Annotated in this window: 56 protein-coding genes (1 of these 56 cut by a window edge); 37 read left to right on the forward strand and 19 right to left on the reverse strand. The window is 66.3% G+C overall.

Features of this window, described 5'->3' with window-relative positions; translation table 11 throughout:
- Window positions 1–21: 21 nt before the first annotated feature.
- Window positions 22–1815 (forward strand): 2-succinyl-5-enolpyruvyl-6-hydroxy-3-cyclohexene-1-carboxylic-acid synthase, encoded by a 1794-nt coding sequence (gene menD / locus C477_RS14895; RefSeq protein WP_049914572.1) that lies wholly within the window; start codon window positions 22–24, stop codon window positions 1813–1815.
- Window positions 1816–2131: 316 nt separating this feature from the next.
- Here the strand turns inward: menD and C477_RS14900 are convergent, their stop codons facing one another.
- Window positions 2132–3172: a J domain-containing protein gene (locus C477_RS14900; RefSeq protein WP_008895340.1), complete on the reverse strand. Its 1041-nt coding sequence runs from the start codon at window positions 3170–3172 to the stop codon at window positions 2132–2134.
- 441 nt (window positions 3173–3613) lie between these two features.
- Here C477_RS14900 and C477_RS14905 point away from each other — a divergent pair, with 441 nt between their 5' ends.
- On the forward strand, window positions 3614–4966 hold the full coding sequence (locus C477_RS14905) for a right-handed parallel beta-helix repeat-containing protein (RefSeq protein WP_008895341.1): 1353 nt from the start codon (window positions 3614–3616) through the stop codon (window positions 4964–4966).
- 60 nt (window positions 4967–5026) lie between these two features.
- Here C477_RS14905 and C477_RS14910 read toward each other — a convergent pair whose 3' ends face one another.
- On the reverse strand, window positions 5027–5911 hold the full coding sequence (locus C477_RS14910) for a hypothetical protein (protein WP_008895342.1): 885 nt from the start codon (window positions 5909–5911) through the stop codon (window positions 5027–5029).
- A 302-nt stretch (window positions 5912–6213) separates the two neighbouring features.
- On the opposite strand from C477_RS14910, the gene C477_RS14915 reads away from it, so the two are divergent.
- The 7 genes from C477_RS14915 to C477_RS14945 all read left to right on the forward strand — a co-directional run bounded on the left by C477_RS14915 (window position 6214) and on the right by C477_RS14945 (window position 14514).
- The gene (locus tag C477_RS14915; RefSeq protein ID WP_008895343.1) at window positions 6214–7107 is read left to right on the forward strand and encodes a 1,4-dihydroxy-2-naphthoyl-CoA synthase; all 894 of its coding nucleotides are present in this window, start codon (window positions 6214–6216) and stop codon (window positions 7105–7107) included.
- 429 nt (window positions 7108–7536) lie between these two features.
- Complete coding sequence (locus C477_RS14920; RefSeq protein WP_008895344.1) at window positions 7537–8811, forward strand: DUF7405 family protein; 1275 nt, start codon at window positions 7537–7539, stop codon at window positions 8809–8811.
- A gap of 42 nt (window positions 8812–8853) precedes the next feature.
- Window positions 8854–10107: a DUF7350 domain-containing protein gene (locus tag C477_RS14925; RefSeq protein WP_008895345.1), complete on the forward strand. Its 1254-nt coding sequence runs from the start codon at window positions 8854–8856 to the stop codon at window positions 10105–10107.
- A complete protein-coding gene (locus tag C477_RS14930; RefSeq protein ID WP_049914580.1) occupies window positions 10097–10804 on the forward strand; it encodes a cohesin domain-containing protein in 708 nt (235 codons plus the stop codon). The genes C477_RS14925 and C477_RS14930 overlap by 11 nt, the downstream gene beginning before the upstream one ends.
- 113 nt (window positions 10805–10917) lie before the next feature.
- On the forward strand, window positions 10918–11859 hold the full coding sequence (locus tag C477_RS14935; protein WP_008895347.1) for a 1,4-dihydroxy-2-naphthoate polyprenyltransferase: 942 nt from the start codon (window positions 10918–10920) through the stop codon (window positions 11857–11859).
- Window position 11860: 1 nt separating this feature from the next.
- Complete coding sequence (locus tag C477_RS14940) at window positions 11861–12934, forward strand: mandelate racemase/muconate lactonizing enzyme family protein (RefSeq protein WP_008895348.1); 1074 nt, start codon at window positions 11861–11863, stop codon at window positions 12932–12934.
- Entirely contained in the window at window positions 12934–14514 is a 1581-nt protein-coding gene (locus tag C477_RS14945) for a class I adenylate-forming enzyme family protein (protein ID WP_008895349.1), read from the forward strand. The genes C477_RS14940 and C477_RS14945 overlap by 1 nt, the downstream gene beginning before the upstream one ends.
- Before the next feature lie 42 nt (window positions 14515–14556).
- On the opposite strand, the gene C477_RS14950 is transcribed toward C477_RS14945, so the two are convergent.
- Window positions 14557–16152 (reverse strand): BCCT family transporter, encoded by a 1596-nt coding sequence (locus tag C477_RS14950; protein ID WP_008895350.1) that lies wholly within the window; start codon window positions 16150–16152, stop codon window positions 14557–14559.
- Window positions 16153–16398: 246 nt separating this feature from the next.
- Between C477_RS14950 and C477_RS14955 the strand changes: the two genes are divergently transcribed.
- Window positions 16399–17196: an NRDE family protein gene (locus tag C477_RS14955; protein ID WP_008895351.1), complete on the forward strand. Its 798-nt coding sequence runs from the start codon at window positions 16399–16401 to the stop codon at window positions 17194–17196.
- A gap of 137 nt (window positions 17197–17333) precedes the next feature.
- Window positions 17334–17684 carry a helix-turn-helix transcriptional regulator gene (locus C477_RS14960; protein ID WP_008895352.1) on the forward strand — a complete coding sequence of 117 codons (351 nt, stop codon included), beginning with the start codon at window positions 17334–17336 and terminating at the stop codon, window positions 17682–17684.
- A gap of 21 nt (window positions 17685–17705) precedes the next feature.
- On the opposite strand, the gene C477_RS14965 is transcribed toward C477_RS14960, so the two are convergent.
- From C477_RS14965 to gatC, 4 genes are all read right to left on the reverse strand, one after another.
- Window positions 17706–18506 (reverse strand): formate/nitrite transporter family protein, encoded by an 801-nt coding sequence (locus C477_RS14965; RefSeq protein WP_008895353.1) that lies wholly within the window; start codon window positions 18504–18506, stop codon window positions 17706–17708.
- Window positions 18507–18632: 126 nt separating this feature from the next.
- Window positions 18633–19046: a hypothetical protein gene (locus tag C477_RS14970; RefSeq protein ID WP_008895354.1), complete on the reverse strand. Its 414-nt coding sequence runs from the start codon at window positions 19044–19046 to the stop codon at window positions 18633–18635.
- Between the two features lie 91 nt (window positions 19047–19137).
- Window positions 19138–20412: an Asp-tRNA(Asn)/Glu-tRNA(Gln) amidotransferase subunit GatA gene (gatA, locus tag C477_RS14975; protein WP_008895355.1), complete on the reverse strand. Its 1275-nt coding sequence runs from the start codon at window positions 20410–20412 to the stop codon at window positions 19138–19140.
- 2 nt (window positions 20413–20414) lie between these two features.
- Window positions 20415–20693 carry an Asp-tRNA(Asn)/Glu-tRNA(Gln) amidotransferase subunit GatC gene (gatC, locus tag C477_RS14980; protein ID WP_008895356.1) on the reverse strand — a complete coding sequence of 93 codons (279 nt, stop codon included), beginning with the start codon at window positions 20691–20693 and terminating at the stop codon, window positions 20415–20417.
- Window positions 20694–20907: 214 nt separating this feature from the next.
- Here gatC and C477_RS24745 point away from each other — a divergent pair, with 214 nt between their 5' ends.
- Together C477_RS24745 and C477_RS14985 are read left to right on the forward strand one after the other, a co-directional pair.
- The gene (locus tag C477_RS24745) at window positions 20908–21033 is read left to right on the forward strand and encodes a hypothetical protein (protein WP_008895357.1); all 126 of its coding nucleotides are present in this window, start codon (window positions 20908–20910) and stop codon (window positions 21031–21033) included.
- A 99-nt stretch (window positions 21034–21132) separates the two neighbouring features.
- Window positions 21133–22047, forward strand: a complete 915-nt coding sequence (locus C477_RS14985) for an alpha/beta fold hydrolase (protein ID WP_008895358.1) — start codon at window positions 21133–21135, stop codon at window positions 22045–22047.
- A gap of 24 nt (window positions 22048–22071) precedes the next feature.
- Here C477_RS14985 and C477_RS14990 read toward each other — a convergent pair whose 3' ends face one another.
- The 3 genes from C477_RS14990 to C477_RS23005 all read right to left on the reverse strand — a co-directional run bounded on the left by C477_RS14990 (window position 22072) and on the right by C477_RS23005 (window position 23196).
- Complete coding sequence (locus C477_RS14990) at window positions 22072–22392, reverse strand: DUF2249 domain-containing protein (protein ID WP_008895359.1); 321 nt, start codon at window positions 22390–22392, stop codon at window positions 22072–22074.
- Window positions 22393–22601: 209 nt separating this feature from the next.
- Entirely contained in the window at window positions 22602–22835 is a 234-nt protein-coding gene (locus C477_RS14995) for a DUF2249 domain-containing protein (protein WP_008895360.1), read from the reverse strand.
- A gap of 76 nt (window positions 22836–22911) precedes the next feature.
- Window positions 22912–23196, reverse strand: a complete 285-nt coding sequence (locus C477_RS23005) for a DUF2249 domain-containing protein (protein WP_008895361.1) — start codon at window positions 23194–23196, stop codon at window positions 22912–22914.
- A gap of 134 nt (window positions 23197–23330) precedes the next feature.
- On the opposite strand from C477_RS23005, the gene C477_RS15005 reads away from it, so the two are divergent.
- A complete protein-coding gene (locus C477_RS15005; protein WP_008895362.1) occupies window positions 23331–24002 on the forward strand; it encodes a helix-turn-helix domain-containing protein in 672 nt (223 codons plus the stop codon).
- Here C477_RS15005 and C477_RS15010 read toward each other — a convergent pair.
- Window positions 23999–24325 (reverse strand): cupin domain-containing protein, encoded by a 327-nt coding sequence (locus C477_RS15010; RefSeq protein WP_008895363.1) that lies wholly within the window; start codon window positions 24323–24325, stop codon window positions 23999–24001. The two genes, C477_RS15005 and C477_RS15010, sit on opposite strands and share 4 nt — an antisense overlap.
- A 399-nt stretch (window positions 24326–24724) precedes the next feature.
- On the opposite strand from C477_RS15010, the gene C477_RS15015 reads away from it, so the two are divergent.
- The 5 genes from C477_RS15015 to C477_RS15035 all read left to right on the forward strand — a co-directional run bounded on the left by C477_RS15015 (window position 24725) and on the right by C477_RS15035 (window position 29722).
- The gene (locus C477_RS15015) at window positions 24725–26407 is read left to right on the forward strand and encodes a 4Fe-4S ferredoxin N-terminal domain-containing protein (protein ID WP_008895364.1); all 1683 of its coding nucleotides are present in this window, start codon (window positions 24725–24727) and stop codon (window positions 26405–26407) included.
- Window positions 26404–27765 (forward strand): NrfD/PsrC family molybdoenzyme membrane anchor subunit, encoded by a 1362-nt coding sequence (gene nrfD / locus C477_RS15020; RefSeq protein ID WP_008895365.1) that lies wholly within the window; start codon window positions 26404–26406, stop codon window positions 27763–27765. The genes C477_RS15015 and nrfD overlap by 4 nt, the downstream gene beginning before the upstream one ends.
- Window positions 27765–28067, forward strand: coding sequence for a hypothetical protein (locus C477_RS15025; RefSeq protein WP_008895366.1), 303 nt, complete (start codon window positions 27765–27767; stop codon window positions 28065–28067). The genes nrfD and C477_RS15025 overlap by 1 nt, the downstream gene beginning before the upstream one ends.
- 145 nt (window positions 28068–28212) lie before the next feature.
- Entirely contained in the window at window positions 28213–28497 is a 285-nt protein-coding gene (locus C477_RS15030; protein ID WP_008895367.1) for a hypothetical protein, read from the forward strand.
- Window positions 28498–28630: 133 nt separating this feature from the next.
- The gene (locus C477_RS15035; protein WP_008895368.1) at window positions 28631–29722 is read left to right on the forward strand and encodes an Mrp/NBP35 family ATP-binding protein; all 1092 of its coding nucleotides are present in this window, start codon (window positions 28631–28633) and stop codon (window positions 29720–29722) included.
- A 58-nt stretch (window positions 29723–29780) separates the two neighbouring features.
- Here the strand turns inward: C477_RS15035 and C477_RS15040 are convergent, their stop codons facing one another.
- The 5 genes from C477_RS15040 to C477_RS15060 all read right to left on the reverse strand — a co-directional run bounded on the left by C477_RS15040 (window position 29781) and on the right by C477_RS15060 (window position 33617).
- The gene (locus tag C477_RS15040) at window positions 29781–30035 is read right to left on the reverse strand and encodes an amphi-Trp domain-containing protein (RefSeq protein WP_008895369.1); all 255 of its coding nucleotides are present in this window, start codon (window positions 30033–30035) and stop codon (window positions 29781–29783) included.
- A 103-nt stretch (window positions 30036–30138) separates the two neighbouring features.
- The gene (locus C477_RS15045; RefSeq protein ID WP_008895370.1) at window positions 30139–31296 is read right to left on the reverse strand and encodes an asparagine synthetase B family protein; all 1158 of its coding nucleotides are present in this window, start codon (window positions 31294–31296) and stop codon (window positions 30139–30141) included.
- Window positions 31293–31979: a PHP domain-containing protein gene (locus C477_RS15050; RefSeq protein WP_008895371.1), complete on the reverse strand. Its 687-nt coding sequence runs from the start codon at window positions 31977–31979 to the stop codon at window positions 31293–31295. Before C477_RS15050 ends, C477_RS15045 begins: the two co-directional genes overlap by 4 nt.
- 628 nt (window positions 31980–32607) lie before the next feature.
- Window positions 32608–33054, reverse strand: a complete 447-nt coding sequence (locus tag C477_RS15055) for a UPF0179 family protein (RefSeq protein WP_008895372.1) — start codon at window positions 33052–33054, stop codon at window positions 32608–32610.
- A gap of 116 nt (window positions 33055–33170) precedes the next feature.
- The gene (locus C477_RS15060) at window positions 33171–33617 is read right to left on the reverse strand and encodes a DUF5820 family protein (RefSeq protein WP_008895373.1); all 447 of its coding nucleotides are present in this window, start codon (window positions 33615–33617) and stop codon (window positions 33171–33173) included.
- Between the two features lie 629 nt (window positions 33618–34246).
- Between C477_RS15060 and C477_RS15070 the strand changes: the two genes are divergently transcribed.
- The 6 genes from C477_RS15070 to C477_RS15095 all read left to right on the forward strand — a co-directional run bounded on the left by C477_RS15070 (window position 34247) and on the right by C477_RS15095 (window position 43688).
- Entirely contained in the window at window positions 34247–36319 is a 2073-nt protein-coding gene (locus C477_RS15070) for a PrkA family serine protein kinase (protein ID WP_008895374.1), read from the forward strand.
- 20 nt (window positions 36320–36339) lie between these two features.
- Window positions 36340–38628 carry a PrkA family serine protein kinase gene (locus C477_RS15075; protein ID WP_008895375.1) on the forward strand — a complete coding sequence of 763 codons (2289 nt, stop codon included), beginning with the start codon at window positions 36340–36342 and terminating at the stop codon, window positions 38626–38628.
- Window positions 38619–40058 (forward strand): YeaH/YhbH family protein, encoded by a 1440-nt coding sequence (locus C477_RS15080; protein ID WP_008895376.1) that lies wholly within the window; start codon window positions 38619–38621, stop codon window positions 40056–40058. The genes C477_RS15075 and C477_RS15080 overlap by 10 nt, the downstream gene beginning before the upstream one ends.
- 47 nt (window positions 40059–40105) lie before the next feature.
- Window positions 40106–42133 carry a SpoVR family protein gene (locus C477_RS15085; RefSeq protein WP_049914573.1) on the forward strand — a complete coding sequence of 676 codons (2028 nt, stop codon included), beginning with the start codon at window positions 40106–40108 and terminating at the stop codon, window positions 42131–42133.
- Between the two features lie 76 nt (window positions 42134–42209).
- Window positions 42210–43235, forward strand: a complete 1026-nt coding sequence (locus C477_RS15090) for a HEAT repeat domain-containing protein (protein WP_008895378.1) — start codon at window positions 42210–42212, stop codon at window positions 43233–43235.
- A 51-nt stretch (window positions 43236–43286) separates the two neighbouring features.
- On the forward strand, window positions 43287–43688 hold the full coding sequence (locus C477_RS15095; RefSeq protein ID WP_008895379.1) for a secondary thiamine-phosphate synthase enzyme YjbQ: 402 nt from the start codon (window positions 43287–43289) through the stop codon (window positions 43686–43688).
- A gap of 26 nt (window positions 43689–43714) precedes the next feature.
- Here C477_RS15095 and C477_RS15100 read toward each other — a convergent pair whose 3' ends face one another.
- Window positions 43715–44374, reverse strand: a complete 660-nt coding sequence (locus tag C477_RS15100; RefSeq protein ID WP_008895380.1) for a glycerophosphodiester phosphodiesterase — start codon at window positions 44372–44374, stop codon at window positions 43715–43717.
- Window positions 44375–44616: 242 nt separating this feature from the next.
- Between C477_RS15100 and C477_RS15105 the strand changes: the two genes are divergently transcribed.
- Complete coding sequence (locus tag C477_RS15105; RefSeq protein WP_008895381.1) at window positions 44617–45066, forward strand: response regulator; 450 nt, start codon at window positions 44617–44619, stop codon at window positions 45064–45066.
- 84 nt (window positions 45067–45150) lie between these two features.
- Window positions 45151–45873, forward strand: coding sequence for an SDR family oxidoreductase (locus C477_RS15110; protein ID WP_008895382.1), 723 nt, complete (start codon window positions 45151–45153; stop codon window positions 45871–45873).
- Window positions 45874–46034: 161 nt separating this feature from the next.
- Here C477_RS15110 and C477_RS15115 read toward each other — a convergent pair whose 3' ends face one another.
- Window positions 46035–47375, reverse strand: coding sequence for a sodium-dependent transporter (locus C477_RS15115; protein ID WP_083870299.1), 1341 nt, complete (start codon window positions 47373–47375; stop codon window positions 46035–46037).
- Between the two features lie 301 nt (window positions 47376–47676).
- Here C477_RS15115 and C477_RS15120 point away from each other — a divergent pair, with 301 nt between their 5' ends.
- From C477_RS15120 to C477_RS15135, 4 genes are read left to right on the forward strand one after another with little or no spacing between them, the layout of a single operon-like run.
- Entirely contained in the window at window positions 47677–48789 is a 1113-nt protein-coding gene (locus C477_RS15120; RefSeq protein WP_008895384.1) for a branched-chain amino acid ABC transporter permease, read from the forward strand.
- Window positions 48786–50135 carry a branched-chain amino acid ABC transporter permease gene (locus C477_RS15125; RefSeq protein ID WP_008895385.1) on the forward strand — a complete coding sequence of 450 codons (1350 nt, stop codon included), beginning with the start codon at window positions 48786–48788 and terminating at the stop codon, window positions 50133–50135. Before C477_RS15120 ends, C477_RS15125 begins: the two co-directional genes overlap by 4 nt.
- Before the next feature lie 29 nt (window positions 50136–50164).
- Window positions 50165–50965, forward strand: coding sequence for an ABC transporter ATP-binding protein (locus C477_RS15130; RefSeq protein ID WP_394295434.1), 801 nt, complete (start codon window positions 50165–50167; stop codon window positions 50963–50965).
- Entirely contained in the window at window positions 50965–51669 is a 705-nt protein-coding gene (locus tag C477_RS15135; RefSeq protein WP_008895387.1) for an ABC transporter ATP-binding protein, read from the forward strand. Before C477_RS15130 ends, C477_RS15135 begins: the two co-directional genes overlap by 1 nt.
- 105 nt (window positions 51670–51774) lie before the next feature.
- Here the strand turns inward: C477_RS15135 and C477_RS15140 are convergent, their stop codons facing one another.
- Window positions 51775–53052 (reverse strand): ABC transporter substrate-binding protein, encoded by a 1278-nt coding sequence (locus C477_RS15140; RefSeq protein ID WP_049914574.1) that lies wholly within the window; start codon window positions 53050–53052, stop codon window positions 51775–51777.
- Window positions 53053–53277: 225 nt separating this feature from the next.
- Here C477_RS15140 and C477_RS15145 point away from each other — a divergent pair, with 225 nt between their 5' ends.
- From C477_RS15145 to C477_RS15170, 6 genes are all read left to right on the forward strand, one after another.
- Window positions 53278–54822: an acyl-CoA carboxylase subunit beta gene (locus C477_RS15145; protein ID WP_008895389.1), complete on the forward strand. Its 1545-nt coding sequence runs from the start codon at window positions 53278–53280 to the stop codon at window positions 54820–54822.
- A 3-nt stretch (window positions 54823–54825) separates the two neighbouring features.
- Window positions 54826–55182, forward strand: a complete 357-nt coding sequence (locus tag C477_RS15150; RefSeq protein WP_008895390.1) for a hypothetical protein — start codon at window positions 54826–54828, stop codon at window positions 55180–55182.
- 154 nt (window positions 55183–55336) lie between these two features.
- Entirely contained in the window at window positions 55337–55525 is a 189-nt protein-coding gene (locus C477_RS15155) for a DUF7525 family protein (RefSeq protein ID WP_008895391.1), read from the forward strand.
- A 91-nt stretch (window positions 55526–55616) separates the two neighbouring features.
- Window positions 55617–55841, forward strand: a complete 225-nt coding sequence (locus tag C477_RS15160; RefSeq protein WP_008895392.1) for a DUF7123 family protein — start codon at window positions 55617–55619, stop codon at window positions 55839–55841.
- Between the two features lie 101 nt (window positions 55842–55942).
- Window positions 55943–56389: an SRPBCC family protein gene (locus tag C477_RS15165; protein WP_008895393.1), complete on the forward strand. Its 447-nt coding sequence runs from the start codon at window positions 55943–55945 to the stop codon at window positions 56387–56389.
- Window positions 56386–56404: the beginning of a carbon-nitrogen family hydrolase gene (locus C477_RS15170; RefSeq protein WP_008895394.1), read on the forward strand. It continues 821 nt past the right edge of the window; the window shows 19 of its 840 coding nt (coding positions 1–19); the start codon lies at window positions 56386–56388; the stop codon falls past the right edge of the window. The genes C477_RS15165 and C477_RS15170 overlap by 4 nt, the downstream gene beginning before the upstream one ends.

Consider the following 56404-nt stretch of genomic DNA (forward strand, 5'->3'; position numbering starts at 1 on the left):
CTTGCCAGCCCGCTCAGAGATGTGTATAAGAGACAGCTGTGGGGCCGCGTGCTGGTCGACGAACTCGCGAAGGGCGGCCTCGAGGCGGTCTGCGTCGCTCCCGGCAGCCGGTCGACACCGCTGACGGTCGCCTTCGCCGCACACGAGGGGATCGACGTCTACTCCCACCTCGACGAGCGCTCGGCGGCGTACTTCGCGCTCGGCCGGGCGCGCCGGACCGGCGAGCCGACGGCGCTGGTTTCGACCTCCGGGACGGCGACCGCGAACTTTCATCCGGCCGTGATGGAGGCCGATCAGGCCCGCGTCCCGCTGCTCGTGCTCACGGCGGACCGCCCGCACGAACTCCGGGACAGCGGGGCGAACCAGACCGTCGATCAGGTCGAACTCTACGGCGACGCGGTCCGTTGGGACGCCGAACTCCCCGATCCCGAACCCGACGAGCGCAAGGTCCGGAGCCTCCGGACGACCGCCGCGCGGGCGCTGTCCGAGACGGGCGGCGTCGATCCCGGTCCCGTCCACTTGAACTGTCCGTTCCGCAAGCCCCTCGAGCCGATCGAGGTGCCCGACGCCGTCCCCGACGCGTTCGCGGAGACGCTCGCCGGACGCGGACGCGACGGCGCCTTCGTCGAAACCGAGTCGGGAACGCGAGCGCTCGCGGACGCGCAGTACGACGACCTCGTCCGAACGCTCGAGAACGCCGACCGACCGCTGATCGTCGCAGGGCCAGCGGATCCTGCCGATCTGTCCGTGCTCGATCCCGACCGCGTCGCGACCGTCGCCGAGCGCGTCGGCGCGCCGATCCTCGCGGATCCGCTCTCGAATCTGCGGTTCGGCCCGCACGTCGACCGGGAGTCCGCGACGGGGCCGGTGTACGGCGGCTACGACGCCTACGTCGATACGCTTCCGGAGCCCGACGCCGTCGTACGGTTCGGCGCATCGCCGACCTCGAAACCCCTGCGACACGCGCTGCGGGATTCGGACGCTCGGCAGTTCCTGATCGACCCCGCGGGCGACTGGCGCGAGGCGACGTTCACCGCGACGGATCTGCTAGCCGCGTCGCCGGGGCCCGTCTTCGAGGGGCTGTGCGAACGCCTCGAGGCTGATGCCGGGGCAAAGACGGGCTCCGAAAACGAGTGGCTGGCTGCGTTTGCCGACGCGGAGCGTCGCCACTGGGCGGTTCGCGACGCGGCCCTCGAGTCGTCGTCCCTCGAGGCCGAGCCGTTCGAGGGGGCCGTTCTCGCCGACGTCTTCGAGGAGGCGCCCGACCCCGCGACGATCTTCGTCTCCAACAGCATGCCGATCCGGGACGCCGACCGGTTCGGACGCCCCCGCGACGCCGACCTGACGGTGCTGTCAAATCGCGGCGCCAGCGGGATCGACGGGATCACGAGCACGGCGCTGGGCGCCGGAAGCGCGACCGGCGAGCCGCTGGTGCTCGTCACCGGCGATCTGGCCTTCTACCACGATTCCAACGGACTGCTCGCCGTCGACCGCTGCGGCGTCGACGCCACGATCGTCCTGCTGGACAACGACGGCGGCGGCATCTTCCACGAACTCCCGATCGAGGAGTTCGAGCCCCCCTTCACGGCCCAGTTCAAGACGCCCCACGGCCTCGAGTTCGACGCGCTGGCGGACTTTTACGACCTCGCGTTCGAGCGCGTCGCCCCCGTCGACTTCGCGAGCGCGTATCGATGGTCCCTCGAGTCTGCGGGGACGCAGGTGCTCGCGGTCGAATTCGACTCGGAGGCGAGTCACCGACGGCGGGACGCGCTCGCGGAGCGGATTCGCGAGGAGCTTCGAGGCGACGGCGAGTAGCGTCGCTACGGACTGTTCTGGGACGCGATGGCGCGCGCTGACGGCTGACCGAGCGGTAGCGAGGGCAGTCGTCGATACTGCGCGAGGTCGTCGTGAACGGAGTGAACGAAGGCGTGTCGGAACTCGTTCTGACAGTGGATGAGTGAGCGGTCCGCGGGATGAACGGCGAGAATCCCGCGGGCGCGAACGAATCGGTTGGGGAGGGCGTGGCGATTCCCCCTTGCCACTGTGAGCAGCACGCTCGAGTCCCCAGTTTCCACGAAAATAGATCGGCTATCATCACACCCGCAACCAACTGAGACGAACGAATCGACGATCAGGGGCGAAGCGCCCACCAGAGCGCGAGGGCGTAGCCGAAGGGGATCCAGGCGAAGCCGAGCGCGACCAGCCCGGCCGGCGAGAACTGCGATACGGGGGCCAGCCACTCGATTCCGATCGGGAACAGCACGCTCCAGGAACCGAACACTCCGGTCGCCACTCGCGGTCTGGTGAGCAGGTAGCCGACGAGGCCGAGCGTACAGGCGACGACGATCGCCTTGACCGGCATCGAGAACACCGGCGTCAACGCCACCGCGACGAACACCGGATAGAGCAGCCAGCAACAGCCGATCGTCACCGCAGTCGAGTACTCGAGGGACTGGCCCTCCCACTCGGGGTCGACGTCATCCGTCCAGTCGTGGACGGCGTACTGGAACTCCGAGGCCTCGGCGTCGTCGTCGGCTCCGGTAGCCGTCGCGGTCGGCTCGCCGCGGGTCGAAGTTGCCGACGCCGCCGTCTCGTCGCCGAACGACCACCCGCCCGTCGCCCGCTGTCGGGTCCGCTGTTGACGTCGTCGCTTGCGCTGTCGCGCGTGATGGCTCTCGGTTCGTGCGCCGCCTCGGGATCTCGAGCGTCCGGCGTCGGTCCGGCTCGAGCCGGCAGCGGTTCGGTCGGTGGTCCGACTCCGGCCGCTCTTCGATCCCGTTCTCGAGTTCGCCCGCTGCGTCGTTCTCGACCCCGTCGCGTTCGCGCTCGTATCGGCGCTCGAGTCGCCAGTCGTCGATGCGTTCGACGCCTTCTCTGCCGACGCGTTCGCCCCGTCGGTCGACGCGCTCGAGTCATCCGCTTTCCCTTCACCGGCAGAGTGGTCGGCGAGACGAACGTAGGACTCGTGGCCCAGCCGGTCGTACCTGGCCCGCTCGGTGCCGTCGGTCAGCACCGATTTCGCCGTCGAGACGCGCTTGAACTGCTCGGCGGCGTCGGGCGCGTCGTTGTGGTCCGGATGGGTCTCGAGGACGCGCTCGCGGTAGGCGGTTTGAATCTCCTCGCGAGTCGCGTCCGGATCGACCTCGAGGACGTCGTAGTACGTCTCGCCCATCGCCTTCGGAGTCGAACGGCCGGCTGAAAAATCAATCGGCGTAGACGATCGCCGTCAGAGTTCGGGTTGGAAACTGAAAGTGGCGTCTCGGTGCGTCGTTTCTCGGACAGATGTATCGTATGTCGCTATATCAAATAGCCCGTTGGATCGGGACGGAGTCGACTCTCTGGCGACGATAGCGGCCGCCTGGACGTCTGAAAGCGTCGAACTTGGTTGACGGACGGTGAACCGTACCGGAATCGGATCCAGCGTGCGATCGAAACGCGACTCGAGACCGGTGGCCCGAGCGATCGCTGCCACGTGATTCGGATCGGCGTGCGGCGCTCGGAGCGAAGCCACTAACCACCCGTCAGTACTGATACGTTCCGGACCGGATGTAGAGAAATTCAATAATAGACGTATTATAAGAAACTATGGCCGACACTCCGACAGTGATGGGCGATGTCCAACGACACCGACGTCACCAGCGGCCGGCGGTTCGGACAGTCGACGCGACGGACGTTCCTCGGCGGCCTCGGAGCGACCGCCGGAATCGGCGCGTTGACCGGACTCGGCGAGGCGCGAGGACGCGGCGGTGGCGCGCTCTCGAGTGCGAGCTACTACGTCGTCCGCAGCGACGGTTGCGGACCGAACGGTAACGGGACGACGGGCCGCGGCGGATGGTGGAACCGCGGTTCGGAACGCGATCACGACGAGGGCGGCGTCGGCTACCTCGTCCTCGAGGCCGGATCCGGTCGCGTCGCGTTCTCGACCGACGGCACCGCGGAGGCAGCGTTCCAGTACGCGTTCGACGAACTCGCCTCGAGCGGCGGCACCGTCGTCGCGGGCGGCAGCGACTTCCGCTTTGCCGGTCCGGCCACGATCGGCGACGACACCGCGCTGGTCGGCCAGCAGGGAACGCGGTTCGTCGTCGCCGGCGGGGAGGACAGCGCGACGAGTGACGAACCGTCGGGCCACGACCTGATCCGCACCCGCGGCGACGACGTGACGATCGCCGGTATCGAGTTCGACGCGAACGGAACGCAACTCGACAACCACGCGATTCAGGCCGACGACTGCGACGGTCTGCTGGTGGCGAACAACCGCACCGTCGACGGCTTCCAGATGGCGATCTCGTTTTCGCGCTGTACGAACGTACAGGTCGTCGGCAACGAGGTGCTCGACCCCAACTGGTACGGGATCACCGCCCGGGCCGCCGCCGACGAGCTGGACCTGCGCCGCTCCGAGAACGTCGTCGTCGCGCGCAACTACGTCGCCGGCGTGACCTACAACAACATCGCGACTTACAACGTCAGCAACTTCACCGTCTACGGCAACGTCGCCGAGGACGGCGGCCACAGCCTCATCGCCTGTTCGCCGGCCCAGCAGGGCGCGATCGTCGGGAACGTCTGTCGGGACCTCGAGGAGTACGCCCCCGACCCCGGCGGCGAGGCGGGCATCGAGATCGAGTACAAGGAGACCCACGTCCGCGAGGAGATCGCCGGCACCCCGCTGGCGCGCTCGTTCGATATCACTATCTCTGGCAATCAAGTCGACAACTGTCCGGTCGGGATCCTCTCCCGGACCGTCCCCGCCGACAGCGACGACGAGTCCGCCCGCGAGACGGAGCGTCCCTACAGCTTCACCGTGACCGGGAACGCGATCAGCGACGCCGCGGACGCCGGCATCCGGATCCGCTCGGGCGAGGCGGGTGTCGTCGCGACGAACACGGTCCGAAACAGCCCCGCGCCGATCGAGGTCGACGAGACCTACGCCGTCGACATCCAGCAGGGGCTGAACGCGACTCGAGAGTAAGGACGGGAACAAGGACGATCGGAATCGGTCCCGACTCGAGATTTCCCCTCACTCACTGCGTCACTCCGCCGTATCGGCTCGCCCGGCGAAGACGCCGCCGTCCCAGCCGCGGACGCGGGATCGAAGCACCCACTCGAGACACGCGAGGAGGGGCAGGGCGACCGAGAGGAAGAGGAACAGAACCTCCGGATGCGTGTGGTACTCCGGAGCGGGATGTGGCGGAAACACCGTGCTCTCGACAGTACCCGCCGTCCAGTAGGCGTAGAGGACCATCGGTGTGACCAGTCCCCTCGTCAGCAGCGCGGCGATGGCGATCGCCGTGACGATACACCCCGGGACGAGAATCGTAAGAACGGTCCAGATATCGGATTGGTAGTACGCACCGGTGGAACTCAGCAGCCCGATCCCGAGCCCGACAAGGAGTCCGCTTCCGAGGACGACCGCCCGGAGCTGCGATCGGGACAGCGGGAGCGTCGGGAGGTTCCGAAGCCGTTCGTCGCCGAGACCGTAGCCGCGCCGGAGCGCGAACTCGGCGACGCCGGCGACCAGCAGCAGCGAGAGCCACGCGTACCACGACTTCGCGTAGTTCGACGCGTAGAACGGCCCCTCGACCAGGGTCCCCCATGCCATGGGGGTTCCCTCGGGGAACGGCGCCGTCAGGACGGTGTGTACGACGCCGACGAGCAACGCGACGAACCCGCCGCCGGGCGCGAGCAGTCTCGTGGCGGTCGTCGCGAACAGCGGGACGAATCCGAGCGCGAACACGCCGAGCCAGACGTGGGGCGCGTCGGCGACCGAGCCGATCGTCCCCGGGTTGAGGGCCGTCTCTCGTCCCGGCTCGAAAAACGGAGAGTCCACGCGCTCGAGCAACTCACGGGTCACCATGACGTTCGCGAGGCCGCCGAGCACTCCCGCGGTGACCGACGCGACGAGCGAACGGTTCATACCGACCCGCGCGCCGTCCGGAGCCGGCGACCGGACCGTTCGATCGCTCCGTCGAATCGACCGATCACACCGTCCGCTGTCGTCCGCGTATCCGTGCTAGTCCGAGGGCGAGCGAGCATTCATTCTGACGAACTCATATTAGTAGAAAAACTCTATCGGTTATCGCCAACTGCGCGTTCCCGTCGATCGGCGAGCGCCACCGCGAGTCGCGGACTCGCGTTACTAACGGGACCTCTGCCTCGAGCGAGTCCCTCGAGCGCGACGCGAACCTATTTCACGGGCCGCGGACCAACGTCGAGCCAATGGTTTCGGAACTGTTCGACCCCGAACGCTGGGAGCCGGTCGCGGACCTGAACGACGAGTTCAGCGACATCACCTACCACCGAGCGGTCGACTCCGGCACGGTCCGGATCGCCTTCGACCGGCCCGACGTGCGCAACGCCTTCCGGCCGGGGACGGTCGACGAACTGTACGACGCGCTCGACCACGCCAAGCGCCAGACCGACGTCGGCTGCATCCTGCTGACCGGCAACGGCCCCTCCTCGAAGGACGGCGGCTGGGCGTTCTGTTCCGGCGGCGATCAGACGATCCGCGGCGATGACGGCTACCAGTACGAAGGCGACGAAGAACGAGCATCCGAACAGGGACGGCTGCACATTCTCGAGGTACAGCGTCTCATCCGCCACATCCCGAAGGTCGTCGTCGCCGTCGTCCCGGGGTGGGCCGTCGGCGGCGGCCACTCGCTGCACGTCGTCTGCGACCTCACGCTCGCGAGCGAAGAGCACGCGAAATTCCTCCAGACTGATCCCGACGTGGCGAGCTACGACGCGGGCTTCGGCTCGGCCTACCTCGCCAAACAGATCGGCCAGAAGAAGGCCCGCGAAGTCTTCTTCCTCGGAAAGACCTACGACGCCGAGGAGGCCGCGGAGATGGGCATGGTGAACGAAGCGGTCCCCCACGACGAGTTGGAGGAGACCGCCCTCGAGTGGGGCGAGCGCATCAACGCCAAGAGCCCGACGGCGATGCGGATGCTCAAGTACGCCTTCAATATGACCGACGACGGCATGATCGGCCAGCAGGTCTTCGCCGGCGAGGCGACGCGGCTGGGCTATATGACCGACGAGGCGAAGGAGGGTCGGGACGCCTTCGTCGAGGGCCGCGACCCCGATTTCGACGACTTCCCGTGGCACTACTGAGCGGCTGATCGATCCGCTCCGTCATCGGTGACCGTCTCGGATCGGATCGTAACTGTACGGGGACTCGACTCGGCTCGAGTGCGCGTTTCTTTCGTCGGTTTCAACGCCACTCAGCCCTCAGCCGTACTGCTACTGCTGGCAACGGGGAGTGCCACGTCCTCTCCAGCCGATTCGCTCGCTTCCGAGGGATTCACTCCGTTCATCCCTCGTACCGCTCACTCATCCCTCGCACGGCATCGCTGACCGCCCTCGAATTCGCTCAGGCGGTCACCAGCGCGCGCCACCTCACGCCGGATCCACCACTGGCGGGACGTCCCAGCTCGAGTGGGTGCGATTCCGTGTGCACCGATAACACTCCTCGAGCCAGTTGGTTCGACCCTGCGATCAGGGGAGAAAATCATTTGAGCGTCGGCGCCCGACTTCCGACCAGTGACACTTCCCGATCGGTCCGCGCTGTCACGCCGGGACTACCTCCGGGCGCTGGTGGCCGTCGGCGGCGCGTCGGCGCTCAGTGCTTGCCTCTCCGAGAACGACGACGAAGCGGTCGACGTCCCGTCCGGAACCGACGACCCCGACTCGCTGCCGTCGCGACAGCACGCCTGGAACGAGTTCCTCTCGAGGGACGACGACGGGAACGTCCAGTTGCCGGAACACCACGTGCTGGTGGCGCTGTCGCTCTCGACCGAGCCGTCCGACGACGCTCGAGCGCAGGTCGAGGACGCGCTTCGGGCCCTCGAGCGCGCCTACGAGTGGAGCAACGAGGGGCTGGTCTTCACGATCGGCTACACGCCGGCGTACTTCGACCGGTTCGACGGATCGCTGCCCGACTCGGTCGACCTTCCCGATCCGGAGCCGATCGTCGGCGACGCCGACAGGTTCGACGAGTTCGACGCCATCCTCCACCTCGCCAGCGATCACCCGGAGGTCACCCTCGAGGCCGAGCAGGGGCTGTTCGGCGAGCGCGACGAGTTCAACGGCCGCGGGATCGAGACGGACCTGACCGGCGTCTTCGAGCGCGTCGACGAGCGGCGCCGGACCGGCTTCGTCGGGGCGGGGCTGCCGGCTAACCACACCGATCTCGACGGCGTTCCGGAGTCGATTCCCGACGAGGCGCCGTCGCTGATGGGCTTTCGATCGGGATTCGCCGAGAGCCAGGCCCCCGAGGATCGCGTGACGATCGCGGAGGGGCCGTTTGCGGGGGCGACGACCCAGCACGTCTCTTCGATGGGGCTCAACCTCCGGCAGTGGTTCGAACAGGACAGCCAACACCAGCGCGTCCAGAAGATGTTCAGCCCGGAACACGCCGAGGAGAATGCGGTCGGCACGACCGGTGAGAAGCTGACGACGACCAACGGACTGACCGACGAGCGCATCGCGGCGACCGAAGCCGACGCCAGCGACCGTGGCGTCGTCGGCCACGCCCAGAAGGCCGCCCGCGGACGCGAAGACGGGAAGCCGCCGCTGTTGCGACGCGACTTCAGCACGGTCGACGACGATCGGCCGGGGATCCACTTCCTCGCCCTCCAGGAGGGTATCGAGGAGTTCGTCCGCGTGCGGCAGGCGATGGAGGGAACCGACCTCGACGTGACTAACCTCAACAACGGTATCACCGGTTACATCTTCGTCAACCGGCGCGGGAACTACTTGGTTCCGCCGCGGTCGCTGCGCGCGTTGCCGCCTACGAACCCGACGGAGACGGAGTGACGACTCGAGGACGAAACCGACAGACGACTCACGACCATCCACATGGACCACGAAATCGATCGACGGACGTTCGTCGGCTGGGGGGCAGCGACCGGCGCGCTCGCGCTGGCGGGCTGTTTCGGTGAGGGCGGCGACGAAAACGGCGGCGAACGAAACGACTCCGACGGCGAGGGAAACGAAACCGACGAGAACCGAGACGAAACCGTCGACGTCGCACCTCCGTTCCCCGAAATCGAGGACAAACCGGACGCGGTCTACGTGCCGACCCACCGCGAGTCGATGCGGGCCCTCGAGCCGATCGTGGCCGGCGACTACCGGCTCGCGCCGATGCTATCGTACCCCCACCCGTTCTGGCTCGTGACCGGCGACGGCGAGGACGACGTCCAGCACGTCACGCCGGACCAGATGCGGGGCGTCCACATGATGTTCACCCTCTGGGACGCCGAGACCGGCGTCGTCCTGCCGGTCGACAGCGGCAACGTCGTCAGGCTCTCTCGAGACGGCGAACGGGTCGGGTCCCCGCAGTCGATGTGGCCGATGCTCTCCCAGGAGATGGGCTTTCACTTCGGCGACAACGTCCCCCTCGAGGAGGACGGCACCTATACGGTCGAGGTCGAACTGCCACCGCTGTCGGCGCGAACGACCGGCGACCTCGCGGGCCGGTTCGCCGAGCGCGAGACCGCGACGTTCGAGTTCGACTACGATCAGGACTTTCGCGAGACGGTCTCGGACGTCGACTACTTCGACGAGGGGCGCTGGGGCGAACGCGGCGCCCTCGAGCCGATGGCTCACGATCACGTTCCCTACTCACGGCTCCCCGAGGTCGATGCGTTCCCTGGGACGTTCCTCGTCGGAACCGACGAGAGCGGCGAGATTCGCGAGGGACGTCCCGAATCGACGGCCGAACTGCCCCGAAGCGGCGACGCGGCGTTTCTCGCGACCGTCCTCGAGTCGGACTACCGACTGACCGGCGGTGACGGGCGCTCCCTGCTCGTCTCGCCGCGGACGCCGTACAACCGCGTCCCGCTTCCGAACATGAGCCTCGACGCGACGATCGAACGCGACGGGGAGTCGGTCACCGCCGAACCGGTTTCCCTCGAGCAGACTATCGACGGCGAGTACGGGCTCCACTACGGAGCGTCGCTCGAGGACGTCGATCTCCGTGCCGGCGATACGGTGACGCTGACGATTCGGTCGCTGCCGCAGGTCGCCCGCCACCAAGGGTACGACACGGCCTTCCTCGAAATGCCGCCGATCGAACTGCGGGTGCCGGAGGACAGTGACGATGCCGAGTGAACGACTCGCGGCCGTCTTCTCGGCCGCGCTGGCGGCCGCCATCGCCTGCGGGCTCCTCCTCGCCCCGCTCGCGGTCGTCCCCGCGCCGGCCGGCGCCATCGACAGCGCGACGCTGCTGTACTTCGACTCCGAGGGGTTCAACGACGACACGACCGAGATCGACGTCGCGCCCGGCGAGACCGTGACGCTCGATCTCGTGGCGAGTACGCACGGCAACCCCGCGGGCAACGGGATCAGCGGGCTCTCCTACGCGATCGAGTACGACCCCGACGTGCTCACCGTGACCGACGTCCAACAGGGTTCGATGCTGGCCGGCGGGGACGAGGGCGGGAACGCTACGGTCGACGGCGACGTCGAGATCGACGACGAAGCCGGCGTGATTACGGTCGAGCAGGAGCGAACCCCGCCGGGGAACGGTACGACGGGAACCGGACCGACGGCGACGATCACCCTCGAGGTCAGCGAGGACGCGCCGACGACCGACGAGACCCTCGCGATCGCGGACGACTCGGCGATGTTCCCGAGCGGCTATCCGGTCGACCCGGTCGAACGCAACGCGACGCTGGTCGTCGACGGCGCCGCGGGCGACGAGAGCGACGGCGGTCTCGAGGATCCCGTCCCCGGACTGACGCCGCTGGCCGGGGTGGCCGGGCTGGCCGGTCTCGGCGCGGCGCTCTGGCTGCGGGCCCGACAATAACAGCGGTCGAGACAATGATGGAAGGTTACTCATGGCCGCGGCGCCGGATCGGCCCGGCTCTCGATCGATCGCAATGCCAACGTTGACACTTCCGCGAGTGGGACACTCGAGCAATGAGTACGGCCGAGGTCGATATCTCACGGACGAAGGCGTGGTTGATGGCCGCACGCCCGCAAACGCTGCCCGCGGCCGCGGCGCCGGTGATCGTCGGGACGGGGGTCGCGCTCCACGAGGGCGTGTTCGCCCCGCTGCCGGCGCTGTTGGCGTTCGTCGGCGCGGCGCTGATTCAGATCGGGACCAACTTCGCGAACGACTACTACGACGCGATCAAGGGGGCCGACACCGACGACAGGGAGGGGTTCACGCGGGTGACCCAGGCGGGGATCATCTCCCCGGAGCAGGTGAAGCTGGCGACGTTCGTCACCTTCGCGCTGGCGATCCTGTCGGGAACCTACCTCGTCTACGTCGGCGGCCTGCCGATCCTCGTCGTCGGACTGGCAAGCGTCGTCTGCGGCTGGGCCTACACCGGCGGCCCCTATCCGCTGGGCTACCACGGCCTCGGGGACCCGTTCGTCTTCGTCTTCTTCGGACTCGTCGCCGTGATGGGGACGTTCTACGTCCAGGCCGCGGCGACGATCGCCGAACCGCTGACGACGACGATCCCCGAGGGAACCGTCACCCGCGAGGCGTTCCTCGCGAGCCTCCCGGTTGCCGGAATCTCGACGGCGATCATCGTGGTCAACAACATCCGCGACCTCGAGACCGACGCCGAGACCGGCAAACGGACGCTGGCGGTCCGGATCGGCTACCGCTGGAGCCGCGTCGAGTACGCCGCGCTGCTCGGACTCGCCTACCTCGTGCCGCCGTGGCTCTGGCTGGCCGAGGGGTTCGGCCCGCGCGTGTTGCTGCCCCTCGCCTCGCTGCCCTACGCGGCCGTCGTCGCCCGCACGGTCTGTACGCGGACCGACGGCGAGGCGCTGAACCCGGCGCTCGAGGGGACCGGCAAACTGCTGGCGATCTACGCGATCCTGTTCGCCGCGGGGGTGGCGACGTAGCATGTCCGACGACCGAGATCTCGACCTCGAGTACCGACCGTTTTCGCTCGATCTCGCGGATCCGCTCGAGACGGCCGACGGGACGATCGACTCGCGCAACGGCTTCCTCGTTCGAATCACAGATCGGGGGGCCGACGACAACCCCGTGGGCTACGGCGAGGCCACGCCGCTGCCGGGCTGGACGGAATCGCACGCCGACTGCGAGGCGGCGCTGGCGCGGGCCGCCGAAGAGATCGAGGCCGGCTCTGCCGCGGCGATCGAGGCGGTCGACGAGCAGGTCGCGGCCAGACACGCGGTCGGCCTCGCGCTGACGGATCTGACCGCGAGGCGCGAATCGACGCCGCTGTACCGGTACATCGGTCAGGGACCGATGGTCGGCCGGGTGCCGGTCAACGCGACGATCGGCGACGGCTCGACGGTCGAGACCGTCCGGGAGGCCACCGACGCCGTCGACCGCGGGTTCGATTGCTGCAAACTGAAAGCCGGCCGGCGAAGCGTCGAGGAAGATATCGAACGGATCCGGCGCGTCCGCGAGGCCGTCGGCCCCGACGTCGAACTGCGGATCGACGCCAACGAGGGCTGGACGTACGAGGAGGCGGCGACAGCCCTCGAGGCCGCCGCCGAGTTCGACGTATCATTGCTCGAGCAGCCGCTTCCCGCGGGGGCCCTCGAGGGGCACGCGGACCTCCGCGCGGACGATCGTGGAGCGGGCGTCGACATCGCGCTCGACGAGGGGCTACTCGAACACGGCGTCGACGCGATCTGCGACGCCGAGGCGGCCGACGCCCTCGTCCTGAAGCCGATGGCGCTGGGCGGCGTCGACGTCGCCCGAACGGTCGCAGCGTGGGTGAGCGAGCTCGACATCGACCCGATCGTGACGACGACGATCGACGCCGTCGTCGCCCGGACGGGGGCGGTCCACCTGGCCGCGTCGATCCCCGACGTGTCGGCCTGCGGGCTGGCCACCGCGGACCTGCTCGCGGACGATCTGGGCAAGGATCCCGTCCTCCTCGAGAAGGGCTCGGCGGTCGTCCCGCAGGCCAAGGGGCTGGGCGTCGAGGGGGTGTGGGAGTGATGGACGGGCCGGTCGAGTGGCCGACGCGGGACCTTCTCTCCCACCGCGCGTCGACGACGCCGGACGCGACGGCCGTGATCGACGCCGACGCGGACGAGTCGTGGACGTTCGGCGAGTTCGATCAGCGAGTCGACGCCGTCGCCGCCGGCCTCGAGTCGCTCCTCGCCGACTCCGACGGCCGATTCGACGACCCCGCCCGACTCGGCGTGTTGATGGAAACGCGCGTCGAGTTCGCCGACCTCTACTTCGCCGCGATGCGTCGGGGCGTCACGATCGTCCCGCTGAACGTCCGCGAGACGGCCGCCGAACTCGAGTCGAAGGTTCGACGAACCGATCTCGGCGCGCTCGTTTGCGAAGCCGGGACGGCGGAACTCGCCGCGGAAGTCGCGGACTGTCCGATCGCCTCGGTCGACGAGCCCGAACGCGGGGGCGTGGATTCGCTGCGCTCGAATACCGGTACGATACCGGAGTCGGATCTGGAGCCGGTCGTCCTCGAGTCCGACCGGACCCACCTGCTCATGTTCACTTCGGGGACCTCGGGCGAGCCGAAGATCGTTCGGCTGACTCTCGGAAACCTCGTCTCGAGCGCGAACGCGTCGGCCTTCCGACTCGGCGTCGCGCCCGACGATCGGTGGCTCTGCTGTCTCCCGATGTACCACATGGGCGGCCTGGCGCCGGTCGTCCGCTCGACGCTCTACGGGACGCCCGTGGTGATCCAGCGAGAGTTCGATCCGGCGGCAACCGCCCGCGTTCTCGACGAGTACGATATCACGGGCGTCTCGCTCGTCCCGACGATGTGCAAGCGGCTGCTCGATGTCGGCTGGTCGCCGCCCGACTCGCTGCGCTTCGTCCTGTTAGGCGGCGCACCCGCCTCGAGCGAGTTGCTCGAGCGCTGTCGCGAGTCCGGCGTTCCGGTCCACCCGACCTACGGGATGACCGAGACGGCCTCCCAGATCGCGACGGCGACGCCGGAGGAGGTGACGACCCGCGAGGGAACGGTCGGTCCTCCGCTCGTCTGTACGGACGTAACGGTCGTCGACGAGAGCGGTGAGCCGATCCCGGCCGGCGAGGCCGGCGAACTCGTCGTCGCCGGGCCGACGGTGACGCCGGGCTACCTCTCCGACGCGGAGACCGGGGCGGCCTTCGGCGAGCACGGCCTGCACACCGGCGATATCGGCTACCGCGACGAGGGCGGCCGGCTCTGGGTTCTCAACCGCCGAAGCGACCGGATCGTCACCGGCGGCGAGAACGTCGACCCCGGCGAAGTGATCGCGGCGCTGCGCTCCCACCCGGCGGTCGAGGCGGCGGCGGTGGTCGGCCTCGAGGATCCGGAGTGGGGCGAACGCGTAGCGGCGCTGGTCGTCCCCGCCGACGGCGTCGGAACCGGTGCCGGCGGGACCGATTCGATCGACCTTGAGTCGCTGCTCGCCCGCTGTGGCAAGCGGCTCGCCGGCTTCAAGCGGCCGAAGACGATCGGATTCGCCGACGAACTTCCTCGAACGGCGTCGGGAACCGTCGACCGCGAGGCGGTTCGTGAGCGCCTGCTTGAGGACGGCATCGACGTGACCGAATCGACGTAAGGTCGGTCACTGATCCGAACCCGGACCGCCCCGCGGCGTCGCTCAATCGTCGTCGGTGACGCTTCGGGTAACTGGCTGCCGATGGGGCGTCTGAGGGTCCGGTTTGGACGTTTCGTCGTCGTCCTCGCGGACGTAGTCCCGAGCGACGACGTAGCTCCCGTACAGGACGAGCAAGAGGAACAGCGAGAACGGGAGCGCCATCGTCACCGAGAGCGACTCGATAGCGCTGAACTCCTCGAGTCTGAGCGACATCATCCCGAACACTGCGAGCAGCCCGCCCCACCACGCGCGGTTTCGCGCGTTCGGATTCTCGTCGCCGAGCGTGATGGCCGAGATCATGAACACCGCCGAGTCGAGCGACGTGATGATGTAGCCGGCGATGATGAAGACGAACAGCACCGCGAGTACCGTTCCGAACGGAGTGATCTGGAGCGCTTTCGCGATAGCCGCGGGATTCCCCGCCGAGGCCATCGCTGCGGCGACCGGCTCCTGGTAGCCCGGCGCGAGCACCCAGCTGCCGATGAGGCCGTGTTGTATCCAGGTGAAGACCGTCGGGACCACGACGAGCACGGCGAACATCTCCCGGATGGTCCGCCCTTTCGAGACGCGGGCAACGAAGCTCCCGACGAAGATGCTCCAGGCGGCCCACCAGGCCCACCAGAAGCCGGTCCAGTTCGCCGCCCAGTTGCCGTCGGTCCCCGGCGCGGTGTACAGCGTCAGCCGGAATATATTGCTGAGCCAGACGCCCGTCGCATCCAGACTCAGTTCGACCATGTAGAGGCTCGGTCCGACCACCACGAGCAGGGCCATCGCGATGCCGATGAGCACCACCGTCGCGCGGGCCGCGTTGCGGATCCCCTGCTGCAGACCGAGCCAGACGTCGGCAAGGAAGACGAGGCCGATGAGAGCGAACACCACGTACGTCAGAACCGCCGCGTCGAGTCCGAACACTCGCCCGAGGATCGCCGACATCGTCTGGGCACTGAAGCCCAGCGTCGTCGAGATACCGCCGATCGTGGCGACGAGCGCCGCCAGGTCGACCAGCCAGTAGAGTCCGGGGATGCGATCCTCGTCGACGATGCCGGTGAGCATCGAACTGATCTTGTAGTCACCGACGCCTTCCGTGTAGATCACGATCCCGAAAGCGATCGCGACGGGGAGATACCACATCGCCAGCCCCGGGAACACCTCGTGGATGAACATGAAGGCCAACGCCATCGACTCTAGGGACGCACCCTGGACGGGGGCCGGGTCCGGCGGCGGATTCTGGGCGATCGACACCGGTTCCGCGACGCCCCAGATGAGAACCGAGGCGCCGAAGCCGACGGTAAACACCATCGAGAGCCACGAAAACCGGTCGAATTCCGGCTCGGCGTCGGGACCGCCGATACGGAGTCGACCGTACCTCGAGGCCGTGAAGGCGAAAACGGCGACGAGCAGGACGAATCCAAGGAGGATGAACCACCAGCCGAAGTAGGTGAGCACCCAGCCCTTCGCGCCGGTGAGCGCGCTACTCATCGCCGCCGGGCGCAGGAAGCCGACCGCGCCGAGCGAGAGCATCACGCCCATCGTCACGGCGAAGAGGGCTCGTTCCGGCCAGGACGCCTCCTCGAGTCCGAGGAGTTTCGTCGCGTTCATCGCTCGGTCCCCTCGATACGACCGTCTCTTGAGCGGTTATTCGACTGCGCGCTGTCGTCACTCGCAGGCTCGCGAGTCTCCATTAGGTGTGTCTCCAAACCCGCGGTTAGTTCTTCAAGTACTCTTCGTCTCAACCGCTGATGGGGAGGTGTTATCACAACTCCCGGATCGGGCCACGGCGGGGAAGCGCCGAAACGGATTGCCGCCGGAACGGAAGTTAAATCGCTGGCGTCCCTATCGCGAGTCGTGTGTACACTGACCCTCGCCTGGCAGGTCTTCGAGGACGCGCCGGTCGCGGTCGCCGCCAACCGCGACGAGGCGGTCGGCCGCGAGTCGCTCCCGCCTGACGTCTACCGCGAGGATCCGCTGGTGGTCGCGCCCAGAGACGCCGAGGCCGGCGGAACGTGGATCGGCTACAACGAGCACGGCGTCTTCGCGGGGATCACGAACAAGTGGACCGACGCCGACCTCGCGGGGGAGCGCTCGCGAGGCCTGCTCGTCGCCGACGTTCTCGAGGCGACGTCGGCCGCCGAAGCCGGTGCGATCGTCGAGGCCCAGACGGACGACTACGAGTACGATGGGTTCTATCTCGTCGTCGCCGACGAGACGGACGCGTACTGCTATTACTGGGACGGCTCCCTCGAGCGGATCGACTTCGAGCCCGGCGTCCACGTCGTGGTCAACGTCGCGGTCGACGAGACGGTCGACGTGCCCGAGTTCCGGGCGGACGCTGGGCGAACGCAGGCCGCGAACGCCCGCGGGGTCCGCGAGGCGCTGTCGGTCGGCGGCGATGGGGACCGCGGCGACGATGATGACGACGCCGACGAATCGGTCGACGAGTGGCTCGAGCGAGCCGGCGAGGTCTTGGGCGACCACGAGTACGGCGTCTGCATCCACCACAACGGGTTCGGGACGCGGTCGTCCTCGCTGATCGCGCTCGGTCCCGCGGGGCCTCGCTACGAGTTCGCACCGGGGTCGCCCTGCGAGACGGCGTACGAACCCATCTCTCTCGAAACCGATCTCGCCTCAGAGGTGCGGGAATAACGCACGCCGTCTCACCGGTTCTCGAGCGGCCGCCGGTGGACCGAACTGGGGAGCGGTAGATTCATGCGCCTCCGTCCATCTCATACGCACATGGACGCACTCCTGCCGCTAGCGACGAGTACGGAGAGGTGGTCACCGTGAGCATGTCGACGGCCGAAGCGGAGCTCTCCGAGGACGAGCGCGCCGGGCTCGAACTCGTTCGCGAGACCGGCGGCATCCACCAGAGCGACTTCTGGAAGGAACTGGGCGTCTCCTCGCGAAAGGGCAGCCGGATCGTCGAGTCGCTGGTCGAGAAGGACCTCGTCGACCGAGAGGACACGGTCTACGACGGACACAACACCTACTACATCGCGCCGACCGCTCGCGATCTGGATTTCACGCTGCTGATGGCCGGCGACATGCTCTCGCCGTTTATCGGCGAGGAGGAAGTCGATCCCAACAGCGACGCCTTCTCGCAGTGGATCATGAACCTCGCTTACGAGGACTAGCCGGCCTCGCGAGGGCGGCGGTCACGAGTCGCTCGTTCCGTCCGATGTTCGCGCGCCCCGTATCTGGACGATATGAGTGAACGTGACCAGGCCCAATCCCCCGACGAGATTCCCCGCAGTCGCGACCGTGATCGTCTCGAGCAGGATCCAGTAACCGATCACGGGATCGAAAAGCATCCCGAAGAAGACGTGAATCGCGGTGACGATCACGTGGTCGAAGGGGCCGAGCGCCAACAGGAAGCCGACGACGTAGGCGAGGGTGATTCGGCTTCCGACGGTGTTGACCGCCTCTAGTAGGTACGATAGCAGACTCACGAGCGCGCCGCCGACGATGGCGCTCGCAAATATCGCCGCCGTCGGTCGGTGAACGATTTCCTCCGCAGTTCGTCCGAGCACGTGAGCCGTCCCTTCGGGAAGGACCCCGTCCACGGCAAAGACCAGCGCGAAGAGGAATCCGCCGGCGAGGTTGAAGACGAAAGTAACGGTCCAGAGACGCCCGAGCGGTACGAGTAGCCACGACCCGTCCTGGTCGGCCGCCTTCGCGGTCGGATCGAAGAAGTTCTCGTTAAACAGTTCCGTTCGCCCGACGACGAGGAACACGACGCCGACGCCGAAGGCGAGCGCGCCCGCGATGTGCGCGACGGCGCCGAACTGCGGCTCGACGAGTGCGTCGACGACGCCCAGCGCGACGATACCGAAGACGATGGTAAACCCCGCGATGAAACTCGTCGAAACGAGTTCGAGCCACGACTGGTCGAGCCGCCGCTCTCCTTCTTCGGTCGCTCGCTCGAAAATCTCTCGTGGGTCAGGAGCGACGGGCACGACCCGAATATCTGTTCGCTGATAGAAAAGTGGCGGACATGAATACTCTACGGCGACCCGCGCCGCAGCAGCTCGCGGAGTGGTGGAACGGACCACCGTCTCTGACGTCGACGGATATTCGACGCGCTACTCGTAGGGATCGAACCGCTCGATGAGGACGAACGGATCCCGCTCGCGGTTGTAGTAGGGGACGTCGCCGTCGATGGCCTCGATGAGCCGACGGTGGACCTCGCGTGCGGCCCGGCCCTCGTCCGGCTCTAAGTGGTGTCGACCCCGCATGTCGTTCCAGAACCCGCCGTCGAGCCAGAGCAGCGTTTCGTCGTTTGACTGGTAGACGACCTCTCCCTCCTCGGTCAGCCCCTCGATTGCGAGCTGGCGTCCCGACAGCTGCGCTCGCGCGAGGACGGCCACAAGCTGGCGCCGCGAGACCGGCGCGTGCAGCGCGATATCGTCGATCGTCGCCCCGAAGTAGCCTTCGACGAGATCGCACGCCCGAGAGAACTCGTCGAACTCGACCTGTTGATCTTGTGTAATTTGCATTGAACGGTCACCGAGCGATCGGTTAGCTATGGATACTGTTAGCAAAATTAGTATAAAAAGCTATCCTCCGACTCGAGACGTGAGTCGCGGCTCAGGCCAACGCGCTCGCGGCGCGGATCAGCCGCCGCTCGCCGAACGCGGGGCCGACCAGCTGGAGCCCGACGGGGAGGCCGTCGGTCTCGCCGGCCGGCACCGAGATCGCGGGGAGGTCGGCCAGATTGACCGGAACCGTGTTCGCGTCGGCGAGGTACATCTGGAGCGGGTCGTCGAGGCTCTCGCCGAGTTCGAACGGCGGGACGGGCATCGTCGGGCTGGCGAGCACGTCGGCCTCCGACAGCGCCTCGTCGAAGTCCTGTTTGACCCACGCGCGGGCGTCCTGGGCCTTCTTGTAGTACTTGTCGTGGTAGCCCGCCGAGAGGGCGTAGGTGCCAAGCAGGATGCGACGCTTGACCTCGTCGCCGAACCCTTCCTCGCGGGTCCGGGCGAACGTCTCGTTCCAGTTGCCCTCGGCGTCGGCCGAGTGGCCGTAGCGGACGCCGTCGAACCGCGCCAGGTTGGAGGAGGCCTCGGACATCGCGATCACGTAGTAGGCCTCGACGGCGTGTTCGACGGAGGGCAGGGAGACCTCGTGGTACTCCGCACCGCGGTCCTCTAACTCGGCGATAGCGTCCCAGAAGGTCTCGACGACGCCCTCGTCGGCGCCCTCGAGCAACTCGGTGGGGACGCCGATCTGCAGGCCGTCGACGTCGCCCGTCGCGGCGTCGGCGTAGGTTTCGCCCTCCTCGAGGGGCGTTTCCCGCGTGGTTGCATCTCGGTCGTCGTCGCCGGCGATGACGTCGAGCAACTGCGCGGCGTCCTCGACGGTCTCGCCGAAGGGGCCGATCTGCTCTAAGCTGTTGGCGTAGGCGACGAGCCCGTACCGGGAGACCAGCCCGTAGGTGGGCTTGATCCCGACGACGCCACAGAAGGCGGCGGGACAGCGGACCGAGCCGCCGGTGTCCGAGCCCAGCGCGACGTCGGCCTCGCCGGCGGCGACCGCGGCCGCCGAACCGCCGGAGGAGCCGCCGGGGACGCGACCGGGCGCGGCGGGGTTGTCGACCGAGCCGAAGTGGGAGGTCTCGTTGGTCGTTCCCATCCCGAACTCGTCCATGTTGGCCTTCCCGACGATGGTCGCGCCCGCTTCCTTGAGGCGGGAGACGACCGTCGCGTCGTAAGGCGGGACGTACTCGGCGAGCATCTCCGAGCCGCAGGTCGTCCGGACGCCCTCGGTCGAGATGTTGTCCTTGACCGCGACGGTCGTTCCCGACAGCGGCCCGTCGTCGGCCCCCTCGATTCGCTCCTCGGTGATGTAGATGTTCTCCGACATAATTACGATACGTTGGGGCCTTTGAAGTAGCCGTCCTCGGCCTTCGAGGCGTTCTCGAGGGCCGCCTCGCGGTCCAGCGAGTCGCGTTCCTCGTCCGGGCGCATCACGTTCGTGAGGTCGGCCTCGCGGTCGACCTCGGGCACCTCGTCCAGCGTCTCGAAGTACTCGAGGATGTCCGCGAACTGTCGCGCGAACCGGTCGACCTCGTCGTCGTCGAGGTCGACGCGAGCGAGTCCCGCGACGTGGCGGACCTCCTCGGGGCTGACGGCGTCGTCGCTCATGGTTGCTCGAACCGGCGGGCGGAGAGTAAGGGTTTCGATACCGTCGTTGCGGATCGACGCCGGAGCGCCGGGCCCCGACCCGTTCGGGGCGCCGCCGGCCGTCGATCGCGGTCGGTCGTCAATACGGGCTTGATTCGAGTTATTACGCCGCTAACCGACACGAACCGAATATAGTAACCGTATACTGAAAGACATCGATGACGACCGATCGCGTATGAACTGCGACAACTGCCGATCCGAGGAGGTCGCCTACACGCTGACGACCCACGTCGCTGACGCGCCGGACGAGCGGGTCGAACTGCACTTCTGCTCGAGCGAGTGTCTCCGCGTCTGGACGTAGCGCGGCGCTACCGGATCGACCGTCGGAGCCCGATCTGACGCGCCGACTCGCGGCGGTCGCCCCCAAACCGGTATCACGCTCTCCGTCGTCGGTCGAGGTATGGCTACGATGCCGTCGACGCGGACCGGGACGGACGCGGAGCTACTGTCGACGGTCGACGCGGAATCGACCGTTCGGGAGGTCAACGGGGTCCGGTTGCACGTCGTCGCCGCAGGCGACGAGGACGATCCGTTGGTCGTCCTCCTTCACGGCTTCCCCGAGTTCTGGTACGGCTGGCGCCACCAACTCGAGCCGCTCGTCGATGCCGGCTATCGGGTGCTCGTGCCCGATCAGCGGGGCTACAACCTGAGCGAGAAACCGGGGGCGCTGCGGGCCTACCGAACCAGCGAGTGCTCGCGGGATATCGCCGCCCTAATCGAGACCGAGGGACGGGACAGCGCGCGCGTCGTCGGCCACGACTGGGGCGGCATGGTCGCCTGGGATCTCGCGCTTCGGCACCCTTCGGCGGTCGATCGGCTCGCGATCGTCAACGCGCCGCATCCGACGGTCTACCGCCAGCACCTGCTGGCGGATCCCGAGCAGTTGCGCCGCAGTTGGTACGCCGCCGCGATCCAGCTTCCGTGGTTGCCCGAACTGGCCTGTCGGACGGCCGACTTCCGATTACTCGAGCGCGCGCTCCGAGAGACGGCCGCTCCGGGGACGTTCACCGACGCGGAACTAGACCGGTATCGCCGCGCCTGGGCTCGGCCGGACGCGCTGACCGGGATGCTCGACTGGTACCGGGCGGCCGCTCGCGCTCCCTCGCCGCCGCCTCGAGAGCGGGTCGACGCCCCGACGACGATCGTCTGGGGCGAGGACGACGCCGCACTGACGCCGTCGCTCGCGGTCGACAGCGACCAGCGGTGTCGCCGGAGCCGCCTCGAACTCCTGTCGGGGACGAGCCACTGGGTGCAACACGAACGGCCGACCCGACTGACGGAGCTGTTGCTCGAGGCGTTCGAAAACGGCACGTAGTCGCGATCGCGCCCGTCGAATCAGTTACGGCCGCCAGATGACGGTCACGACCTCGTCGCCGGACTGCGTCCGGCCGCTCGAGGGACTTCGTCCCTCGCTGTCATCGGACGCCTCGCCGCCCTCGACGGTCTCGTACGCGTAGCCGCGGTCCTCGAGTTTGGGGAAGAGGAACTGCGGGACGCGGTCGTTGCGCTGGACGAGGACGGTCTCGTCGGGTAGTTCGACCAGTTTCTCGAGGGTGTTTTTGAGCGGCTCCGGCGGACCGAGCGACCGCACGTCGATCACCGTCCGCGGTCGGTCGCTCGGTGCATTGGTGCCGTCGACGACGGTCTCGGGCGATTGCATACGTGGTCGTTCGCGGCGACGATACCTCGCTTTCGCCCCGTACGTGTTCGGCTATCGAAGCTATGTAGACACGCGAGACAGCGCGAAACGTGACGCGAGGCGGCGCAAAAGGGTCAGTGAAGCAGGCGGTTCCGTGGCGATCGTGGCGGCCGGCACTGACGGGGATCGAGCCGGCCGAGTCGGGACGAGCGACGCGGGTTGGCGGCCGGCTACGCCTCGACCTTGGGGAACCGGGCGACGAACTCGTCGGACTCGACGCGTTCGACCTCGTAGCCGTCGGCGTCGAACGCGTCGACCTCCGCCTGGAACTCGTAGAACAACGGCTTCGGCTCGTGATCGTTGACGATCGTCAGCGTCTCGCCGGGCTCGAGCTCCTCGAAGGCGTCGTGAATCTTGGGGTGGCGGTTCATCGGCGGCACGTCCCTGACGTCGAGTCGTGTCATACGGATAGTGGTGGGTATCGCGATCGCATGGGTGTTCGTCCGAACGCGTTCGCCCGCGACCGGCGGATCGACGCGCCTAGGCGTGCTCGATAACGACGTGCCAGACGTCGTCGCGCCGTTCGGTTTCGCGGCTCGCGGCATCGCCGCTCGCTCCCTCCGAGGTCTCGCTGCGCTCGATTTCGTGCTCGAACCCGCGGGTCTCGAGGACCTCGTAGAGCGGCTCCGGTTCGAAGGGCGCGATCAGGTGGAGTCGGCCGTCCGCCGGGAGCTCCTCGAGGGCGGCCGCGATGTCGTCGAACGGCGGGCCGTCGATCTCGCGGACGTCGAGGATCGTCTCGGAAGCGGTGGAATCGGTTGCCATAGGTCGACTGTAGGGCGGAACGAGCGTGGCTATTCGGGCGAACGTGTTCGAGTCGACGGTGTTCCCACGGCTTGGGAACTACGGCGAATATATTCGACGGTACGGGGATATACCGTCGAACGGAACACGTTCGTATGGCTCAGGCGACACTCACTATCACGATGCCCGAACAGATCTGGATACAGCAGCTCTCGACGGCGTATCCGGGGGCGACCTTTCGGGTACTGGCGGCCGTTCCCGGCTCCGAGACGGGATTCGCGCTCGTCCGCATCGCCGGTCCCGACGTCGCGGACATCGTCGAGGACATGCGCGGCCACGATCAGATCACCGAACTCTCGCTCGCCCAGTACAGCGACAACGAGGTGACGGTCCACTTCGAGACGACGGACCCCCTGCTGCTGTTCTCCTCGCGGGACTCGGGGATGCCGATCGAACTCCCCGTCGAGATCGTCGACGGCGAGGCGACCATCGAGGTGACCGGATCGCGGGATCGACTGGCCGAACTCGCCGAACAGCTCGAGCACTTCGGGCTACAGTACCGGATCGAACACGTCCGCGAACGGCTCCACGAGAGCCAACTGCTCTCAGACCGCCAGCTCGAGGTGGTCGTCGCCGCCGTCGAGGAAGGCTACTACGACACCCCTCGAGAGTCCTCGCTGACGGAACTCGCCGAGCAGCTGGATATCGCGAAGTCGACCTGTAGCGAGACCCTCCACCGGGCCGAGGAGGCGATCATCAAGCGATTCGTCGAGGATCTGCCGGGTGTCGAGGGGGACTCCCTCGAGGAACAGCTCGCGACGCGTTAGTCGTCTCGGGGCGCCAACACGAGTAGCGCCGTCGCGTCGGTTCGGGCCTCGGGTGCGATCTCCTGTCGCCCGTCGAACCTGAGTATCTCTCCCGCCTCGAGCACGTACTCCTCGTCGCCGAGTCCCATCTCGAGGGTCCCCTCGAGGACGTGACAGACGATCGTGCGTTCGGAATGTCGATGCGCCGGCACGCTCTCGCCGGCGGCGAGTTCGAGTCGCACCGTCCGCGGCTCGCCGTCGAACACGTGCGCGTGGGGCGTCGCCACGAGGTCGTCGAGGCGTCGGCGTTCCGTCCGCGTCGTCAGTTGATCGGTGTCGGTCATACGGTCACCGTGTCGGGACGGACCTCCGTGAGACCTGCCGCGAACAGGTTCGGCGATCCATATACCGGTCGATGTCTCGACTCCGAACTGCGACGAACTCGATCGCGTTCGAAAAACTCCTGCGGAGTTTTCGGGGGAGTTTCACCCCCGTCATATCAGCCGTCTATACTACCTCGCGATTCGGAATGCAGGCCAGCACAAGTGAAAGCTATTAAGACGCGTATTATACTCACGAACATATTCGCGTCGATTCTCACGCGATGGAAATCGGCTCTATACTTCAACGTCGTCTAGTTGTGAGTCCGGGGTAGAGGATCCATATATGACCATATTGACGTGCGTGTCGGCGTGTAATCGCTTTGCATCGTACGGATTCTCGTCCAGAGGTGTTCTCACGGCATGAGCACGGACGACGAATCATTCCACCCGCTCGGTCAGGAGTGGGAGGGCGAGCTCGAGAATATGCTCGACGATACCGAGTACGATACGGATCTCGGTATGCAGATGGCCCAGGACGCGATGCGGGTCACGAAGGGCGAGCTCTCCGAAGCCGAGTTCCACGAGATGTATCACGACGACGTGATGGAGGAATTCGGCGAGGACCAGCGTCCTACCCAGGAAGCCTTCGAAGCGGCTCAGGAGGAAGCCAAGGGAACCGTCTCCCGCATGCTCTCCGCGTTCGACGGCGACGGCGAGGAGAGTCGCCGGGACGTCATGAAAAAGATGGGCGTCGGTGCGGCCACCGTCGGCATGGGTGCGTTCGGGAGCACCATCGACGGGAAACCCTCGCTCGCCGGGGAGGGGGAGGGCCATGGTGGCAGCCACTCCCAGGCCGAGCAGAACGAGGATCTGCAGTGGGGAATGACCATCGACCTCGAGCGCTGCGACGGCTGTCTCTCCTGTATGGAGGCCTGTGCCTCCGAGAACGACCTCGACCAGGGCGTCAACTGGATGTACGTCATGGCCTTCGAGGACGAACTCACGTCCGGCGGCTCTCCGGCACCCGACAACATCGTCGGCGGAACGAGCGACCACAATATGCTCGTGCGGCCGTGTCAGCACTGTACGGACGCCCCCTGTGAGAAGGTGTGTCCGACCACGGCCCGTCACACCCGCGACAAGGACGGGCTGGTGCTGACCGACTACGACGTCTGTATCGGTTGCCGGTACTGCCAGGTCGCCTGCCCGTACGGCGTCAACTACTTCCAGTGGGACGAACCCGACGTGGCCCACGAGGATATCAACGGCCACGACGGCGCGGAAGTCGACGATCCCGAAGAGATCACTCACGCCGAGTACGAGAACGGCACCGAACGATGGGTCGACAGCCGCTCGCCCCGGGGCACGATGAGCAAGTGTACGATGTGCCCGTCGATGCAGGACGGCCGACAGGGCGAAGAACGAGTCGGGACGACCGCCTGTGAACGCGCCTGTCCACCGGACGCGATCCAGTTCGGGAACGTCAAAGACGAGCGCAGCGACGCCTCGCAGCACGGCGAACACCCGAGCAAGAGCCGCGCGATCATCGAGATCAGCGGCGACGTGCCGGATCCCGAGACGATCGACGCACAGCTCAGCGAGGGCGACGACTTAGAGGCCGTGCTCGGAAACGAGGAGCTCGACCTCAACGCCGAAGTGGTCAGCATCATGAAGGCGGTCCAGATCGTCAGCGAGGAGGAGGGGCTCGAGCCCGGCGACGAGGAGAACAACACGATCCTCGAGGGCCAGGTAACGATCGTCGAGTCCGTCACCGCGCTCGAAGAGTACGTCGACCTCGAGAGCGAGGCGGCGCTGACGGAACTCCAACTGGGCGACGGCGAAGCGTCCGACGCCAACGCTCGACTCCGAGAGTTCGCCGGCAACCCGAGTTCGAAGTTCAAGCTGCTCGAGGACATCGGGACGCACCCGAACATCACGTACATCGGTCAGGAACCCGGTCCGGAAGCCGAGCAGGTCGAAGGGCCATCGGAGTACAGCGACATCTCCTACGAGCGCTCGGACGGCTCCGAAGTCGATCTGGTCGACAAGCGCCAGGAGATCCTTGACGAGGGGACCGTCGGTGACGTCGGGTGGTCGCTGTGAGCACGAAACTGCCCACTGAAGAGGACATCCTCCGACCGATCAACACCCTCACGAAGAAGTACTTCATCCTGTACGGAATCGCCGCGCTGGCGCTGCTGGCGTTCCTCGTGGGCTGGGCGTACCAGCTCCAGAAGGGGCTGATCGTCACCGGCCTCGGCGACTGGGGTTCGGGCGGCGGTTCGACCTGGGGCCTGTATATCGGCGCGTTCATCTGGTGGGTCGGTGTGGCACACGGCGGGATCATCCTCTCGGCCGCCGTTCGCCTGCTCGGCATGGATCGATACATGCCGATCGCCCGGCTCGCGGAGATGACCACGATCGGCGGTCTCTCGGCCGCCGGGTTCTACATCCTGGTCCACATGGGTCGTCCGGACCGGATGGTCACGAGCGTCCTGGGTCACTACCACATCACGGTCAACAACTCGCCGCTGGTGTGGGACGTGACCGTCATCACGGCGTACTTCGTGCTGTCCGCGACCTACCTCGGCCTGACGCTTCGCTACGACGTCAGCCGACTGCGTGACGACCTCCCCGACATGTTCGAGCCGGTCTACAAGCTGATGACGATCGGCTACACCGAGAAGGAGGACGAGGTCATCGACCGGATGGTCTGGTGGCTCGCAGCGGCGGTCATCATCATGGCGCCGCTCTTGCTTCACGGCGGCGTCATTCCGTGGCTGTTCGCGCTGCTCCCGGCGATGCCCGCCTGGTCCGGCGGCATTCAGGGACCGATGTTCCTCAGCATCGCGCTGATGTCGGCGATCAGCGGCGTGATGATCATCTCGTACGCGTTCCGCCGCGCCTACGACTGGGAGCACATCATCACCGACGACATCTTCCGCGGACTGCTCCTGTGGCTGGGCTTCTTCACCCTGCTGTTCCTGTGGTTCCAGCTCCAGTCCGTCCTCAACGGCGTCTTCATGGGGCCGCTCGCGAGCCAACACGCGGCCGAGGCGAAGATGGCGCACCCGGCCTATCAGGTCGCGATGACGCTGATGTTCGGTACGCTCGTGTTCATCTTCCTGCAGGGAATCCGCCCGGCGCTGTTCAGCAAGAAACGGGCGCTCCTCGCCAGCGGGATCATCCTGACGGGAACGCTGACCGAGAAGATCCTGTTCGTCGTCGAAGGATTCCTGCATCCGACGTTCGACATCTACGCGGCGACGCCCGGGACGTACTTCCCGAGCCTCATCGAGTGGCTGTCCCTCGCCGGGACGGCCGGTCTGGTCGCGCTGTTGTTCCTCAACCTCTCGAAGCTCGTTCCCGTGGTCGAACTCCACGCCGTCGAACACATGCGTGGCGAGCACGGTCACGACGAGGACGATGAACACGCTACGGAACCGGAGGTGAAGGCCTAATGTCACTGCTGAGTCTCTCGCAGCAACTCCTCTACCACGGCTACAACGGTACCGAAGGATGGACCGGGTTCGTCAACGAAGGGACCTGGGTCATCTTCGCGATCATCCTGGTCCCGGTCTACATCATGCTGGTCGCGTGGTTCACCGGCGAACCCCGTGACACGAAGAGCGGACTGCTTGGCGTCTCCTACCTCGTCGGGCTCACCTCGTCGATGTGGATCGGCATGTTCGTGCTGACCGTGATCATCGGGCTGGTCTTCTACGGCGGCGCGCCGGAACCGATCGGCGCCCCCGGTCCGTAACGGTCGCTCGACGCTCCGTTTCCGCGATTCGCTTTTTTGGTCCGGCCGTCATCGACGAACGAGAGCGACGGCCGCGTCGCTTGCTCCATGACAACCACGCACAAGCAAGGGAAACCACGACCCTGCCGAACGGAAAACCTATCCTATGACGTTCGTCGACGCGCTGGCGACGGTCCTCTATCACGGCTACGAGGGGACGCAGGGCTGGACCGGCTTCGCTAACGAGGGGACCTGGATCATCTTCGCGGTCATTCTGGTCCCGATCTACGTGATGCTCGTCGCGTGGTTCGTCGGCACCCCGCGCGACACCAGGACGGGGCTGCTCGGGGTCTCCTACCTCGTCGGTATCACCACGTCGATGTGGATTTCGATGCTCGTGTTGACGGTGATTCTCGGGGTCGTCTTCTTCGGCGAACTGCCGGGGCAGTAAGCGGCCGGCGACACCGTTCGACGGTGTCGCAACTCCCCTCGACCGACGCGGGAATCGACGCCAGCGGCGGGGCTCGAGTTTCGAACCATCACACGTATCCCGTTCCGATGCCTTACGTGCAGTAACATCCGCTATGAGCATCACAGAGCACGAACTCAAGATCAAACTCGAGGACATCGAGGATCCGGATCTCGGCGACGATATCGTCTCGCTCGGCCTGGTCAACGACGTCCGTATCGAGGACGAAACGGCGCGGATCGACCTCGCGCTGAACGCGCCCTACGCGCCCGCCGAGATGGAGCTGGGCAACCGGATCCGCGAGGTCTGTGACGAGGCCGGCCTCGAGGCCGATCTGCGAGCCCACGTCGGCGAGGAACACGGCTTCGACGACGAGGTCCTCCCGCGAGTTCGCAACGTCATCGCCGTCGCCTCCGGGAAAGGCGGGGTCGGCAAGACGACGGTCGCCGCCAACATCGCGGCCGGCCTCGAGAAGCGCGGCGCGATGGTCGGTCTGCTCGACGCCGACATCCACGGGCCGAACATCCCGCGGATCCTCCCACCCGAGAGCGAGCCCGGCGTCACGCCCAACGAGGACATCGTCCCGCCCCGTTCGGACGGCGTCCGCGTCATCAGCATGGGCATGCTGACCGAAGACGAGGACGACCCCGCGATCCTCCGCGGCCCGATGGTCAACAAGTTCATGCTGAAGTTCCTCGAGGGCGTCGAGTGGGGTCGCCTCGACTACCTCGTCGTCGACCTGCCGCCGGGGACGGGCGACGCGACGCTGAACCTGCTCCAGTCGATGCCCGTCACCGGTGCGGTCGTCGTCACGACGCCCCAAGAGATGTCGCTGGACGACACCCGAAAGGGGATCCAGATGTTCCAGAAGCACGACACGCCCGTGCTGGGCGTCGTCGAGAACATGAGCTCGTTCATCTGTCCGTCCTGTGGCGACCAGCACGGCCTGTTCGGCACCGAGGGGGCACAGACGATCGTCGACAAGTACGACACGCCGCTGCTCGGTCAGATCCCGATCCACCCCGACTTCGGCGCCGAGGGCAGCGAGGGCGCGCTCGTTAAGGACGAGACGAGCGAGGTACAGCAGACCCTCGCGGACCTCGTCGCGGACGTCTCCGACCGCGTCGGGATGACCAACCGACAGCGGGTCGCCGACAACACCGAGGGCGGTCCGGACAACCAGCTCCCGACCGAGACCGAAGACTAACGGCTCGAGGACCGTTCGATCGACAACGCCGCTCGAGATGCGATACGTCCGCGCTTCGTCACGGCGCGGGCTCTTCTTCGACCTCCCACTCGAGGGTCACCGTGATCTCCTCTCGGGGCCCCCCGAGCATCGGCGAGCGCTCCTGGACTTCGATCCCGTACTCGACTTCGGGCGTCGGCGAGAGCGTCAGCATCTTATTCCCGACTCGCACTTCGGCGGGGCCCTCGTCGCGCAGTTCGCGAGCGAGCTCCTGAACGAGGTCCGCGGCCTCTTCCCGCGTCACGGTCTGTTCGGTGGCGGTTTTCTCAGCCATGGCTGAACGGCCACCGAGCGGATGTAAATAGATTGGCTGGGAATCGGCAGGCAGGGCCGGCCTCGAGGGCGTTCGCCCGGCGAGCTATCAGCCCTCGTGAGCGTCAGGAGTTCGCCGGCGGTTCGGGCGCCTCGACGCCCGGCGTCAGCGAGCGGACGTACTTCGTCACATGGTCGTCGATGCGACGCTTGTAGCCGGCCTGTCTGGCGAGGCGGTCGAGTTCGCGGGCGACGAGGCTTCCGTACTGGACGGCCTTCTTCTCCCTCGAGACGACCTCTTCGGGGAGGAAGTCGGCCGCGACGCGCCGAAGCGCGCGCTTCCGCTCGTCCTCGTCGGCCAGCAACGGATCGGGCAGTCGGAGCGCCGCGTCGACGACGGTATCGTGTAAGAGCGGCGCGACCGGCTCGAGCCCGGTCGCCTCGATCGCGCGGACGTCCCGCGGAAGCTGGTCGGGCAGGGAGGCGATCTGCTCGCGCACCGCGGCCCGCGTCGTCTCGGCGTCGACCCGGTGATCGAGGCGGACGACCTTCTCGTAGCCGCCGAACAGTTCGTCGGCGCCCTGGCCGACCGCCAGCGCGTCGAAGCCGTCGGCCGCGACGCGCTCGCCGACCAGGTACAGCGGCAGCGCGATCTGGACGTCCATCGCGTTCGTGCGCCCGGTCGCTGCCGCGACGCGGGGGACGGCCCGCTCTAAATCGGCCGGCTCGAGGTCGACGACTGTCAGTTCCTGCCCCATCGCGTCGGCGGCAGTCCGGGCGGCCTCGAGGTCGTGGCTGTCGGGGAAGCCGACGACGTACAGCGGCGCGTCCAGCAGTTCGGCGACCAGCGCCGAGTCGACGCCGCCGGAGAAGGCGACGGCGATCTCCCGATCGGGGGCGAGCGCGTCGACTGCGGCGGTCTCGATCGCGTCGGTGAGGGTCTCGAGTGCCGCCTCGGGATCGCTTTCAGGGGTCGGGTCGGGCAGGGTCCAGCGGCGCTCGGGCGCGGCGTCGGGAGCCGTGAGATCGAGCGTCGTTCCTGCCGGCAGGAGCTCCGGCGACTCGAGCGCGCCGGGTTCGAAGGCCCACTCGCGGCTCTCGTTGCCGGTTTCGGTTCGAGCGTCGGCCTCTCCGCCGGTCTCGACGTAGACCGGCATGCGGCCGAGGACGTCCCGGACGAGCGTCCCCTCGAACTCCCCGGCGAAGCCGCTCGTCCCGGGGAGGGGATCGCCGCTCTCGAGGGCCGCGCGGACGGTCTCGGGGGTGGCACCGCGCAGCGTCATCGGAGCAGGCTCAGCATGGTGTTTCTCACCCGGCGGGTGACGCCGCCGGCGGCCTGTCGGAAGCTGATGTGCCAGGGCGTCCGCTTGCCCTCGACGGTGGTACGGCCCTCGCGGATCGCCTCGAGGACGGCGTCGACGGAGCGTTCGTCGGCGTCGACGCGGGTGACGGCCTGGCCGACCATCTCGCTGATGTGGGCGTCGCTGCCGGCGGTCATGGGTAGGTCGTGGTCGCGGGCGAACCGTTCGGCCTGGCGGTTCGCGCGGCCGGTCAGGAGCCGGGAGTTGTAGACCTCGATGGCGTCTCCCCGGGCGAGGTCCTCGCGGGAGATGCGGGCCATCACGCCGTGGCGCGACTCCTGGAAGGGGTGTGGGATGACGGCCAGTCCGTCCTGTTCCCAGATCGCTTCGAGCGTCGATTCGTAGGAGAGTCCCGGCGGGACGGCCTCTTCGAGTCCGAAGCCCAGAATGTGACCGGCCTTGCTCGAGATCTCCATGCCGGGGATCCCGAGCAGCCCGTAGTCGGCGGCGCGTTCGGCGGCCTCGAGGCTCGCGTCGATCTCGTCGTGGTCGGTGACGGCGATCGCGTCCAACCCGACGGCGTCGGCCTGTTCGAGGATGAGTTCGACCGGATCGCGGCCGTCGTAGGACAGCGACGAGTGAGTGTGGAGTTCAACCGACAGCACGTGTCTGTCTCGGCGTTAGGGTGGATCGATCAAAAACACCTCGGTCCGCACGGACGAGTCGCGCCGTCCGTGACGATCGACCGTGAGCGTGACCGGTTTCGTGAGTCTTCGTACGTAGAGACACTGACGGAACCCATTCCGCTCGAGGCGTCACGACAGTATGGGTGGCGCGCGCTGGCAATTGGCCGAGCGATAGTGAGGCCAGTCGCTGAAATCGTTCGAGGTCTTCGCGAGTTTGCGAGCGAGCAGCTTGGAAGACGCCAAGCGTCTTCCAGTGGACGAGCGAACGGAGTGAGCGAGTCGGCTGGGGAGGCAGTGGAACTCCCCGCTGCCACGGTAGCAGAACGCTCGATAGCTCTGAATCACCCTACAGTTTCCAGATTGGCCGCTCTGCTCGAGACAATCGAACGAAAACGAGTAGACGGCATCTGCTGGCAACAGGGAATTTGCCACTCCCTCCCCAACCGATTCACTCACTCGCAGGCTCGTTCGCTCATCCCTCGCACAGTTTCGACCTGCGCCTCACTCTCCGTTCGGCACAGGACAGCGCGCGCCACCGAACAACAGTGAGGGGTGGCGGAAAAGATCGGTCGCCGGACGCCGTCAAACCGACGAGACCAGCGCGTCGTCAGTCGTCGGTGTCCAGTTCGACTAGCTCGAGCGCGCGGTCGAGGTGGCAGACGTCGTGTGGCGGGTCGCCGAGGATCTCGCGGATGCGATACTCCGTGTCGAACTCGGCCCCGTCGGGTTCGCAGTACTCGTGGCTGGGACACTCGACGTAGGGACAGGGGCCGGGGAGGCTGGTCTTGCTGCCGGCGAAGGCGCCCTTCGAGGTGATGTTCGCGCGCACGTCGGCGGGTTCGACTTCGACGGCGCGGACGCCCCCGTCGTGCATGGCGCACTCTAAGGTCTGGGCGTTCTCTCGGACGGACGTGATGCGGTACTTGGTGCCGGACTCGAGATTGAGACACTGACTGCGGTAGGGACAGCCGGCGCAGGCGTCGGCCTCGCCGTGGTATACGAACTCGGTCCCCGGTTCGGCCAGCCGGGTTCCGACGAGCGTGACGGTCGACATAGCACTACGTAGTCGGCGGTAGCGGTTAAGACTCACGCGTTAGCGGTTCCGATGCCGGCGGAATCCGATCGTCGCTGACGGCCCGCCGCGGTCGATCGGTGAAACCTATCGCGCGTTCACTCTCTGGAAGCGGTCTCCGCGTCGTCCCCGCCCGTCAGCTCGTCCAGCCGCTCGAAGTACGTCTCGCGCGGGACCTGGTAGAGACCCCGATAGTCGATCTCGCCGTCGTCGAACGCTCGAGCGAGTTCGCCGACTCGCTCGAGGCCCGCCTCCCGCGTCGCGAACCGTTCAGTGTCGGCCGAGACGTCGGGCTCGAGGTAGAGGGTGACGTACCAGTCCTCGTCGTCGGCCGTACTGGTAGGGTTGGTTCCGGGGCGACGCGTCCGCTTCCCGTGTGTCAGGTAGAGCGTAGGGAGACAGGCCGCCGGGAACGCGTCGCCGTCGAAGACGTCCGGCCGGTAGGCGAGCACGAGTCGGCCGTCCTCGCTCCGGTTCCAGACGTCCCACCCGTCCGGAAGCGGCGATAGCGCGTCGGAATCGGCGTCGACAGCCGGATCGGTCATAGGCGAGGCTACGGACGGCACTCATAAAGCCTCGTCGTCGGACGCCGATTCGGCGGCGATCACCCAGAGTTCGTGTGGATTCGGCGACAGGAACGTGTCGCGCGAGCCGCGCGACCAGCGCGCGCGAGCGCGACTGGCCATTGCTGGCCGGTGGTTTATGCCGCTGACCTTCGAAGATGTGGTGTGGTATTGAGTATCGTAATACGGTGCTGGTAGAATTTGCCTGTAATAAAGTCCCGGTAAATACCTTTTGGGGCCAAGGCTAAGTAGCTGGATTACTCACTCATTAAATACTATCGGTATCCGTTCGCCGGGCCGATCCACTCCGCGCCCGTCCCCGGCGCACCGTTGCCCGAGTCCCCGACGCGCTCGATGCGCAACGGAGAGTGGTACACGATCACTCATGACACGACAGACCGCCGCCCGCCGCCGTTCGGTCCGTTCCGGGAGCGCCCCGCTCTCGGAGCGACGCGACGGCGGTAGCGACGTCGTGCTGTCGGGTGACGCGGTTCGACGGATTCCGACGGTTCGGCCACGACGCCACGGCTGGTCGAACGACGTCCGCGCGACTGACGGTCCGTGTGACAACGGACGCTGCAGACGGGGGACCCGTAACTGGCAATGATACCATGACCGGTGACATCGAGACACTCGAGACGCTCAGCACGGATTACAAGGAATCGATGCCCGCAGACCTGCGGGAGACCAAGTCCTTCGACTGGTACCTAGAAGAGTGCTACGAGGACCCGAAGATCACCCGCAACGCCCACCAGCGCGTCGCGGACATGTTCGACTACTACGGGACGACCTACGACGAGACCGAGGGCGTCGTCGAGTACCTCCTCGCGAGCGAGGACCCGCTGAACGACGGTGAGAACACCTTCTACGGCCGGGTGATCCACCAGTCGATCCACGAGTTCGTGAACAAGGTCAAGTCGGGCGCCCGACGGCTCGGCCCCGAGCGGCGTATCAAGCTGCTGCTCGGCCCGGTCGGCTCCGGGAAGTCCCACTTCGACAAACAGGTCCGCAAGTACTTCGAGGACTACACGCTCCGCGAGGAGGGCCGGATGTACACGTTCCGGTGGACCAACCTCTGTGACGTCATCCAGGATCAGGACCCCGCTGACGACACCGTCCGATCCCCGATGAACCAGGACCCGCTCGTCTTGTTGCCCCTAGAGCAGCGCCAGCGCGTCATCGACGACTTAAACGAGAATCTCGACGCGCCCTACACCATCCAGAACGAGCAGGCGCTGGATCCGGAGAGCGAGTTCTACATGGACAAGCTGCTGGCCTACTACGACGACGACCTCCAGCAGGTCTTAGAGAACCACGTCGAGATCGTCCGGTTCGTCGCCGACGAGAACAAGCGCCAGGGACTGGAGACCTTCGAGCCCAAGGACAAGAAGAACCAGGACGAGACGGAGCTAACCGGCGACGTCAACTACTCGAAGATCGCCATCTACGGCGAGTCGGACCCGCGCGCGTTCGACTACTCGGGGGCGTTCTGTAACGCCAACCGCGGCATCTTCTCCGGCGAGGAACTGCTAAAACTCCAGCGGGAGTTCCTCTACGACTTCCTGCACGCGACTCAGGAGCAGACGATCAAGCCGAAGAACAACCCGCGGATCGACATCGACCAGGTGATCGTCGGGCGGACGAACATGCCCGAGTACAAGGACAAGAAGGGCGACGAGAAGATGGAGGCCTTCAACGACCGCACCAAGCGGATCGACTTCCCGTACGTCCTCTCCTACGAGGACGAGGCCGAGATCTACAACAAGATGCTCAGCAACGCCGACGTCCCCGACATCAACGTCGAGCCCCACACGCTCGAGATGGCGGGGCTGTTCGGCGTCCTCACGCGCATCGAGGAGCCCGACACCGAGACGATCGATCTGCTCTCGAAGGCCAAGGCCTACAACGGCGAGATCGACGAGGGCGACGACATCGACGTCAAGAAGCTCCGCGAAGAGGCCGAACAGAAGGCCGAGATCGGCGAGGGCATGGTCGGCGTCTCGCCCCGGTTCATCGGCGACGAGATCGCCGAGGCCATCATGGACTCGAAACACCGCCAGCGCGGGTTCCTCTCGCCGCTGACGGTGTTCAACTTCTTCGAGGAGAACCTCGAACACCACGGCTCCATCCCCGAGGACAACTTCGAGAAGTACTACCGCTACCTCGAGACGGTCCGCGAGGAGTACAAGGAGCGGGCCATCGAGGACGTCCGCCACGCGCTGGCCTACGACATCGACGAGATCCAGCGCCAGGGCGAGAAGTACATGGACCACGTGATGGCCTACATCGACGACGACACCATCGAGGACGACCTCACGGGCCGCGAGCAGGAGCCCGACGAGACGTTCCTCCGCAGCGTCGAGGAGAAACTCGACATCCCCGAGGACCGCAAGGAGGACTTCCGCCAGGAGGTCTCCAACTGGGTCTCCCGCCGGGCCCGCGAGGGCGAGGCGTTCAATCCGCAGGACAACGAGCGCCTGCGCCGCGCCTTAGAGCGCAAACTCTGGGAGGACAAGAAGCACAACATCAACTTCTCCGCGCTGGTCAGCGCCAACGAGTTTGACGACGACGAGCGCTCCGCGTGGATCGACGCCCTGATGGAACAGGGCTACTCCGAGGCGGGCGCCAAGGAAGTCCTGGAGTTCGCCGGCGCGGAGGTCGCCAAAGCGGAGATGGACGACTAACATGATCGGGGTCGACTAACATGACGGGCGACGACTACGTCACCGAGGCCGATCGGACCTTAGAGGAGACCTACGAGGAGCCGATGGCCCTCGCGACCTACGTCGATCGGATCTTCGAGAACCCGACGATCGCCTCTCACGCCTCGAAGTACCTGCTCGAGGCGATCGAGGCCGCCGGCACCCGAACGGTCGTCGAGGAGGGCGAGGAGAAGGAGCGCTACCGCTTCTTCGACGATCCGCACAACGACGGCGAACACGCGATCCTCGGTAACACCGAGGTCTTAAACGGGTTCGTCGACGACCTCCGCTCGATCGCGGCGGGCCGGGCGAAAGACGAGAAGATCATCTGGTTCGAGGGGCCCACGGCAACGGGCAAGTCCGAACTCAAGCGCTGTCTGGTCAACGGGCTGCGCGAGTACTCGAAGACGCCGGCGGGACGCCGGTACACGGTCGAGTGGAACGTCACGACCGCCGAGTCCGACGACCGCGGCCTGAGCTACGGCAGCGGGGATCCGACCGCGACGGACGACCAGCACTGGTACGAGAGCCCCGTCCAGACCCACCCGCTGTCGGTGTTCCCGCAGGACGTCCGCGAGCGGTTGCTCGAGGACTTGAACGCCGAACTCGACGACCACGTCCCCGTCCAGGTCGACGCGGAGCTCGACCCCTTCTCCCGGGAGGCCTATGACTTCTTGGAGGAGCGCTACCGCCGGGCCGGCGAGGAGGAACTGTTCTCGGCGATCACGGACGACGACCACCTGCGCGTGAAGAACTACGTCGTCGATATCGGCCAGGGCGTCGGCGTCCTCCACTCGGAGGACGAGGGTCGACCCAAGGAACGGCTCGTCGGCTCCTGGATGCACGGCATGCTTCAGGAACTCGACTCACGCGGGCGCAAGAACCCGCAGGCCTTCAGCTACGACGGCGTGCTCTCGCAGGGCAACGGCGTCCTCACGATCGTCGAGGACGCGGCCCAACACGCCGACCTCCTGCAGAAGCTGCTGAACGTCCCCGACGAGCAGTCCGTCAAGCTGGACAAGGGGATCGGGATGGACGTCGACTCCCAGCTGCTGATCATCTCGAACCCCGACCTCGAGGCTCAGCTCAACCAGCACTCCGACCGCAACGGCATGGATCCCCTGAAAGCCCTCAAACGCCGGCTGGACAAACACCAGTTCGGCTACCTGACGAACCTCTCGCTGGAGTGTGAACTGATCCGGCGCGAACTGACCAACGAGACCTCGGTCTGGGAGGCCGAGAGCTACGACGAACTCGAGGATCGCATCCGCGAGCCGGTGTCGGTGACGATCAGGGATCAGGACGGCGAGACGCACACGCGGGAGTTCGCGCCCCACGCGATCGAGGCGGCCGGCCTGTACGCGGTCGTCACGCGCCTCGACGAGGAGAACCTTCCCAACGGACTGGACCTCGTCGACAAGGCCCTAATCTACGACCAGGGCTACCTCCAAGAGGGCGACGCCCGCCGCGAGAAGGACGACTTCGACTTCGACGGCGAGGCCCACGACGGCGAACACGGCATCCCGGTGACCTACACGCGGGACACCCTCGCCGAACTGCTCCAGGCCGAGCGGGACCGCCACCACCCCGACCTGCCGGTCGAGAACGTCGTCATGCCACGGGACGTCCTGAACGCGATGGCCGAAGGGCTGGCCGACGCCCCTGTCTTCTCGACGGGCGAGCGCTCGGAGTTCGAGAACCGAATTGTGCCCGTGAAGAACTATCTGTTCGACCAGCAGGAATCGGACGTCATCGAGGCGATCATGCACGACAAGCGGGTCGACGAGGAGACCGTCGCTGAGTACGTCGAACACGTCTACGCCTGGGAGACCGAGGAGCCGCTGTACAACGACCGCGGCGAGCGCGTCGAGCCGGATCCGCTGAAGATGAAGCTCTTCGAGATCGAACACCTCGGCCGGTTCTCCGAGGGCGAGTACGAGGGCAACCTCCCCCGCGAGAGCGTCCGGAACTTCCGCCGCGAGAAGGTGATCACCTCGCTGAACCGCCACGCGTGGGAACACCGCAACGAGGACTTCTCGGTCGAGGACGTCGACCTCACCGCGATCCCGGTGATCAAGACCGTCCTCGAGAGCCACGACTGGGAGGACGTCCAGCGGACCTTCGAGGACTTCGATCCGCGCCAGTGGGACGATCCGCCCAGCGGCACGCAGACGGCGTCGGTCAAGGAGCGAACGATCGAGACTTTGGTCTCCCTCTTCGACTACTCGGAGGCCTCGGCCGAGCTAACCAGCCGACACGTCATGGGACAGGTGAGTTACAGATGGGACTGAAAGACGACCTCGAGCGATTCCGCGAAGTGGGCGAACAACGCCGCGAGGATCTGGCCGACTTCATCCAGTACGGCGATCTGAGCGGCGGCGGCCGCAGTGACATCCAGATCCCGGTCAAGATCGTCTCGCTACCCGAGTTCGAGTACGACCAGCGGGATAAGGGCGGCGTCGGTCAGGGCGAGGACGGCACGCCCCAGCCCGGCCAGCCGGTCGGCCAGCCCCAACCCCAGCCGGGCGACGACGACGGCGAGGACGGCGAACCCGGCGAGGAGGGCGGCGACCACGAGTACTACGAGATGGACCCCGAGGAGTTCGCCGAGGAACTCGACGAGGAACTCGGCCTCGATCTGGATCCGAAGGGGAAGAAGGTCGTCGAGGAGAAGGAAGNCGACCACGAGTACTACGAGATGGACCCCGAGGAGTTCGCCGAGGAACTCGACGAGGAACTCGGCCTCGATCTGGATCCGAAGGGGAAGAAGGTCGTCGAGGAGAAGGAAGGTCCCTTCACCGACATGACCCGGACGGGCCCCGACAGCACGCTCGACTTCGAGCGGATGTTCAAGGAGGGGCTCAAGCGCAAGCTCGCGATGGACTTCGACGAGGAGTTCTTGCGGGAACTCTGCAAGGTCGAGGGGATCGAGCCCCGCGAGGTCTTCGAGTGGGCTCGCGGCGAGAACCTGCCGGTCTCGATGGCCTGGGTCGAAGAGGCCTACAAGGACATTTCCGACGACGAACGCGGGAAGTGGGCCTCCATCGAGGAGGTCGAGGAGAACGTCGAGCGCGAGAGCGTCCAGCAGAAGATCCGCCGGGAGGGGATCAAGCAGGTCCCCTTCCGCCGAGAGGACGAGCGCTACCGCCACCCGGAGATCATCGAGGAGAAGGAGAAGAACGTCGTGGTCGTCAACATCCGCGACGTCTCCGGTTCGATGCGCGAGAAGAAGCGAGAACTCGTCGAGCGGACCTTCACCCCGCTGGACTGGTACCTCCAGGGCAAGTACGACAACGCCGAGTTCGTCTACATCGCCCACGACGCCGACGCCTGGGAGGTCGAACGCGACGACTTCTTCGGCATCCGCAGCGGCGGCGGGACGAAGATCTCGAGCGCCTACGAGCTCGCCGACCAGTTGCTCGAGGAGTACCCCTGGAGCGACTGGAACCGCTACGTCTTCGCCGCGGGCGACTCCGAGAACTCCTCGAACGACACCGAAGAGCGGGTCATCCCGATGATGGAGCAGATCCCGGCGAATCTCCACGCCTACGTGGAGACCCAGCCCAGCGGCAACGCGATCAACGCTACCCACGCCGAGGAACTCGAGCGCCACTTCGGCACCGACGCCGACGACGTCGCGGTGGCCTACGTCAACAGCAAGGACGACGTGACCGACGCGATCTACGAGATCCTCTCGACGGAGGGCGAAGCAGATGAGTAACGAAGCGAACACAGTTCGCTTCGAACTCACGAAACCCGGTGGATTTCATGAGTAAACGCAACTCCAACGCGGACCGATTCCGCAAGCAGGCGATCGCCGGCGACCTCGAGGAACCGGTTTCGGAGGCCAGGAACCTGGCTCAGAAACTCGGCCTCGAGCCCTACCCGGTGAAGTACTGGATCATCGACTACGACGAGATGAACGAACTCATCGCCTACGGGGGCTTTCAGTCGCGATACCCCCACTGGCGGTGGGGGATGCAGTACGACAAGCAGCAAAAGCAGGGCCAGTACGGCGGCGGGAAGGCCTTCGAGATCGTCAACAACGACAACCCGGCCCACGCGTTCCTCCAGGAGTCGAACACGATCGCCGACCAGAAGGCGGTCATCACCCACGTCGAGGCCCACTCCGACTTCTTCGCGAACAACGAGTGGTTCGGCATGTTCACCCGCGGGCGCGCCGACGAGAATCAGGTCAACGCCGCCGCGATGCTCGAGCGACACGCGCGCGCGATCGACGAGTACATGGCCGACCCCGAGATCGACCGCGCCGAGGTCGAGAAGTGGATCGACCACTGCCTCTCGCTCGAGGACAACATCGACCAGCACCGCGTCTTCGAGCGCCGGCTCGACGTCGACGGGCCGGCCGACGACTTAGACGACGACCTCGCGGAGAAACTGGACGAACTCGGCCTCTCCGACGAGGTGAAGGGCGAGGTCTTCGACGAGGAGTGGCTCGAGAAGCTCGAGGACGCAGACGAGGCCATCAGCTTCCCCGAGGAGCCCCAGAAGGACGTTCTCGCGTTCGTCCGCGAGCACGGTAAGCAGTACGACGACGAGTCCGGCCGGGCCGTCGAGATGGAGGAGTGGCAACGCGACGTGCTCGACATGATGCGCGCGGAGGCCTACTACTTCGCCGCCCAGAAGATGACGAAGGTGATGAACGAGGGGTGGGCCGCCTACTGGGAGTCGACGATGATGACCGACGAGGCCTTCGCCGGCGACGACGAGTTCATGAACTACGCCGACCACATGGCGAAGGTTCTGTCGTCGGGCGGGCTCAACCCCTACAGCCTCGGAATGGAGCTCTGGGAGTACGTCGAGAACCGGACGAACCGCCGCGAGGTCTTAGAGCACCTGCTGCGCGTCGAGGGGATCTCCTGGCGGAACCTGATGGACGTCGTCGACTTCGACGAGGTGCTCGCAACCCTCGAGCCGCCGGCAGCGATCGACACGATCACGCCCGAGACGCTCGACGCGCTCGAGGAGGTCCCCGAGGAGTACGTCGACCGCGAGGCGCTCGAGGCCGCCCGCGAGGACGAGATCGACGTCGCGAAGTATCCGTGGAAGGTCCTGACCGAGGAGGGGCTGGCTCGCCGTCACTACTCGCTGGTCAAGCGCCAGCACCGCGGGTTCCTGACCCGAGTTAGTCAGAACGACCTCGAGCAGATCGGGCGCTACCTCTTCGACGACGCCCGCTACGAGACCGTCGAGGAGGCGCTCGCGGACATCGACTTCGCCGCGGGCTGGGACCGCATGTTCGACATCCGCGAGAGCCACAACGACGTGACCTTCCTTGACGAGTTCCTCACTCAGGAGTTCATCACGGAGAACAACTACTTCACCTACGAGCACTCACAGGCGACCGGCCAGTTTCACGTCGCCAGCGACGCCGCTGAGGACGTCAAGAAGAAGTTACTCCTGCAGTTCACCAACTTCGGGAAGCCGACGATCGCGGTCTACGACGGCAACTACAACAACGCCAACGAACTCCTACTCGGTCACCAGTACAACGGCGTCATGCTCGATCTCGGCCAGGCCAGGGAGACCCTGAAACGGATCTTCGAGCTCTGGGGCCGACCGGTGAACCTGCTGACGATCGTCAAGGAGATCGACGACCACGACATCGAGGTCGCCAAGCGCCGGAACCGCGAGCCCGAACCCGAAGAGCGCGGGAAACTGATCCGGTACGACGGCGACGAGGTGACCGTCGAGGACGTCCCCTGGGAGGAGGTCGACCACCTCGCCGCCGACGACGTCGATTACGACACGAAACCGGACGAGTGGCTCGCCTGATATTCGTTTCGCATTTTCACGAGAGCACGAAACACTCGGAAGGCTTTTACTCCCCATCGCACATCCTCGGGATACAATGGATGGGGAAGGGTGCCGGACAGTCGGAACGCCGCGGGCCGACGACGGCGCGTTCGAACTGCCGGCCGTCCTCGCACGACTCGATGCGGACGACCGCGACGAGCAGCGGGCCGCCGTCGCGGCGGTTCGCGACACGCTGGCCGACGACCCGGCCGTCTGTCTCCCGACCGTCCCGAAGCTGCGCCGGCTGCTCGGCGAGGCCGACGTCGACTTCCACGGGGAGGTCGCCTACTGTCTGGCCGAACTCGCGACCGAATCGACCGCCGACGTCGCACCGTCGACCGACGAAATCGTCGCGTTCGCCGTCGAGAACCCCGAACGACCGGCGACCGCCGAGTTGCTTCGCTGTCTCGCGACGATCGCGGCCGACCAGCCCTCCGCCGTCGTCGATCACGCCGACGCGATCGCCGGCGTGATCGACCGCCGCCCGGGATACGATCGCCGGGGGCTGAAGATATTCCAGCAGCTATCGGCGGCGCAACCCGGCGCGATTCAGTCGGCCGTCCCGGTTCTCACCGCGGCCCTCGAGGACGATCCGGAGCGCCACGGCGTGGCGGTGCTGTCGGCGGTCGGCCGACTGGCCCGGTCGGAGACGCCGCTGCCGACGCTCGAGTTCGTCGACCCGGCGCTGGAACTCGTCGACCACGACGCCGTCCCCCTCCGCCGGAACGCCGTCGGCTGTCTGGCCGACGTCGCCCGCCGGACGCCCACCGCGGTCGAACCGGCCGTCCCGGAGCTCGCGACCGCGCTCGAGCACGACGACGCGGAGACCCGGGCCAACGCTGCCGTCGCGATCGCGCGCGTGACGGCGGAGCTCACGTCGGTTCTCGAGCCGGTCCGGGAGCCGTTGCTCGAGCGGTTGGACGACGATCACGACCGCGTGCGGGCCAACGCCGCCGTCGCGCTCGGTCACGGCCGCGTCGACGCGGCCGCGGACCGGCTCTCGACGCTGGCCCACGAGGATCCGAACCCGGACGTTCGCGAGCGGGCGAGCTGGGCGCTGGATCAAGTCTCGTCGGCGTAGGCGAGGCGTGCGACCGCAAGACAGTGGTGGCTGGCTCGCCTCGAGTCGGGTATGAGCCAGTCGACGTTTTCCGTCGAGACCGACGCGCGCCTGACGACCGTCGACGTGACCGATCGCGTCGCCGCGGCCGTCCCCGACGACCTCGAGTCGGGTACCGCGACCGCATTCGTCCAGCACACGACGGCCGGACTCGCCGTCCAGGAAAACGAGTCGCGGCTGCGCGGCGACCTCGAGACCTTCCTCCGCGATCTCGTTCCCGACGCGGGCCACGCCCACGACCGGCTGGACGGCAATGCGGATTCGCACCTCCGGGCGGCGCTCGTCGGGCCGGACGTGACGATTCCGGTCGAGGACGGCAAACTGGCGCTCGGCACGTGGCAGTCCGTCTTCCTGGTCGAGTGCGACGGACCGCGGTCGCGAACGGTTTCCGTGACGACCGTCGGCGACAAGTAGGTGGACCGGTCCGCGATCCGCACCTGTCACAGACGGAGCGGCCGATCCGCGGAGACGCAGTCGACCCCTCGAAACTCGAGGAGCCGCGCCAGCGCGGTCCGCTCGACCGTCCAGGCGTGTATCTCGAGACCGACCGATTTCGCCCGGGGAACCACGCCCGTCGCGAGACAGCGCCAGTAGCTCGCGCCGAGGACGTCGCAGTCGAGTTCGACGGCGGTCGTGACCGGGGTCTCGAGGCGTCGGCTGACCAGCAGTCCGATCGGCTGATCGGGATCGAGGTCGCGGATCGTCCGCAGTTCCGACGCCAGGAAGGACGTCGCGACGACCCGGTTCTCCGCGCCGTCGACGGCCTCGAGAACGTCCGCCGCGATGCCGGCGTCCTTGAGTTCGAGGTTGAGTTCGACCGTCGGCGGAAGCGCTTCGAGCACCTCCTCGAGGGTCGGGACGCGTTCGCCGGAGTCGAGGACGGTGTGGGATTTGAGCGCGGCGAGGCTGCTGTCGGCGACCGCGCCGGTTCCGTCGGTCACGCGGTCGATCGTCTCGTCGTGGACGACGACGAGTTCGCCCGAGCCACAGCGGCGGACGTCGAACTCGACGGCGTCCGCGCGGTCGGCGGCGGACCGGAGCGCTGGGATCGTGTTCTCGGCCGCGGTCGCGGCGAACCCGCGGTGGGCGATCAGACGCATTCGGTGGGAGAAAGAGCGGCGAGGGGCTTCAGTCGGTCGTCGATTCTCGCGCGCGTTCCCAACCGGCGGTCGAGCCGGTCGCGAGAATCGGGACTTACAGCTCCTGTCGGCACGGAATCGGCGAAGGTTCCAAAGCCTTTAGCAAGTACTGTTATACGGATACTTCCGTTAGGGACATTCGTTAGTGTCCCGACCATATTTTCACCGACTGCGACAAGACCGCTGCTGGAGGTAACCCACCCATGAACGATCGACGCGACGAGCAGATCGACATCCTCCTGGTGGAGGACAACCCCGGCGACGTCCGCCTCACCCAGGAAGCGTTCCGGCAACTGTCCACGGAGACGACGATCCACGTCGCGACCGACGGCGACGAGGGAGTCGAGTTCCTCACGGAGCGCTGCGACGACGGCTCCGCCCCGCTGCCGGACCTCGTGCTCCTCGATCTGAACCTCCCGCGGATGGGCGGCCTCGAGTTCCTCGAATCGATTCAGGAGGAGCCGAAACTCGCCCGCATTCCCGTCCTCGTCCTCACCAGTTCCGAGGCCGTCGAGGATATCCACGAGAGCTACGAACTCGCGGCCAACGCCTACCTGACCAAACCGACTGATCCGATCGAGTACACCGAGATGGTCGAGGCCGTCGCGGACTTCTGGTTTCAGCGGGCCGCGCTGCCGCCGGTGTCAGCGTGATCGTGCCGACGCCCTCGCCGCCGCTTCTCGTCTCCGACTGACGGAGGCCGAGCTATTACGTCGCCCGCCGTCGCACGGTAGGACATGGCACCGACGAGAGCGTACTCCGTCGACTTCGACGATACCGTCGCCGTGGTTACGGGCGCGAGCGGCGCGCTCGGCAGCGCCGCCGTCGAGCGGTTCCGGACGGCCGGCGCGACCGTCTGCGCCGTCGACGTCGTCGCGCCGGACGACGAGGACAGCCTGCTCGAGCCCGATTCGAAGACGCACTTCTACGAGGCCGATCTGACCGACGAGCGCGACGTCGAGGATCTGATGACCGCCGTTGTCGACGACCACGGCCGAATCGATCACCTGGTGAACATCGCCGGGACGTGGCGCGGCGGCGACCACGTCGAGGAGACCGATCTCGAGGAGTTCGAGCTGCTCGTCGATATCAACCTCAAGACGGCGTTTCTGGCCTCGAAACACGCGCTCCCGCACCTCCAGGACAGCGAGGGCTCGATCGTGAGCGTCAGCGCGCGCTCGTCGCTCGAGGGCGGTGAGGGCGACGGCCCCTACCGGATCACGAAGGCCGGCATCCGGCTGCTGACGGAGACGCTGGCCGAGGAGAACAAGGGCACCGTCCGCGCGAACTGCGTGATGCCCAGCGTGATCGATACGCCGATGAACCGCGAGATGATGCCCGACGCCGATCACGACTCGTGGGTCGAGCCCGCCGAAATCGCGGACGTGATGGCCTTCCTCTGTAGCGACGGCGCGGCGGTAACGAGCGGCGCGGCCGTGCCGGTGTACGGCGAGGCCTGAGAACGCGCCGCGTCGACGGCGGACAGACTGTGCGCGACGTGCGACCATCGATCCGCCACTGCCGCGAACGGCAATCGCTCGATGCGAGCGGCACACGCAGAGTCACTGATTTTGAAAACTGTAGGAGTCGATACCGAAGCGGCTCGGCGGCCGACCGCCGCTCAGCCGAAGATACCGACGAGACTCTCGTAATAGTCGATCGCGTTCTGCGCGAGGACGACGAGCAGCACGATGATGACCGGCACTCGGAGCGTCCAGATCCAGACCGTTCCCCACGATCCGAGGTTCTGAATCCCTTTGCCGAGTTCCGTGAGCCCGAGGTCGGTCGCGACCCACCCGATGTAGACGGCGAGCAGCAGGCCGCCGAGGATGAGCAGAATCGAGTTGGCGAACCCGTCGTAGACGGTAAGCCAGTTCAGACCCTCCGGTTCGTAGGCCACCGGTAGGCCGACGAGGAAGATCGTGACGCCGAGCGCGACCGTCGCCGGGAGCCGGGCGACGTCGTGTTCGTCGATCAGGTACGAGACGACGACCTCCATGATGCTGATCGCACTCGAGAGCGCGGCGATCGTGACGATGGCGAAGAAGATGGCGCCGATGAGCCCACCGAACGGAATGTTACTGAAGGCTTGGGCGAGGCTGACGAAGATGAAACTCGGTCCGGCGGCGACGTCCGTCAACTCGGCGGTGTAGAGCACCGGAAACGCGACCAGACCGGCGGTAAACGCGATCGCCGTGTCGAGCGCGACGATGATGGTGCCGTCCTTGGCGAGATTTCGGTCTTCGCCGAGATACGACGCGTAGGTGATCATCACGCCCATCCCGAGCGACAGCGTGAAGAACGCCTGTGCGGCCGCCGCGGGGAGGATCTCGGTCCAGTTCGCCGCGATCGTTCCCAGATCAGGAGAGAGGTAGTACGCGTACGCTTCTCCGGCACCGGAGAGCGTTCCGGCGTACACCGCCAGGCCGATCAGTAGCGCAATGATCGCGGGGACCATGAGCTTCACGGAGAACTCGATACCCTGCTGGATGCCGAACGCGACGACGGTGACGATGGCAGCCATGAAGATGGCGTGGGTCACGACGGAATCCATCCCACCGGCGACCGACATGAACTGTGCGCCGGCGCCGCCGGCCGCGTAATTGCCCTGCAGTCCGATGGCCGTGTACCGGAGAATCCAGCCGGCGACGACGCTGTAGTACGACAGAATGACGAATCCGGCGAGAACGAACACCCATCCGACTTTCGTCCACGCACCTTCACCGATCTGTTTGAGCGCCCCGACGGGATTGCGTTCTGTGCGTCGCCCGATCGTAAATTCGACCAGCATTACCGGGAATCCGATCAGTGCCACCAACAGGAGATAGACGACGAGGAACGCTGCGCCGCCGTATTCTCCCACCTGATACGGGAACCGCCAGATGTTTCCAAGCCCCACTGCGCTCCCGACCGCAGCGAGGATGAACCCTGCTCGCGTTGCCCATGATTCACGTTGTGCCATACGTTATGCGACTGCCCCCCGGGGTCCTAAAGACTTACATTCGCAGCTCGAATTTATCACCGCTGATAACGAACAACGATATTATAATGAATTGTGGGTGGGGCGGTGAACAGTTCGACAGTCCGTGATCTAGGGCAGTAGCGGAGAAACGCTGACCGCGGTCCTTCTCGAGCGTTTTCTCACACATACACATATGTACGCAACTTTGCTTACTCGCCGTCGGATTGGCAGACAGTATCAAGGTCCTGCATAACATATAACACGATACGCTGAAAGTATCGACTCGTACGGAGGCCTGTGCATGTCCACAGTAGATGAGGCGGTCAATCGGGGTCGAAATCTCTCGTCCGAGCAGTTCCTGTTACTGGTCGTGGGGATCGGTGCCGTGGCGTTGCTGGGAGACCTGATTCTCGGCCTCGCGAGCGGGACGTACAGCATCTCACGTGTCGCCCGATACGTGACGGAAGGGATCCTCTACGGGCTGATCATCGGGCTCGCCGGAATCGGGCTCTCGATGACCTACAGCATCCTCAACTTCGCGAACTTCGCTCACGGGGACTACGTGACGACGGGGGCGTTTTTCGGGTGGGGTGTCACGTATCTCGTCGCTGGCTGGGGTGTCGCGAGCGTCGGTCCGCTCGTCCTCGTCGCACCTCAGCGCGAGGTCTCCGGAGCGCAACTCGACGTCGCGATCACCGCGACGCCGATCGCCGTCCTCGCCGGCCTCCTCGTAGCCGGCGTCGCGACGGCGCTTTTCGTGTTGCTGATCGACCGCTTGGCTTTCAAACCGGTCCGCGGTTCGGGCGGTATTCCGCTGCTGATCACGAGCGTCGGCGTGGCGTTCGCGCTCCGGTACGTTCTCGTGTTCGTCTACTCGAGCAGTACGCGCGGCACGACCGCGAGCGTCCCGTCCGTCGATTTCCTCCTGGTCGACGGCTACGTGTCGATCGGCGCCCACGACGCGACGTTGATCGTCGCCGCGGTCGCGTTGATGCTCGGCGTTCACTTCCTGCTCCAACGGACGAAACTCGGGAAAGCGATGCGAGCGATGTCGGACAACCGAGACCTGGCCCTCGTCACCGGCATCCCGACCGAACGGGTGATCCGGTGGACCTGGATGATCGGCGGCGGCCTCGCCGGCACCGCGGGCTATCTCATGGTGTTGTGGACGGGAACCATCGACTGGCAGTTCGGGTGGTTGCTGCTGTTGCTGATCTTCGCGGCCGTGATCCTCGGCGGGATCGGCTCGATCTACGGGGCCATCTTCGGCGGCTTGGTTATCGGCGTCGGGATGCACATGTCGATGATCTGGCTTCCCGGCGGTGACTTCACGACGATCACCGCGTTCCTGCTGATGATCCTCGTCCTGCTTATCAGACCGTCCGGACTCTTCGGAGGGAAGACGACGGCATGAGCGCGAATACGACCGCGAACGCGACGGACGAACGGACCCGATTGGAAGCGCTCTGGGAACGGGACGCCGTGAAGATCTTCGTGGCCTTCGCGGCGATCTATCTCGTCTACGCGGCGATCGGACTCGCGCTCGGCTACTCCCTCGACGGGATCGTCAACACCTTGCGACGGATGACCTACCTGATCGCCGTCTACGGGATGGTCACGCTGGCGCTGAACCTCCACTGGGGGTACACCGGTCTGTTCAACATCGGCGTCGCGGGGTTCATGGCGATCGGTCTGTACGTGACGATGATGCTGGCGAAACCGGTCGACCCGACCGGCGCCGCACAGTACCCGGGGCTCGGGCTCCCGATGCCGATCGCGATCGCCGGCGGCGTCGTCGCCGCCGGCCTGGCGGGCCTCGTCGTCGCGATCCCCGCGTTGCGGCTCCGGGCCGACTACTTCGCGATCACGACGATCGCCTTCGCGGAGATCGTCCGGCTGGGGCTCACCTCGGGTATGGCCCAGCAGTTCAGCGTCTTCGGGGCCGAACTGGGGACCGGCGGCGGTCGCGGTCTCACTCGAAACTACGGCGATCCGATGAACGTCATCTTCGAGCTCGAGGCGTTCTCCTCGTTCGTCGACCTCACGAACGCCCTGTTCGGATTCGGGCCGACGCAGGCGCGGGCGCTGGCCTATTCGATCGTGCTCGTGCTCGTCCTGATCGGGTTCTATTGGCTCATCCAGCGGACCAGTCGGTCGCCGTTCGGCCGCGTCCTCAAAGCGATCCGCGAGGACGAGGAGGCCGCCCAATCGCTCGGGAAGAACACGAACCGGTTCAAGATCAAGGTGTTCGTGCTCGGCTGTGCCCTGATGGGTCTGGCCGGCATCCTCTGGCGGTTCCGCCGCACCGGCGTGACGCCGACGGCGTTCCGACCGCACGTCACGTTCTACATCTGGATCGCGCTGATAATCGGTGGCGCCGGTTCGAACACCGGCAGCGTCCTCGGCTCCGGGCTCTTCGTCGCGGTGCTGTTCGAGGGACCGCGCTACGTGCGCCGCCTGATCGAGGAGGTCGTCACGGTCGGCGACGCACCGAACACGTTCGCCGGCGCCGTGGGGCCGCTGCTCTCGGCGAATCCGGCGCCGTTCCTGCGGTACACCTTCGAGGAGTTCCTGACGCTGCAGTTCGTGCTGATGGGCGTCGCGCTCGTCCTCCTCATGCATCGACGGCCAGACGGGCTGCTCGGCCATCGGGAGGAGACGGCAGCAGCGATCCCCCTTGCGGATCGACCCGTCGCCGAGACCGGAGCCGGACCCCGTCCCGGAGGGACAGATTCCGATCGCGGCGGTGATTCCCAGTGAGCGATACGACCACCGAACAGTCCGACTCCCTGACGAACGAGCGCCCGGATCGACCGACGGACGATGTCGAGTTGGCCGTCGACGGCCTGGTCAAGCGCTTCGGCGGGATCACGGCCGTCGACGACGCGACGTTCGAGGTCGAGTCGGGATCGATGACCGGACTGATCGGTCCCAACGGCGCCGGGAAGTCGACGACGTTCAACTGCATCACGGGGATCTACGAACCCGACGCCGGAACGGTGACGTTCCAGGGAGCGGACATCACGGGCATCAGGCCCTACCAGTGCGCCGAACACGGGCTCGTTCGGACGTTCCAGATCGCCCGCGAGATGGCGAACATGACGGTCCTCGAGAACCTGATGCTGCCGGCGAAGCGCCAGCGGGGCGAAGCGCTCTGGCGATCGGTGTTGCCGGTCACCCGCCGGGAAGTCGTCCGAGAGGAGCGCGAACTCTTAGAGCGCGTATGGGACACCCTCGAGTTCTTCGAGATTCAGCACCTCGCGGCGGAGAAAGCGGGGACCCTCTCGGGCGGCCAGCGGAAGCTCCTCGAGTTGGCGCGCGCGTTGATGACCGACCCGGAGATGCTCCTGCTTGACGAGCCGTTCGCGGGCGTCAACCCCACGCTCGAGAAGAAGCTGCTCGAACACGTCCACGAGCTCCGCGAGGAGGGGTACACGTTCCTGATCGTCGAACACGACATGGACCTCATCATGGAGAACTGTGAACGGGTCATCGTCATGCACCAGGGGTCGGTGCTGGCCGAGGGCGCCCCGGAAGCGATCACCTCGAACGAGCGGGTCATCGAGGCCTATCTCGGGGGTGAGGTCTGATGGCGATGCTCGACGTCAGGGACCTCGACGCCGGCTACGGGGACTTGCAGATCCTGCACGGCGTCGATCTCGAGGTGGCCGAAGACGAGTACGTGGTCATCGTCGGCCCCAACGGCGCCGGGAAGTCGACGGCCATGAAGTCCGTCTTCGGACTGACGACGTACATGGGGGGGACGGTCGAGTTCAAAGGGGGGGACATCACCGGCCGCTCGCCCGACGAAATCATCCACGAGGGAATCGGCTACGTTCCCCAGAACGACAACGTCTTCCCGTCGCTGACGGTCCGCGAGAACCTCGAGATGGGCGCGTACATCCTCGACGAGGTGCCGGAAGCGGCGCTCGAGAGCGTGTACGATCAGTTCCCCGTACTACGCGACCGACAGGACCAGAAGGTGGGCTCGATGAGCGGCGGCCAACAGCAGATGGTCGCGATGGGGCGCGCGCTGATGCTCGATCCCGACCTGTTGTTGCTCGACGAACCCAGCGCGGGCCTGGCCCCCGACCTCGTCGACGAGATGTTCGACCACGTCGACGCGATCAACGCCAGCGGCACCGCCGTCTTGGTCGTCGAGCAGAACGCGAAGGAGGCGCTGCACCGCTGCGACCGGGGCTACGTCCTCGTTCAAGGTTCGAACCGATACGAGGACGCCGGCGAGGTCCTGCTGAACGACGACGAGGTCCGCCAGCAGTTCCTCGGCGGGTAGCTCGCGGTCCGCGCGCGACTCGGCGGTCGTCGGGAGGTATCGACGCGTATCGGCGGGCGACGAAAGCGGAGTCCGGCCGCGACCGGCCGCCGCGGCACCGTGTTACTACTCGGCCAGTGCGGACTCGAGTTCGCCGGTGTACGTGCCCTGTCCGGGCTCGAACGAGACCTCGTTGAGCGCCTCGCCGTCCTGATCGTTCTCGAAGGACTCGACGTACTGCTCAGAGAGCTGCTGTCCGTAGTCGTTGTTGACGTACAGCGTGGCCACCTGGTCCGCCTCGAGGCGATTCGCGGAGACCGCCGCCATCACCTGCCCTTGCAGCAGGTCGCTCGGTGCGGTCCGGAAGAAGTAACCGTCATCCTCGACGTTCGACAGGGATAGCGCCGTACTGGCCGGCGAACACTGGACGACGCTCGCGCTGCTGGTCTCGCCGACCAGCGGGACGGAGTTGCCGGACGATGCGGCGCCGACGATCGCGGGATACCCCGCGTCGATGAGCGCACCGCCGTTGCTGAGGGTTGTGTCCTCGTCGGTTTCCGTGTCCTCGACCTGCAGATCGAACGTGAGGTCGACTCCTTGCATCCGTTGAATGGCCAGGCGGCCGGCGTCGATCATCGGGGTGCCGAGTTCGCCGAGGTCCCCCGTCTCGGGGAGCAACATCGCGACCATCACGTCGCGACCGGTCCCGCCGGGCGACTCGTCGGCCATCTCGCCGCCGGGACCGTCCCCCTCGAACGTGACCGTATCGACCGTTTCGATATCACCGTCGCTGAACTCCCAGACGTCGTAGGCGGCCTCCGCGGGGTCGCCGACGTCGTCGAAGTCGACCGCGCTCGAAGCGCCCTGATAGGTGATCTCGTCGCCGGCCGCGGCGGCTTCGGCGGCCGCCTGGAGTTCGCCGGGGCCGTACTCGTCGCCGCCGGGGTTCGCGACTCGGCGCATCTGATCTCGGATCGTCTGGCCGTCGTTCTCGCCGGCCGCGACGTTCGCGAGGGTACACACCGCGACGGCGTCGAACGTGTGTGCTGTGAACACGCCCGGTGCCTCGCCGAACTCGTCCTCGTAGAGCTCTGCGAAGGCGTCTTCGTGCGGGCCCTGGGACGCCGGCGCGGTGCCGGTGACGTTCGTCATGTCGTTCCCGACTTCGTCGGGGAGATCGCCGTCCTGCAGACCGTCGGGAACGATGATCTCCGTTCCGGTGTCGAAGTCGGCGTAGAAGTCCCGGAAGATCTGGATGCCGCTCTCCGGGTAGCCGATGACGTTCAGTACGTCCGGACCGCCTCCTTCGACGTCCCCTTCGTCGCCGATACATCCGGCGAGACCGATCGCACCTGCACTACCGATCCCACTGAGCACCCACCTCCGTTTGACTTGCCTTACCATGGGTAATAGTGACAAGCTATCCTATATAGATGTTTGTGCTGCAACGAGTCTGCGGCGACAATCGCGTCCGTTCACGAGTCACCGAATCCGACGGTAAGCGTAACCGAACCGTCGTGGCATAATTTCGCACACCGTCGGCGGGATATCACTCAGATTTACCGAACGTTTTTGGGGGATGTGGTCGTTTCCTCGGGCAATGAGCGGGAGGGTTCATCAACAATGACGATGGAAGATCGCATCGACGAACTCCAGGACCTTCGCGAGGAGGCCGAGTTGGGCGGCGGCGAGGACCGCATCGAGAAGCAACACGACAAGGGGAAGATGACCGCCCGCGAGCGGATCGACTACTTCCTCGACGAGGGCACCTTCACGGAGTTCGACCAGCTCCGGACCCACCAGACGAGCCAGTTCGGGATGGAAGAGAAGAAGATTCCCGGCGACGGCGTCGTCACGGGCTACGGCGAGGTCAACGGGCGGACCACTTTCGTCTTCGCCCACGATTTCACGGTCTTCGGCGGCTCGCTCGGCGAGGTCTTCGCCGAGAAGATCTGCAAGGTCATGGACATGGCCATGGAGGTCGGCGCCCCCGTCGTCGGGCTCAACGACTCCGCCGGCGCCCGCATTCAGGAGGGCGTCAAGAGTCTGGCCGGGTTCACCGAAATCTTCCGGCGCAATCAGGAAGCCAGCGGCGTCGTTCCCCAGATCTCCTCTATTATGGGCCCCTGTGCCGGCGGCGCGGTCTACTCGCCGTCGATTACCGACTTCATCTTCATGGTCAAGGACACGAGCCACATGTACATCACCGGGCCCGGCGTCACCAAGACCGTCACCGGCGAGGAGGTCACCCACGAGGAGCTCGGCGGTGCGATGACCCACGCCGGCAAGACCGGCGTCGCCCAGTTCGCCTGCGAGAGCGAAGAGCAGGCCCTAGACGACATCAAGCGGCTGCTCTCTTACCTCCCGCAGAACAACATGGAAGATCCGCCGCGCGTCGAGCCGTGGGACGACCCCGACCGCCGGGACGAGGAGCTGAAGTCGATCGTCCCGCCGAGTCCCCAGAAGCCCTACGACATGGTCGACGTCATCGACAGCGTCGTCGACGAGGGTTCGTTCTTCGAGGTCGCGGAGAACTTCGCCAAGGAACTGGTCGTCGGCTTCGGCCGCCTCGACGGGCGTTCGGTCGGCCTCGTCGCCAACCAGCCCCGCGTCAACGCCGGCACGCTCACCGTCGACTCCTCGATGAAGGGTTCGCGATTCATCCGCTTCTGTGACTCCTTTAATATCCCCATCGTCACCTTCGTCGACGTCCCCGGCTACATGCCCGGCACCGATCAGGAACACCGCGGGATCATCCGCCACGGCGCGAAGCTCCTCTACGCGTACGCGGAAGCGACCGTCCCCCTGCTGACGGTCATCACCCGGAAGGCCTACGGCGGCGCCTACTGCGTCATGGCCTCCAAAAACCTCGGCGCCGACGTCAACTACGCCTGGCCGACCGCCGAAATTGCGGTCATGGGGCCACAGGGCGCGGTCAACATCCTCTACCGGGAGGAACTCGCGGAGTCCGACAACCCCGACGAGCTCCGGGACGAACTCATCGAGGAGTACCGCGAGGAGTTCGCCAACCCGTACACTGCAACGGACAAAGGCTTCCTCGACGACGTGATCGTCCCCACGGAGACGCGGCCGCGGCTGATCGACGACCTCGAGATGCTCGAGACGAAACGCGAACAGAACCCGGACAAGAAACACGGCAACATCCCGCTGTAAGCAATGACCACCAACCAGTCGAACGTCGAGTTCGAGGAGGGGCCGGCCGACGCGACCGAGGCGACGTCGGGCGACGCCGCGGCGGCCGACGCGGGCGAGCTCCTCGCGGACGTCGAACTCGACGTTCCCGACGATGCGAACGACGAGGAGACCGCAGCGATCGCGGCCGCGATCGGCGCCCACCTCCACGACCAGGCGCTCGCGGCGGCCGCCGCGGCGGCCGACGGGGCGGAGACCTGGGACGACAAACGCTGGTCGTTCGCCGGTCGGGTCCGCTCCCAGCAACACCGGACCGTCCGCGTCCCGCGCGAGACGCCGACCGATCCGTGGACGGCCGCCGGTCGCACCGACCGGTTCTGATCGACGCGGCTGCAATTTCACCGGTCGCCACTGCTCTCATCCCCGTCGCCGGCTGTCCCCTCGAGAGCGGCGTCGTTTTCCGTGGCCGACTCGGCGTTCGTTTCGCCGACGCTGAATGAACGCGCTTAAGAGACCCCGTACGCAATCCCCTGACATGGCCACCGAAACCGAGTCAACGACGGACATGGGTGTTGGACTGGCGCTCGCACTCGGCGCGGTCGCGACGATCGGTGCGCTGGTGATGTTCACCGGCGCTCCGGACGTTACCGCCGCCTGGGGATTCGCCGCGGCGATAGGCTTTAGCGCACTCGCCGTCGTCGGCATCCACCTCTACTGGGACTGATCGCACTCGAGTCGGGACGTCTCGAGCGCCATCGATACTGAAACGACCGTTAACAGTTAAGAGCACTGACGCCCTAGGGCACGTACGGACGATGACCGATTACTCCGACGAAGAGCAACGAATTCTCTCGTACCTCCGGGAGAGTGCCGCCCGTGGTGAACAGTACTTCCGGGCGAAGAATATCGCGGATGCGATCGGACTCTCGTCGAAACAGGTCGGCGTGCGACTTCCACACCTGGCGGAGAAATCAGACGACGTCGACATCGAGAAATGGGGACGCGCTCGGTCGACGACCTGGAAAGTCTCCCTCAGTTGAGCTCGCCCGCGGCCCGCTCGCGTCGGGAGCGGTAGCCGACCCGAACGGCGGTTGTCTCCCGGTCCGCGGTCTTTTTATTACCGACTCTCTCACTTAGTGCCATGACTGTACGCGTCGACCGCTCGTTCGAGCTCGCGGCCTCGCCCGAGCGCGTCTGGGAGTTCATCGCCGATCCGGAGAACCGCGCCCGGGCGATCAGCGTGGTCCAGCGCTACACCGTCGAGGACTCGGCGGCGCGGCGGGTCACCTGGCACGTCGAGCTCCCGATCCCGCTCGTCCGCAAAACGATCGCCGTCAACACCGAGGACGTCGCGCGGGAGCCGCCGTCGTACGTCAAGTTCGTCGGCAAATCGAAGGTGATGGACGTCACCGGCGAACACGAAATCGTCGAGACCGACGACGGCACCCGCCTCGAGAACCACTTCGTCGTCGACGGCAAACTTCCGGGCGTCGAGAAGTTCTTCAAGCGCAACCTGGACGACGAGCTCCGGAACCTCCAGCGGGCGCTCGAGCGTGACCTGCAGTCGTCCCCCTCCGAGGAACCATGACCGGGACCGGGGCGA

The organism is Haloterrigena salina JCM 13891 (genome assembly GCF_000337495.1).
GTDB lineage: Archaea > Halobacteriota > Halobacteria > Halobacteriales > Natrialbaceae > Haloterrigena > Haloterrigena salina.

Bases quoted from the DNA above. Each gene is read 5' to 3' on its own strand.
- C477_RS14900 (WP_008895340.1), bottom strand. From the start codon at position 3,172: ATGGGCGAGACGTACTACGACGTCCTCGAGGTCGATCCGGACGCGACT.
- C477_RS14905 (WP_008895341.1), top strand. From the start codon at position 3,614: ATGTCCAACGACACCGACGTCACCAGCGGCCGGCGGTTCGGACAGTCG.
- C477_RS14910 (WP_008895342.1), bottom strand. From the start codon at position 5,911: ATGAACCGTTCGCTCGTCGCGTCGGTCACCGCGGGAGTGCTCGGCGGC.
- C477_RS14915 (WP_008895343.1), top strand. From the start codon at position 6,214: ATGGTTTCGGAACTGTTCGACCCCGAACGCTGGGAGCCGGTCGCGGAC.
- C477_RS14925 (WP_008895345.1), top strand. From the start codon at position 8,854: ATGGACCACGAAATCGATCGACGGACGTTCGTCGGCTGGGGGGCAGCG.
- C477_RS14930 (WP_049914580.1), top strand. From the start codon at position 10,097: ATGCCGAGTGAACGACTCGCGGCCGTCTTCTCGGCCGCGCTGGCGGCC.
- C477_RS14935 (WP_008895347.1), top strand. From the start codon at position 10,918: ATGAGTACGGCCGAGGTCGATATCTCACGGACGAAGGCGTGGTTGATG.
- C477_RS14940 (WP_008895348.1), top strand. From the start codon at position 11,861: ATGTCCGACGACCGAGATCTCGACCTCGAGTACCGACCGTTTTCGCTC.
- C477_RS14945 (WP_008895349.1), top strand. From the start codon at position 12,934: ATGGACGGGCCGGTCGAGTGGCCGACGCGGGACCTTCTCTCCCACCGC.
- C477_RS14950 (WP_008895350.1), bottom strand. From the start codon at position 16,152: ATGAACGCGACGAAACTCCTCGGACTCGAGGAGGCGTCCTGGCCGGAA.
- C477_RS14970 (WP_008895354.1), bottom strand. From the start codon at position 19,046: ATGCAAATTACACAAGATCAACAGGTCGAGTTCGACGAGTTCTCTCGG.
- gatA (WP_008895355.1), bottom strand. From the start codon at position 20,412: ATGTCGGAGAACATCTACATCACCGAGGAGCGAATCGAGGGGGCCGAC.
- gatC (WP_008895356.1), bottom strand. From the start codon at position 20,693: ATGAGCGACGACGCCGTCAGCCCCGAGGAGGTCCGCCACGTCGCGGGA.
- C477_RS24745 (WP_008895357.1), top strand. From the start codon at position 20,908: ATGAACTGCGACAACTGCCGATCCGAGGAGGTCGCCTACACGCTGACG.
- C477_RS14985 (WP_008895358.1), top strand. From the start codon at position 21,133: ATGGCTACGATGCCGTCGACGCGGACCGGGACGGACGCGGAGCTACTG.
- C477_RS14990 (WP_008895359.1), bottom strand. From the start codon at position 22,392: ATGCAATCGCCCGAGACCGTCGTCGACGGCACCAATGCACCGAGCGAC.
- C477_RS14995 (WP_008895360.1), bottom strand. From the start codon at position 22,835: ATGACACGACTCGACGTCAGGGACGTGCCGCCGATGAACCGCCACCCC.
- C477_RS23005 (WP_008895361.1), bottom strand. From the start codon at position 23,196: ATGGCAACCGATTCCACCGCTTCCGAGACGATCCTCGACGTCCGCGAG.
- C477_RS15005 (WP_008895362.1), top strand. From the start codon at position 23,331: ATGGCTCAGGCGACACTCACTATCACGATGCCCGAACAGATCTGGATA.
- C477_RS15010 (WP_008895363.1), bottom strand. From the start codon at position 24,325: ATGACCGACACCGATCAACTGACGACGCGGACGGAACGCCGACGCCTC.
- C477_RS15015 (WP_008895364.1), top strand. From the start codon at position 24,725: ATGAGCACGGACGACGAATCATTCCACCCGCTCGGTCAGGAGTGGGAG.
- C477_RS15025 (WP_008895366.1), top strand. From the start codon at position 27,765: ATGTCACTGCTGAGTCTCTCGCAGCAACTCCTCTACCACGGCTACAAC.
- C477_RS15030 (WP_008895367.1), top strand. From the start codon at position 28,213: ATGACGTTCGTCGACGCGCTGGCGACGGTCCTCTATCACGGCTACGAG.
- C477_RS15035 (WP_008895368.1), top strand. From the start codon at position 28,631: ATGAGCATCACAGAGCACGAACTCAAGATCAAACTCGAGGACATCGAG.
- C477_RS15040 (WP_008895369.1), bottom strand. From the start codon at position 30,035: ATGGCTGAGAAAACCGCCACCGAACAGACCGTGACGCGGGAAGAGGCC.
- C477_RS15045 (WP_008895370.1), bottom strand. From the start codon at position 31,296: ATGACGCTGCGCGGTGCCACCCCCGAGACCGTCCGCGCGGCCCTCGAG.
- C477_RS15055 (WP_008895372.1), bottom strand. From the start codon at position 33,054: ATGTCGACCGTCACGCTCGTCGGAACCCGGCTGGCCGAACCGGGGACC.
- C477_RS15060 (WP_008895373.1), bottom strand. From the start codon at position 33,617: ATGACCGATCCGGCTGTCGACGCCGATTCCGACGCGCTATCGCCGCTT.
- C477_RS15070 (WP_008895374.1), top strand. From the start codon at position 34,247: ATGACCGGTGACATCGAGACACTCGAGACGCTCAGCACGGATTACAAG.
- C477_RS15075 (WP_008895375.1), top strand. From the start codon at position 36,340: ATGACGGGCGACGACTACGTCACCGAGGCCGATCGGACCTTAGAGGAG.
- C477_RS15085 (WP_049914573.1), top strand. From the start codon at position 40,106: ATGAGTAAACGCAACTCCAACGCGGACCGATTCCGCAAGCAGGCGATC.
- C477_RS15090 (WP_008895378.1), top strand. From the start codon at position 42,210: ATGGATGGGGAAGGGTGCCGGACAGTCGGAACGCCGCGGGCCGACGAC.
- C477_RS15095 (WP_008895379.1), top strand. From the start codon at position 43,287: ATGAGCCAGTCGACGTTTTCCGTCGAGACCGACGCGCGCCTGACGACC.
- C477_RS15100 (WP_008895380.1), bottom strand. From the start codon at position 44,374: ATGCGTCTGATCGCCCACCGCGGGTTCGCCGCGACCGCGGCCGAGAAC.
- C477_RS15105 (WP_008895381.1), top strand. From the start codon at position 44,617: ATGAACGATCGACGCGACGAGCAGATCGACATCCTCCTGGTGGAGGAC.
- C477_RS15110 (WP_008895382.1), top strand. From the start codon at position 45,151: ATGGCACCGACGAGAGCGTACTCCGTCGACTTCGACGATACCGTCGCC.
- C477_RS15115 (WP_083870299.1), bottom strand. From the start codon at position 47,375: ATGGCACAACGTGAATCATGGGCAACGCGAGCAGGGTTCATCCTCGCT.
- C477_RS15120 (WP_008895384.1), top strand. From the start codon at position 47,677: ATGTCCACAGTAGATGAGGCGGTCAATCGGGGTCGAAATCTCTCGTCC.
- C477_RS15125 (WP_008895385.1), top strand. From the start codon at position 48,786: ATGAGCGCGAATACGACCGCGAACGCGACGGACGAACGGACCCGATTG.
- C477_RS15135 (WP_008895387.1), top strand. From the start codon at position 50,965: ATGGCGATGCTCGACGTCAGGGACCTCGACGCCGGCTACGGGGACTTG.
- C477_RS15140 (WP_049914574.1), bottom strand. From the start codon at position 53,052: ATGGTAAGGCAAGTCAAACGGAGGTGGGTGCTCAGTGGGATCGGTAGT.
- C477_RS15145 (WP_008895389.1), top strand. From the start codon at position 53,278: ATGGAAGATCGCATCGACGAACTCCAGGACCTTCGCGAGGAGGCCGAG.
- C477_RS15150 (WP_008895390.1), top strand. From the start codon at position 54,826: ATGACCACCAACCAGTCGAACGTCGAGTTCGAGGAGGGGCCGGCCGAC.
- C477_RS15155 (WP_008895391.1), top strand. From the start codon at position 55,337: ATGGCCACCGAAACCGAGTCAACGACGGACATGGGTGTTGGACTGGCG.
- C477_RS15160 (WP_008895392.1), top strand. From the start codon at position 55,617: ATGACCGATTACTCCGACGAAGAGCAACGAATTCTCTCGTACCTCCGG.
- C477_RS15165 (WP_008895393.1), top strand. From the start codon at position 55,943: ATGACTGTACGCGTCGACCGCTCGTTCGAGCTCGCGGCCTCGCCCGAG.